Origin of the sequence: Parashewanella tropica, from assembly GCF_004358445.1 — a bacterium.
Taxonomy (GTDB): Bacteria; Pseudomonadota; Gammaproteobacteria; order Enterobacterales; family Shewanellaceae; genus Parashewanella; species Parashewanella tropica.
This window is the reverse complement of sequence record NZ_CP037951.1, coordinates 2,431,130-2,488,800: the sequence shown is the minus strand read 5'-3', so window position 1 is coordinate 2,488,800 and position 57,671 is coordinate 2,431,130. Positions and strand designations below refer to the sequence as shown.

At 39.7% G+C, this 57,671-nt stretch carries 53 protein-coding genes (2 of these 53 running past the window's edge); 30 read left to right on the top strand and 23 right to left on the bottom strand.

Features of this window, described 5'->3' with window-relative positions; all coding sequences use genetic code 11:
* The 5 genes from E2H97_RS10950 to E2H97_RS10930 form a co-directional block, all read left to right on the top strand.
* On the top strand, nt 1-359 hold the final stretch of the coding sequence (locus E2H97_RS10950) for an ion channel (RefSeq protein ID WP_133407176.1). 367 nt of this gene lie to the left of the window's left edge; 359 of the gene's 726 nt are visible here — the last part of the coding sequence; its start codon lies off the left edge, out of view; it ends in the stop codon at nt 357-359.
* 138 nt (nt 360-497) lie between these two features.
* Nucleotides 498-1,709 (top strand): efflux RND transporter periplasmic adaptor subunit, encoded by a 1,212-nt coding sequence (locus E2H97_RS10945; protein ID WP_170308291.1) that lies wholly within the window; start codon nt 498-500, stop codon nt 1,707-1,709.
* Nucleotides 1,710-1,715: 6 nt separating this feature from the next.
* Entirely contained in the window at nt 1,716-4,886 is a 3,171-nt protein-coding gene (locus E2H97_RS10940) for an efflux RND transporter permease subunit (protein WP_133407174.1), read from the top strand.
* A 150-nt stretch (nt 4,887-5,036) separates the two neighbouring features.
* On the top strand, nt 5,037-6,443 hold the full coding sequence (locus E2H97_RS10935; RefSeq protein ID WP_133407173.1) for a mannose-1-phosphate guanylyltransferase/mannose-6-phosphate isomerase: 1,407 nt from the start codon (nt 5,037-5,039) through the stop codon (nt 6,441-6,443).
* Nucleotides 6,444-6,446: 3 nt separating this feature from the next.
* Entirely contained in the window at nt 6,447-7,853 is a 1,407-nt protein-coding gene (locus E2H97_RS10930) for a phosphohexomutase domain-containing protein (protein ID WP_133407172.1), read from the top strand.
* On the opposite strand, the gene E2H97_RS10925 is transcribed toward E2H97_RS10930, so the two are convergent.
* Nucleotides 7,834-8,598, bottom strand: coding sequence for a DUF1223 domain-containing protein (locus E2H97_RS10925; RefSeq protein ID WP_133407171.1), 765 nt, complete (start codon nt 8,596-8,598; stop codon nt 7,834-7,836). The genes E2H97_RS10930 and E2H97_RS10925 overlap by 20 nt on opposite strands.
* A gap of 140 nt (nt 8,599-8,738) precedes the next feature.
* Between E2H97_RS10925 and E2H97_RS10920 the strand changes: the two genes are divergently transcribed.
* Complete coding sequence (locus E2H97_RS10920) at nt 8,739-9,275, top strand: SRPBCC family protein (RefSeq protein WP_133407170.1); 537 nt, start codon at nt 8,739-8,741, stop codon at nt 9,273-9,275.
* Nucleotides 9,276-9,505: 230 nt separating this feature from the next.
* A complete protein-coding gene (locus tag E2H97_RS10915) occupies nt 9,506-11,758 on the top strand; it encodes a fibronectin type III domain-containing protein (RefSeq protein WP_133407169.1) in 2,253 nt (750 codons plus the stop codon).
* Nucleotides 11,759-11,821: 63 nt separating this feature from the next.
* Here the strand turns inward: E2H97_RS10915 and E2H97_RS10910 are convergent, their stop codons facing one another.
* From E2H97_RS10910 to E2H97_RS10880, 7 genes are all read right to left on the bottom strand, one after another.
* Nucleotides 11,822-12,625: a DODA-type extradiol aromatic ring-opening family dioxygenase gene (locus tag E2H97_RS10910; protein ID WP_133407168.1), complete on the bottom strand. Its 804-nt coding sequence runs from the start codon at nt 12,623-12,625 to the stop codon at nt 11,822-11,824.
* A gap of 161 nt (nt 12,626-12,786) precedes the next feature.
* Complete coding sequence (locus E2H97_RS10905; RefSeq protein ID WP_133407167.1) at nt 12,787-13,287, bottom strand: hypothetical protein; 501 nt, start codon at nt 13,285-13,287, stop codon at nt 12,787-12,789.
* Complete coding sequence (locus E2H97_RS10900) at nt 13,238-13,654, bottom strand: immunoglobulin domain-containing protein (RefSeq protein WP_133407166.1); 417 nt, start codon at nt 13,652-13,654, stop codon at nt 13,238-13,240. Before E2H97_RS10900 ends, E2H97_RS10905 begins: the two co-directional genes overlap by 50 nt.
* Nucleotides 13,655-13,659: 5 nt before the next feature.
* Nucleotides 13,660-14,022 carry a hypothetical protein gene (locus E2H97_RS10895; RefSeq protein WP_133407165.1) on the bottom strand — a complete coding sequence of 121 codons (363 nt, stop codon included), beginning with the start codon at nt 14,020-14,022 and terminating at the stop codon, nt 13,660-13,662.
* Entirely contained in the window at nt 14,019-14,318 is a 300-nt protein-coding gene (locus E2H97_RS10890) for a hypothetical protein (RefSeq protein ID WP_133407164.1), read from the bottom strand. The genes E2H97_RS10895 and E2H97_RS10890 overlap by 4 nt, the downstream gene beginning before the upstream one ends.
* Complete coding sequence (locus E2H97_RS10885) at nt 14,315-14,623, bottom strand: hypothetical protein (protein ID WP_133407163.1); 309 nt, start codon at nt 14,621-14,623, stop codon at nt 14,315-14,317. The genes E2H97_RS10890 and E2H97_RS10885 overlap by 4 nt, the downstream gene beginning before the upstream one ends.
* Before the next feature lie 110 nt (nt 14,624-14,733).
* On the bottom strand, nt 14,734-15,030 hold the full coding sequence (locus E2H97_RS10880) for a hypothetical protein (RefSeq protein ID WP_133407162.1): 297 nt from the start codon (nt 15,028-15,030) through the stop codon (nt 14,734-14,736).
* A 452-nt stretch (nt 15,031-15,482) separates the two neighbouring features.
* On the opposite strand from E2H97_RS10880, the gene E2H97_RS10875 reads away from it, so the two are divergent.
* The 3 genes from E2H97_RS10875 (at nt 15,483) to E2H97_RS10865 (ending at nt 16,964) form a co-directional block, all read left to right on the top strand.
* Nucleotides 15,483-15,929, top strand: a complete 447-nt coding sequence (locus tag E2H97_RS10875; protein ID WP_133407161.1) for a hypothetical protein — start codon at nt 15,483-15,485, stop codon at nt 15,927-15,929.
* A gap of 11 nt (nt 15,930-15,940) precedes the next feature.
* Nucleotides 15,941-16,309: a hypothetical protein gene (locus E2H97_RS10870; RefSeq protein WP_133407160.1), complete on the top strand. Its 369-nt coding sequence runs from the start codon at nt 15,941-15,943 to the stop codon at nt 16,307-16,309.
* A gap of 307 nt (nt 16,310-16,616) precedes the next feature.
* Nucleotides 16,617-16,964 (top strand): immunoglobulin domain-containing protein, encoded by a 348-nt coding sequence (locus E2H97_RS10865; protein ID WP_133407159.1) that lies wholly within the window; start codon nt 16,617-16,619, stop codon nt 16,962-16,964.
* Nucleotides 16,965-17,092: 128 nt separating this feature from the next.
* On the opposite strand, the gene mtnP is transcribed toward E2H97_RS10865, so the two are convergent.
* From mtnP to E2H97_RS10815, 10 genes are all read right to left on the bottom strand, one after another.
* Nucleotides 17,093-17,941 (bottom strand): S-methyl-5'-thioadenosine phosphorylase, encoded by an 849-nt coding sequence (gene mtnP, locus E2H97_RS10860; protein ID WP_133407158.1) that lies wholly within the window; start codon nt 17,939-17,941, stop codon nt 17,093-17,095.
* 21 nt (nt 17,942-17,962) lie between these two features.
* Nucleotides 17,963-18,382, bottom strand: a complete 420-nt coding sequence (locus E2H97_RS10855; RefSeq protein WP_133407157.1) for an arsenate reductase ArsC — start codon at nt 18,380-18,382, stop codon at nt 17,963-17,965.
* Between the two features lie 38 nt (nt 18,383-18,420).
* On the bottom strand, nt 18,421-19,338 hold the full coding sequence (locus tag E2H97_RS10850) for a radical SAM protein (protein WP_133407156.1): 918 nt from the start codon (nt 19,336-19,338) through the stop codon (nt 18,421-18,423).
* Nucleotides 19,338-21,173, bottom strand: a complete 1,836-nt coding sequence (locus E2H97_RS19000) for a DUF2064 domain-containing protein (protein ID WP_133407155.1) — start codon at nt 21,171-21,173, stop codon at nt 19,338-19,340. Before E2H97_RS19000 ends, E2H97_RS10850 begins: the two co-directional genes overlap by 1 nt.
* Nucleotides 21,174-21,423: 250 nt before the next feature.
* Nucleotides 21,424-22,257, bottom strand: a complete 834-nt coding sequence (locus tag E2H97_RS10840; RefSeq protein WP_133407154.1) for a DUF547 domain-containing protein — start codon at nt 22,255-22,257, stop codon at nt 21,424-21,426.
* Nucleotides 22,254-22,991, bottom strand: a complete 738-nt coding sequence (locus E2H97_RS10835; RefSeq protein ID WP_133407153.1) for a glycosyltransferase family 2 protein — start codon at nt 22,989-22,991, stop codon at nt 22,254-22,256. The genes E2H97_RS10840 and E2H97_RS10835 overlap by 4 nt, the downstream gene beginning before the upstream one ends.
* Entirely contained in the window at nt 22,984-25,338 is a 2,355-nt protein-coding gene (locus E2H97_RS10830) for an NAD(P)-binding domain-containing protein (protein ID WP_246028993.1), read from the bottom strand. The genes E2H97_RS10835 and E2H97_RS10830 overlap by 8 nt, the downstream gene beginning before the upstream one ends.
* Nucleotides 25,339-25,496: 158 nt before the next feature.
* On the bottom strand, nt 25,497-26,936 hold the full coding sequence (locus E2H97_RS10825) for an MptA/MptB family glycosyltransferase (protein WP_133407152.1): 1,440 nt from the start codon (nt 26,934-26,936) through the stop codon (nt 25,497-25,499).
* A 14-nt stretch (nt 26,937-26,950) separates the two neighbouring features.
* Nucleotides 26,951-28,438, bottom strand: a complete 1,488-nt coding sequence (locus tag E2H97_RS10820) for a glycosyltransferase (RefSeq protein WP_133407151.1) — start codon at nt 28,436-28,438, stop codon at nt 26,951-26,953.
* A 103-nt stretch (nt 28,439-28,541) separates the two neighbouring features.
* Nucleotides 28,542-29,378 (bottom strand): hypothetical protein, encoded by an 837-nt coding sequence (locus E2H97_RS10815; protein ID WP_133407150.1) that lies wholly within the window; start codon nt 29,376-29,378, stop codon nt 28,542-28,544.
* Between the two features lie 725 nt (nt 29,379-30,103).
* On the opposite strand from E2H97_RS10815, the gene E2H97_RS10810 reads away from it, so the two are divergent.
* The 4 genes from E2H97_RS10810 to E2H97_RS10795 all read left to right on the top strand — a co-directional run bounded on the left by E2H97_RS10810 (nt 30,104) and on the right by E2H97_RS10795 (nt 34,776).
* A complete protein-coding gene (locus E2H97_RS10810) occupies nt 30,104-31,897 on the top strand; it encodes a DUF1800 family protein (protein ID WP_218938211.1) in 1,794 nt (597 codons plus the stop codon).
* A 2-nt stretch (nt 31,898-31,899) separates the two neighbouring features.
* Nucleotides 31,900-33,309, top strand: coding sequence for a DUF1501 domain-containing protein (locus E2H97_RS10805; protein WP_133407149.1), 1,410 nt, complete (start codon nt 31,900-31,902; stop codon nt 33,307-33,309).
* 146 nt (nt 33,310-33,455) lie between these two features.
* The gene (gene rlmA / locus E2H97_RS10800) at nt 33,456-34,265 is read left to right on the top strand and encodes a 23S rRNA (guanine(745)-N(1))-methyltransferase (RefSeq protein ID WP_133407148.1); all 810 of its coding nucleotides are present in this window, start codon (nt 33,456-33,458) and stop codon (nt 34,263-34,265) included.
* A gap of 301 nt (nt 34,266-34,566) precedes the next feature.
* Entirely contained in the window at nt 34,567-34,776 is a 210-nt protein-coding gene (locus tag E2H97_RS10795) for a cold-shock protein (RefSeq protein WP_121837574.1), read from the top strand.
* 59 nt (nt 34,777-34,835) lie between these two features.
* Here the strand turns inward: E2H97_RS10795 and E2H97_RS10790 are convergent, their stop codons facing one another.
* The 3 genes from E2H97_RS10790 to E2H97_RS10780 form a co-directional block, all read right to left on the bottom strand.
* Nucleotides 34,836-36,206: a hypothetical protein gene (locus E2H97_RS10790; RefSeq protein WP_170308290.1), complete on the bottom strand. Its 1,371-nt coding sequence runs from the start codon at nt 36,204-36,206 to the stop codon at nt 34,836-34,838.
* Between the two features lie 92 nt (nt 36,207-36,298).
* On the bottom strand, nt 36,299-37,201 hold the full coding sequence (locus E2H97_RS10785; protein WP_133407146.1) for an ABC transporter ATP-binding protein: 903 nt from the start codon (nt 37,199-37,201) through the stop codon (nt 36,299-36,301).
* Nucleotides 37,198-38,031, bottom strand: coding sequence for an ABC transporter permease (locus E2H97_RS10780; protein ID WP_133407145.1), 834 nt, complete (start codon nt 38,029-38,031; stop codon nt 37,198-37,200). The genes E2H97_RS10785 and E2H97_RS10780 overlap by 4 nt, the downstream gene beginning before the upstream one ends.
* Before the next feature lie 213 nt (nt 38,032-38,244).
* On the opposite strand from E2H97_RS10780, the gene E2H97_RS10775 reads away from it, so the two are divergent.
* From E2H97_RS10775 to E2H97_RS10760, 4 genes are all read left to right on the top strand, one after another.
* On the top strand, nt 38,245-39,042 hold the full coding sequence (locus E2H97_RS10775; protein WP_133407144.1) for a hypothetical protein: 798 nt from the start codon (nt 38,245-38,247) through the stop codon (nt 39,040-39,042).
* Between the two features lie 152 nt (nt 39,043-39,194).
* Nucleotides 39,195-39,548 (top strand): hypothetical protein, encoded by a 354-nt coding sequence (locus E2H97_RS10770; protein WP_133407143.1) that lies wholly within the window; start codon nt 39,195-39,197, stop codon nt 39,546-39,548.
* A 131-nt stretch (nt 39,549-39,679) separates the two neighbouring features.
* Nucleotides 39,680-40,783, top strand: a complete 1,104-nt coding sequence (locus tag E2H97_RS10765; protein WP_133407142.1) for a hypothetical protein — start codon at nt 39,680-39,682, stop codon at nt 40,781-40,783.
* Nucleotides 40,784-40,868: 85 nt separating this feature from the next.
* On the top strand, nt 40,869-42,113 hold the full coding sequence (locus E2H97_RS10760; RefSeq protein ID WP_133407141.1) for an SGNH/GDSL hydrolase family protein: 1,245 nt from the start codon (nt 40,869-40,871) through the stop codon (nt 42,111-42,113).
* A gap of 45 nt (nt 42,114-42,158) precedes the next feature.
* Here E2H97_RS10760 and E2H97_RS10755 read toward each other — a convergent pair whose 3' ends face one another.
* Together E2H97_RS10755 and E2H97_RS10750 are read right to left on the bottom strand one after the other, a co-directional pair.
* Nucleotides 42,159-42,710 carry a DUF1415 domain-containing protein gene (locus tag E2H97_RS10755; protein WP_133407140.1) on the bottom strand — a complete coding sequence of 184 codons (552 nt, stop codon included), beginning with the start codon at nt 42,708-42,710 and terminating at the stop codon, nt 42,159-42,161.
* Nucleotides 42,707-43,570 (bottom strand): DUF2797 domain-containing protein, encoded by an 864-nt coding sequence (locus E2H97_RS10750; RefSeq protein ID WP_133407139.1) that lies wholly within the window; start codon nt 43,568-43,570, stop codon nt 42,707-42,709. The genes E2H97_RS10755 and E2H97_RS10750 overlap by 4 nt, the downstream gene beginning before the upstream one ends.
* Before the next feature lie 121 nt (nt 43,571-43,691).
* On the opposite strand from E2H97_RS10750, the gene E2H97_RS10745 reads away from it, so the two are divergent.
* The 12 genes from E2H97_RS10745 to E2H97_RS10690 all read left to right on the top strand — a co-directional run.
* Complete coding sequence (locus E2H97_RS10745; protein ID WP_133407138.1) at nt 43,692-44,579, top strand: DMT family transporter; 888 nt, start codon at nt 43,692-43,694, stop codon at nt 44,577-44,579.
* On the top strand, nt 44,572-45,165 hold the full coding sequence (locus tag E2H97_RS10740; protein WP_133407137.1) for an HAD family hydrolase: 594 nt from the start codon (nt 44,572-44,574) through the stop codon (nt 45,163-45,165). The genes E2H97_RS10745 and E2H97_RS10740 overlap by 8 nt, the downstream gene beginning before the upstream one ends.
* On the top strand, nt 45,165-45,764 hold the full coding sequence (locus tag E2H97_RS10735) for a LysE family translocator (protein ID WP_133407136.1): 600 nt from the start codon (nt 45,165-45,167) through the stop codon (nt 45,762-45,764). The genes E2H97_RS10740 and E2H97_RS10735 overlap by 1 nt, the downstream gene beginning before the upstream one ends.
* 212 nt (nt 45,765-45,976) lie before the next feature.
* Nucleotides 45,977-48,229, top strand: coding sequence for an ABC transporter permease subunit (locus E2H97_RS10730; protein ID WP_133407135.1), 2,253 nt, complete (start codon nt 45,977-45,979; stop codon nt 48,227-48,229).
* A gap of 68 nt (nt 48,230-48,297) precedes the next feature.
* Entirely contained in the window at nt 48,298-49,950 is a 1,653-nt protein-coding gene (pstA, locus tag E2H97_RS10725) for a phosphate ABC transporter permease PstA (RefSeq protein ID WP_133407134.1), read from the top strand.
* A 104-nt stretch (nt 49,951-50,054) separates the two neighbouring features.
* Complete coding sequence (gene pstB, locus E2H97_RS10720) at nt 50,055-50,879, top strand: phosphate ABC transporter ATP-binding protein PstB (protein WP_121837559.1); 825 nt, start codon at nt 50,055-50,057, stop codon at nt 50,877-50,879.
* A 30-nt stretch (nt 50,880-50,909) separates the two neighbouring features.
* On the top strand, nt 50,910-51,620 hold the full coding sequence (gene phoU, locus E2H97_RS10715) for a phosphate signaling complex protein PhoU (RefSeq protein ID WP_133407133.1): 711 nt from the start codon (nt 50,910-50,912) through the stop codon (nt 51,618-51,620).
* Between the two features lie 167 nt (nt 51,621-51,787).
* On the top strand, nt 51,788-52,192 hold the full coding sequence (locus E2H97_RS10710) for a hypothetical protein (RefSeq protein ID WP_133407132.1): 405 nt from the start codon (nt 51,788-51,790) through the stop codon (nt 52,190-52,192).
* 151 nt (nt 52,193-52,343) lie between these two features.
* Nucleotides 52,344-55,352 carry a D-2-hydroxyglutarate dehydrogenase YdiJ gene (ydiJ, locus tag E2H97_RS10705; RefSeq protein ID WP_133407131.1) on the top strand — a complete coding sequence of 1,003 codons (3,009 nt, stop codon included), beginning with the start codon at nt 52,344-52,346 and terminating at the stop codon, nt 55,350-55,352.
* Nucleotides 55,353-55,360: 8 nt separating this feature from the next.
* Nucleotides 55,361-55,795, top strand: coding sequence for a DUF1285 domain-containing protein (locus E2H97_RS10700; RefSeq protein ID WP_133407130.1), 435 nt, complete (start codon nt 55,361-55,363; stop codon nt 55,793-55,795).
* A 56-nt stretch (nt 55,796-55,851) separates the two neighbouring features.
* On the top strand, nt 55,852-56,268 hold the full coding sequence (locus tag E2H97_RS10695) for a MarR family winged helix-turn-helix transcriptional regulator (RefSeq protein WP_133407129.1): 417 nt from the start codon (nt 55,852-55,854) through the stop codon (nt 56,266-56,268).
* A 137-nt stretch (nt 56,269-56,405) separates the two neighbouring features.
* Nucleotides 56,406-57,671, top strand: the 5' portion of a protein-coding gene (locus E2H97_RS10690; protein ID WP_133407128.1) for a tryptophanase. It continues 123 nt past the right edge of the window; only the first 1,266 of its 1,389 coding nucleotides appear in the window; the start codon lies at nt 56,406-56,408; its stop codon lies beyond the right edge, outside the window.

The window sequence follows — 57,671 nt, the reverse complement described above, 5'->3', positions numbered from 1 at the left end:
GAATTACAGGAGATATTATTGCAGGCAGTATCTGCATCTATTTATTATTAGGTTTTTTGTGGAGTTTTATTTACATTCTTTGTGATCTTTTCCTGCCAAATTCATTTACGATGAAGCCTAATTCGATAGAATCTCAGTATAATTATTTTTACTTCAGTTTCGTTACCTTAACATCACTGGGTTATGGTGATATTTCCCCAAACAATCCTTTTTCTGAAACTTTCGCAATGTTGGAAGCCGTTGTTGGGCAAATATATTTAACCGTAATGGTCGCATGGTTAGTTGGAGTCCATGTGAGTCAACAAGAGGTATCGGCAAATCAAAAATCTGTTGATAAAAACCTTGAGGCTGATGTTTAAATAGGCGTAAAATTGCAAGTCCTACGTATAAAATGTCGACATTTAACTATCTGATTCTAATAAATTTCAATCGTTTCATAAATGATTTAATTAACTTTGGGGGAAATTACATTGATTCATAAAACCATATTCAATATCGTGAGTAGAAAAATAGCGATTGCTATTTTGTTATGCTCTCCACTATTCACTGCTCCGACAATGGCAAAAGACCCCAAAGCAGTTGTTGTTGAAGCTTATACAATGCAAAAGGCTGAAATCAGCCAATATCAGTATGCTCAAGGTACGATCAAATCTGTACGTCGTGAATACCTTGTTTTCCAAAACTCTGGACGTGTTGCTTTTATTAAAACTTCAGAAAACGGTGAAACACTCCAAGAAGGTGACTATGTTAAAGGCCCATCAAATACGGTTAAAAAGGGTGAACTTCTAGCTGAGCTTGACCATAGAAAAAGTAGTCAACAAATTAAAAGTGCTAGAGCTCAACTTGATTCCGCACGAATTAAATTAAGACAAGCTAAAAAAGCGTTTGCTCGCGGTAAAGAGCTTAAACAGCGTAGTGTTATTGGTGCGCAGCAATATGAGCAATACGAAGCAGATTATCAGCAATCACTGGTTGGTGTGCGTCAAGCTGAAGCCGATTTAGACAGATTAGAAGTTGGACTAGACGATAGCCAATTGCGCGCGCCATTTGACGGCCAAATTGCTTTTATCAACATTCGTGAGGGTGATTACATTACACCGCAGCAGTTTGATACCACTAATCAAGATTCAGCAGCACGAACTGCTCCAATCGTATTGATTGATCCAAAGAATTTCCAAGTAGAAGTAAACCTACCTTTATACACTGGCCGTTATGTTAAGAAAGGTCAACCAGCTTACATTATTGATCAAGAAACCCTAGCTAAGTTGCAAGTGATTGGTGAAAAAAATTACCAATCGTTATCTGATGAATTTGTACCTGCTCAAGTATTATCGGTAAGTCCTGCGGTTAATCCTAAAGACCGTTCTATCCGAGCTCGTATTCGCAGCACTGAGGTTACTAAGCCACTGCTAAATGGTGACTTTGTTACGGTTTGGATTGCTGTTGCTCAAAAGCAAAATGCGCTAGTACTTCCTATGAATGCGCTAATAAATCAAGGCAATAAGCACTTTACGTTTGTGATTGATGCCAATAATGAAGTTCATAAGCGTGAAGTGAAATTAGGCATTTTAGGAACGGAGGGTGTTGAAATTGTTTCTGGTCTTAAAGTTGGCGATCGCGTTGTAACTCGTGGTAAAGCACGAATGAGTGATGGCCTTAAAGTAAAAGTGGCTAAAACCGAGCAATTATCTGAATCTAACCAAGGGTAGTAAAAAATGAGTAGCCAAGAACAATCCAAGGCACCCTCGTTTTTTCAACGCTTCTTTTTCTTAAAAACGACGTTTGCCAAATTATTATTACTGATCATCATTGTTGGTGGCTGGCTATCAGCTTCCAACATGGTAAAAGAATCTCAACCTGATTTAGAAATCGCTTCTGCGACGGTTACAACCACATGGGCTGGTGGTGATGCGCAAAGTATTGAACAAACGGTTACGAATAAGCTTGAGAAAGAACTCAAAACCCTTAAAGGCTTAAAAACCATTCAGAGTGGTTCCTTTACGGGCTATTCAGTAATCAATGTTGAGTTTAAATCCAATGTTGATGCTAAAGATGCCATGACACGCTTGCGTGGCAAGGTAAGTGCTGCTGAAGGTGACTTACCCAAAGCGGCTGATAAACCTAAAGTCGTTCAAGCGAGTGTTAGTGATAAGCCTATCTTTAGTATTCGCTTGCATGGCGACAAACCTCTTTCGGAGTTAACCAGTTTAGCGAAAACCATTAAGCATCAGTTTGAACGTGTTTCTGGTGTAAATAAAACAGAAATTACCGGTGACCGTGATGACATCGTCATGGTTCGTTTGATTGGCTCACGCCTGAATGCGCTTGGTATTTCTCCTGTCGATGTTCGCAATGCACTACAAGCGGCTAACTTGGATATGCCTTGGGGACGCTTTGACGGTGAACAAATTGGTGCGACGTTCCGAATTGCAGGACGCTTTAGAAGTGTCGAGCAATTACAAAATCTCCCAATTAAGCGTTTTGAGCAAAATCGTGTCGTCCTGTTAAAAGAAGTGGCTGAAGTTAAAAGAACAGCCGCAGAAGAGCGTACGCGTACTTTCTTTAGTTCAGGTGGTAAAGACTTCACTCGTGCCGTTGGTGTTTCAATCACTAAGCAGCCGGGAACAGATGCAATTGAAATTATCGATAACACTAAACAAGTTCTTGATGATTTAAAAGCGAGCCCTGAATGGCCAAAAGGCGTTGATGCTTCAATTGTTGTTGATGAATCTACCAATATTCATCGTGATTTGATGAATGTATTCAACAATGGTTGGCAATCAGTGATTGCTGTATTTGTCGTGCTTTTGATCAGCTTAACTTGGCGTGAAGCGTTAATTGCAGGTCTTGCCATTCCGATTTCTTTCGCTGGTGGCTTAATCATAATTGCTGGATTTGGTTACTCTCTTAACCAGATCGTGATCATTGGTATGGTTATCGCACTTGGCTTGCTTGTGGATGTATTCATCATGATGATGGAAGGCATGCACGATAATATGTTCGTTAAGGGCAAGAACTTTGGTCAATCAGCCCTTGCAACCGTAAAAACTTACGGGATACCGGCATTAACGGGACAGTTGACGACCATTTTGGCAATGGCTCCATTGCTGGGTATTTCAGGTATGGTGGGTAAGTTCATTCGCTCAATGCCGATGACGGCTATCGCCTGTTTGATTGCCTCTTATATTGTTGCATTGCTACTTTGCGTACCATTATCTAAATACCTACTACCTAAAGCGGGCACTAAGCTTCAAAAAACCAAAGTCGATAAAATCACTGAAACATACAGCGATAAGTTAGCTAATTTATTAGAGAAACGCTTTTTAAGTTCTAAAAAAGTGGCATTAACTTGGATAGGCATTGCGGTTACTGCTTTCGTGGCGAGTTTAATGGCGTTGAGTACCTTACCTTCGGAAATGATGCCAAAAGCCGATGGTCGCAATATGGGTATTTTAGTTGAAATGGCACCAACGACTTCTTTGCTAGAAGCTCAACAATGTGCCACTGCTGTCGGTGATAAACTGAGACAGCAACCTTACTTTGAAAGCGTCACTGAAAACGTAGGTCAGAAAAGTCAGTTTAGTATGACTTCTCCATCGGATCAGTTATTGCCTTCTAAATCACTGGGTTTTGTTGGATTTACCACGATTTTTGTACCTAAGAGTGACCGAGAAAAACTAGCTTATCAATATGTGCCTGAAATCAGTAAAGCAATTGATAGTGCGATTGATTCATGCCCTGGTGGCAAAGTATTAATTACACCTGAGTTAGGTGGTGCAGGCTCAGAATCGCCAGTACAGATCCAAATCGAAGGCGATGATATGGCGCAGCTTAGAACCATCGCCAATCAAGTCATTGACGATTTGAAATCCATCAAAGGTGCAACGAACGTTCGTCATAACTTAGGCTTACCAAACATTGAGTTTAAAGCAACGCCGAAAATGGAAGCCTTAAACTTTTACGGTATTAGCCTTGAAGATTTAGCTAACCAGACTCGCTTGTTAATGACTAGCGACAAGGTAGGTAAATTCGTATTGGGTGGCATTAAAGAAGATATTGATATCTTTATGGGTTACTCATGGCCAAGTCGTAATGGTGAAATTGGTGGACCAACAAGTCTTTATGAAACTAACTTGCTTAATATTACCTTGCCTGATGGTCGTAGCGTACCGTTATCTGAGCTTATCAATATTGAGCTAAGAGAATCAGCCACTGCAATTTTGCATAAAGACAGTAAACGTACCGTTACCGTTCTTGCCGATACCGATAACAGAACGGCCAGCGAAATTAATGCCGATTTAGAGCCGATGCTACAAAAGCAAATGAAGTCTTGGCCACAAGGATATAAATTCCGTTTTGGTGGTGAAGCAGAAAGCTCTAAAGAGGTGTTTGGATCTGCCGGTGTAATGTTGGTGCTTGCGTTGTTCTTAGTATTTGCGCTACTTGTGCTTCAGTTTGATAGCTTTAAGCAGCCGGGTATTGTAATGGCGGCTATTCCACTGGCATTAACAGGTACTTTCTTTGGTTTCTATTTGCTGAGTATGCCGTTCTCGTTTATGGCGATGGTGGGGATCATTGCTTTGATTGGTATCGTGGTGAACAACTCAATTGTAATGATTGATACCATGAATACTTATCGTAAAAACGGTATGTCTGCACTTGAAGCGTCAGCAAGAGGCGCCGCAGATAGATTACGTCCAATTTTAACTACATCGCTAACCACTGTTGCAGGTATGGTTACATTGGCAATTGGTCAAAAAATGTGGTTACCGCTTTCTTGGGCAATCATCAGTGGTTTGACGCTATCTACCATCTTGGCACTGTTCATCGTACCGTGTTTGTACTTTGTCATTCCAAGTGACACTTCTGAGGAAGAAGCTGTTTAATCTTAAATAGTTAGTCAATATTCGAAAAGCCCAGAACATGCAAATGTACAGGGCTTTTTTTATTCTTTCTTTACCTTAGTTGAAATAAAACCTATCACTTACGTGTCTTTTTTATAAGTTACATTTTTGTAAATTACAGTGAGACATGGGATGGCTAATATTCGACCGATAATAATGGCTGGAGGTTCAGGCACTCGACTTTGGCCGCTTTCACGCCAGTTTTTTCCAAAGCAGTTTTTATCGCTAGACGGTGAAACCACTTTGATGCAATCCACACTCAATCGATTGGCTTCAATTCCTCATCAAACGCCCACCATTATTTGTAATTCACAACATCGATTTATCGTTGCTGAGCAGCTCAGGGCCTCTTCTTCTCAAGCCGATATTATACTAGAGCCTTATGGTAGAAATACTGCTCCCGCAGTAGCCTTAGCTGCATTCCATGCTCTCGATTTTGGCGAAGACCCTGTTTTGCTCATTTTGGCGTCGGATCACATTATTAAAAATGAGCCAGCATTTGTGTCTGCTGTAGAAAAAGCAAACCATTTAGCTGAGCAGGGCAATTTAGTGACCTTTGGTGTTGTCCCCACAAAAGCAGAAACCGGCTTTGGTTATATCAAGCTGGGTCAGGCTGTCGAGAAAGGTTTTGAAGTGGCACATTTTGTAGAAAAGCCTGACTTAGAAACGGCAAAATTATACTTTGAAAGTAAACAATATCACTGGAATAGTGGCATGTTTATGTTTAAAGCCAGTGTTTACCTAAATGAATTAGAATCTTACCGACCTGATATCTACAAAGTATGTAAAGCCGCATTTGAAACCCAAAAATCCGATATTGATTTTTATCGATACGACAGTGACATTTTTGAGTCTTGCCCTGATGAATCCATTGATTATGCGGTGATGGAAAACACTAAAGCTGCGGTAGTTGTGCCATTGGATGCTCAATGGAGTGACGTAGGTAGTTGGTCATCGCTTTGGGACATCGAAGCTAAAGATGAACGTGGAAATGTATGTAAAGGCGATGTTTTAACACTTAATACCAATAATTCACTGATTTCTTCCAATGATAGGTTGGTGGCTACCATCGGCTTAGACGATGTGGTAATAGTGGATACTAAAGATGCGGTGTTAGTCTCTAAGCGAAGCGACGTACAACAGGTTAAACAAATTGTTGCAGAGTTAGATGCTCAAGGTCGTAAAGAAACTAAACATAACCGCGAAGTATACCGACCTTGGGGCAAGTATGACTGTATTGATGCTGGTGATCGTTTTCAAGTTAAGCGGATTACGGTAAAACCAGGGGCGAAACTATCGTTACAGATGCATCACCATAGAGCTGAGCATTGGGTCGTGGTAAAAGGTACGGCTAAGGTGACGAAAGACGATAAAGAGATTTTGCTTACAGAAAATCAATCTACTTATATCCCAGTAGGAAGTGTTCACGCTTTAGAAAACCCAGGTTTAGTAAATCTTGAATTGATAGAAGTACAGTCAGGTTCTTATCTAGGTGAAGATGATATTGTTCGTTACAAAGATGATTACGGAAGAGCTTAAAACATGCCATTAACCTGCTTTAAAAGTTATGATATTCGTGGTCGATTAGGTACAGAATTGAATGAAAACATCGCCTACGATATTGGTAGAGCTTATGCGAGAGTGATTAAACCGAAATCAGTCGTAATTGGCGGAGATGCGAGGGCGACGAGTGAATCATTAAAGTTGGCATTAAGCCAAGGTTTACAAGCTGAAGGCGTCGATACCATTGATATTGGGCTGGTCGGTACTGAAGAAATTTACTTTGCAGTTCCCCACCTTAATGCTGGCGGCGGTATTATGGTGACCGCCTCTCATAATCCTATCGACTACAACGGGATGAAGTTAGTACGTGAGCAAAGTATTCCTTTGTCTGGCGGTACTGAATTATTAGCCATCAAATCACTCGCAGAAACTAAACCATGGAAAGATGAAATCACGGAAGATGCTTGTTTGGGCTCTTACCAAGTTCAATCTATTTTAGCTCCTTATGTACAGCACCTTCTGAGCTATATCGATGTATCTAAACTAAGACCACTAAAGCTGGTTGTTAACTCTGGTAATGGTGCAGCAGGTCATGTGATAGATGCCCTTGAAGGTCAATTTGAAAGGCTTGATGTGCCAATTGAGTTTATCAAAGTATTTCATGAGCCAGATGAAACCTTTCCAAATGGTATTCCCAACCCGATATTAATCGAGAATCGTCAAGTTACGATTGATGCTGTTTTGGCTCACAAGGCAGACTTTGGCATTGCATGGGATGGTGATTTTGATCGTTGTTTTTTATTTGACGAAACAGGGCAGTTTATTGAAGGGTATTATATCGTCGGACTTCTAGCTGAAATGTTTTTACAGAAAAGCAGTGGCGAGCCAATCATTCACGATCCAAGGCTTATTTGGAATACCCAAGATATTGTAAAAAATGCTGGTGGTCAGCCGATCATGAGTCAAACGGGTCACGCTTTTATTAAAGAGCGAATGCGAGCCGAAAACGCAATATACGGTGGAGAAATGTCAGCCCATCACTACTTTAGGGATTTCCACTATTGTGATTCCGGTATGATCCCTTGGTTACTGGTTGCAGAGTTATTATCGATCAAAGAACAGCCATTATCAGAGATGGTTTCTGAACGGATCTCCCATTATCCATCTTCAGGTGAAATCAATTTAAAAATCATAGATCCTGAATTAGCAAAGCGATCAGTATTAGCTGAATTTGGTTCGCAAGCTATTGAGGTCGATAACACTGACGGTATTTCTATGACTTTTGCTGATTCGGGAAAACAATGGCGATTTAACCTGCGATGCTCCAATACAGAGCCACTGGTTCGTCTAAATCTTGAATCAAGGGCTGATAAGCGCTTAATGCAAGAAAAGACAAAAGAATTACTGAGTTTCCTTACTCAATTTTCTATAGATAAGGAGTGCTGAGCCAATCGCCAACGGCCTGGATGGCCTTTCCTTTGTATTCAACCCATACAACCCAAGCTAATTTAGGCGCTTGCTTTGATGATTTGGGTATAGCAGGCAAGGCTTCACTGACACTGAAGTTATTATTGAGGTTAAAGCCACTGAGTGTTAATGCGACAAAGTCTTGCTGAAGCGTCTTATTGCGATTTTCTCCTCGTGTGATTGGAGTGTGATAGCCACTTCCAATCAATGATACATAGAGCTTGTAATCCTGAGAGTTAAGCCCATTTTTATCAGATGGTTTAAATTGGGCTTTAAGGTTACTTCGGCTAATCTCAACCTTTAATTTCCCAACGTCTTTGCTAGGTAATTCTGTTATTTGCTTTACGTTTCTCTCGAACCAACCACGCCATTCATGACCATTAACCACAAACTCAGGGGTGTAGACTTGTCTAATGTTCAGAGCATTTAAATGCTTATATTGACGTTTACTAAATTGGCGTTGCGAAAAAGGATCTTTCCAACCTAGATAATTCCAATAGGTGACATGAAAGGCGATAGGGAAGTAGCGCTGCCATAATTGCTTGTTGTCGACAAAAGAGGAGATCCAAGTTTCAGCTGGTGGGCAACTATTACAACCTTGGGATGTGTATAGCTCCATGAATACAGGGGACTCAGCACTACTTTCTTTAGAGAAACTCTCTAGTGTCTGGCTGTGTATAAAGCCACTAAAACCAAGAAGTCCTGCAAATATTATCCACTTCATAATTCTTCTCTTTTATTGACATACACATCAACAGACCTGAAGGGGAGATAAGAAATTTCATTGTCAAAATACCCGCTTGCACAAAATCCGATATTCTGTACCTTATACACAACCATAATCTACCGATAAAGGATAAAAAAATGCTAAAAAAAATATCAATCGGGATTCTAATTGTCATTGCTATTCCATTCATCGCCGCTTTATTTATCAAAACACATTATGAAGTCGAACGTAGTGTGGTTATCAATAAACCTGTCAGCAAAGTGTTCTCGTATGTGAAATTACTGCAAAACCAAAATAATTATGCAACATGGGGAATGCTAGACCCAAACATTAAACGCTCTTATTCAGGGGTAGATGGCACTGTTGGGTTTGTCTCAAAATGGGAAAGTGACAACCCCGATGTAGGTGTAGGCGAACAAGAAATAACAAGCATTACGCCTAATAAGCGTATTGAGTTCGAATTAAGATTTATTAAACCATTCGTAGCAACATCACCCGCTTATATGACAACATCTCAAAGTGGTGATAATAGCACTAAAGTCAGCTGGGGATTCAAAGGGCATTTAGATTATCCAATGAATATCATGTTCCTGTTCATTGATTTTGAAACTCAAATTGGTAACGACTTACAGCAAGGCTTGAATAATTTGAAAGAGAATCTTGATAAAAGATAAGTTTTTCTTTTTAGAATCAAGTCAATATATAGCTAAAAGGTAGTTTTTTGACTGTTTTTCAGCCATTTTTAGTATGTCATTCATAATAACCCGACATGATCCTGAAACCATTACGTTTTATTCCTTAAAAATTAAGACTGTTAATTTTTACATTGTTAATTTTATGTAAACTATATCTAGCCAGCTCATTTATGTGCTGGCTTTTATGTTTTCATGGACAGAGGTTAACAATGGGTTTTGAAAAAAAGTATTTATCATTAATGTTGATTCCAACATTGGCGGCTTGTGGAGGAGGGGGAGGATCTGACAAATCAAACTCAACTCCAACAGGGGCTAAGCTATCGGAAGTTGCTAAAGCCTCTGCGATAGTTGATGGAAATAATATTAAGCTAAATTGGGATATACCAAGCGACGATAAAGTTAAACAAATTCATATAAACCGAAAAGATGGGAAGTTAGCCCCAGATACATGCGAGCAAAGTAAAGGAGATGCTTTTGCTCGATTAGATAAGAACACTCAGCATACATTCACCTCCTTAATACCTGGGAAGGAATACAGTTTCCGCATCTGCACATCTGATGGTGAAAATGTCTCTACTGGTATTACTGCTAATTTAACGGCTTTAAAAGTTAGCATTGAAGATGTTTCTAACTTGCAGGCAAATGCAGGAGAAGGTTTTATCAATCTATCTTGGGACAAACCTAGTGCTGATCGTTATCTTTCATTAAAGTTAGCCTATGCCAAAGATAGCGAGATTCCTGTCGGTTGCAGTGCAGGACAAAGCCTGAAATTAGCGCATAACATTCAAGAGTATAAGCTCGATAATTTAGAGGGCAATGTTAGTTACAACATCCGTTTATGTTCTCTAGGTGCAGGTGATATTGCGAGTAGCGGTAAAACTGCACAAGCGACCACTCTTCCTATTCCGCCAGATCAAGATAAAGACGGTGTTATTGACTCTATTGATGTGGACGACGATAACGATGGATTGATTGAGATTTCTTCAGTCGAGATGCTCAATAATATTCGGAATAACCTCAATGGTACAGGTTATCACGATGGTACCGAGAACAAGAGTGATGGGTGTGTTGCATCAGGCTGTAATGGCTATGAATTAACCAAAAGCCTTGATTTTTCAGGTACAAAATATGCCGAAGGTGGCGACCTAAATGGTGGCTGGCAACCTATTGGAAATAAATACCCAAGCAATATGTTTGATGGGATATTCGAGGGAAATAATTTTAAAATTTCCAATTTATACATCAATAGATCAGAACATGCTTTAGGACTATTTGGTTTCTCAAGAAACGCTAACATTCGAAACTTAACCTTAGACGCTGTTAATATCAATGGTTTTATCGATCCAAATGATAGCGCTATCAGGGCACGTTATGTAGGAGGAGTCGTAGGTTACATAGCATCACCAAATCAAGGTTCAATATCTGGATTTACTCAAATTAAAAATGTTTCTGTTAATGGAAAAGTGGCAAGCCAGACGGGAGCCGCAGGAGCTTTAATTGGTGAAGTTCGTCCATCATACTACTTATTCGAGTTTTGCTCTAAAACACCTTGCAGTGACACCGAAATCTTTAAGCCTTCGGTTACTATTGCTTTTTCTCATAGTGCTGGCAGTGTTGAATCTACTCGTGCTGGTGGCTTAGTTGGTATTATGGCTGGTGGTAGCATTATTTCATCTTACAGCAAAGCCAACGTTAAAGGACGTAGTTCAGGGATTGTTGGAGGTTTAGTTGGTGAGTTCAAAGTTGGGCAATCGAAAAACATCAACGGGCAAATGTCACTTCCCGGAAATGTGATACTCAGTAGCTTTGCTTTGGGAGAAGTGAGCGATGGCCATACGGTTGGAGGTATAGTGGGTTCGCAAGCGGCTAAAACTAAAATTATTTCTAGCTACTCAGCAAATCCTAAAGTGAATGCAAGCAGTACCGCAGCTGGTTTGGTTGCGCAATGGCGATTACAGTCTGGAACGGCTGATATGAAGCCAACTATCATCAATAGCTTAACTCGGAGCAGCCAAGTCAGTGGTGGAAGTTTTCATCATGGCTTGGTTTCGAAAAACTCTGGTACTGGAATACCTGCTCAGATTGTGAATAGTCATTGGGATAGAAATACAACTCGAGATGGAGTTGTACAATCGGGTTCTAATAATGTTTATGTTGTTCGCAGTATTGGAGGCTCTGGCTACACGAGTAATCAGCTAAAAGGTAATGAGGCTGTTACGGCAGAAACTCCCGGATTTTTACCAGGGCCATTACATCGAAACAATACCACTACTGATTCTCCATTTAGAAACTGGTTACCTGTGAGCGGACAACACTATTCAAGTGATCAAAAGCTGATGTTGTATTGTGATGATAATGCAGATGGAATGATTCAAGATTCTGAAACAACAGCTATATGGGATATGAGAAGCAATAATGATTATCCCGTTATCAACTGTGTTGCTAAAGATATTCAAATGTAGACGGTTACTTATAAGTCTTGAACAGTCGCTTTGGCGACTGTTTTTGTTGATTTATTTACAGTTCTAAGTTTGCCAGAAATACATACTTGTCTTCTTATTATTGATCTTCAAAGTATATGATTCTGTACATGCAGAATTCGCTACACCGTAACAAACATGCAAAGGCAATAGGTGATCTTCTCTAGGCTGGCAAAAGCGAGCTCCCGGTGCTTTTTCCCATTCGCATAGCTTCTTGACTCGCTCTTCTTCGGTGAAATTTTTATTAGAGCATGTATCCAATAACCAAGACTCAAAAGATTCATTCAGCATTTTTGTTTCTGTAGTATCGCGCTGAAAGTAAGCCTTCAAATTGTGAAAGGTAAAGCCTGATCCCACAATAAGAAGATTTCCATAGTCCAAATCTTGCAGAGCTTGACCTAGCCGTATGTGTTCAATCGGGCTTAAGTTATTCTTAAGTGATAACTGAACACAGGGAATATCGGCTTCTGGATACATTATTTTTAGTGGAACATAGAGGCCGTGATCAAAACCTCTTTCCTCATCAAGGTCAGAATCAATGCCTGAAATATTTAGTTTTTCGTGGATTTTCTTTGCAAGAGCAGGCTCTCCCCCACAAGGATATTTAATATTGTAAGCTTCCTCAGGAAATCCATAATAATCATAGATAATTGATGGTTCTGCATTGGCTGTAATTGTCGGTACTTTTTCTTCCCAATGTGCACTTATAACCAAAATAGCAGATGGCTTACGTAACATTGATGAAATGCTTTTTAAGCTGTTGAGCATTTCATCATGTGCCGAGTCACCTAAAAGTGGTAAAGGGCCACCACCATGCGACAAAAACAATATTTGATGCTTTGTACTCATAATTTCTCCGACTTAATTAAGGCAACAGCAGAAAAACACAAATTCAGTTTTTTGTCATCAATTATGTCTAGAATTATGCACTAAAAGACGCTCCAGTTTTGAGCTCACTTGAGTCAAATCTATACTTGCCGATAATCACGGAGAAGATAGCACTTTCGTGGTCACCACAAACTGTAATTACTGGCTGGTTTTATAACGGAGTGCACAGCCTTAGATAATCCTTTTAACGGATAACTGGCAAACGTAGTTCGGTTTGAATAAATGACATTGAGTTGTGCGGAGTAAGGATTATTTAAAATGTCATAATAGAAACTGTAGTAAACAAAATTCTCGATATCGCTTTGTTCCTTATCTATCCAAGAGTCATTTTTACAGGTCGAGTTTAAGCCTAATAAATTAGGAAGCTTACTATCCATTACCTGAAAGTCTAACAACATGGTTTGTTGATGGCCGTCTATACATGGTTTAGTGGTATCAACAAATGATAGTGAACAGTCAGTACCGTTTGTGCAACCAAAAAACATTTTGGCTCTGGTTGGTGAAGAAGGTGTTGCTATTTGTGCCTGTTCAGAGCCTATAACTCTCCAATTTTCAAAAGAATGAATGGTTGGTTCAGCCAATGCTGTACTGCTTATTACAGCTGCCAATAGTAATAGTTTCATGACTGTGTTCCCCTTTTTTGGTGACTTTAATACATGCTGGATTACTGACTTCGCTGAAAAATCTGTGTTGATTGGGATCGTAATAAGTGATGTAGCACTCTACTTCGATCTCACCTATCTTACTGGTTGCGGGTCCTCTTAACAGTATTCCAGTCGCCGTGGAATACACTCCAAAAGGTAAATTTACCACAGTGTAATCTTGCTTGTTTATAGTGTAATTCGGAGTAAAGGGACTGCCGTGCGTATCGCAATTTACGTTCACCGTTCCTCCAACACTTGTCGTTTGCTCTAGGGGAGAAATTGTTAATTTTGGAATATCGGCATATACACCTGTCGTCAGCAATGCTGTGAGTAATATAGCTTTCATAATGTTTACCTCTCATAAACTGGGTTATAGAGCCGAATGTCACTGCTGTAGCTATTAGCTTCCCCCAAACTTTTCTTATGAAAAAAAAGAGTGATAGCTTTACATAGAGAGTCTTGAATATTTTTAGATCTGTATGGAGGATGCAATCGCAGAGCCGGTTGCTGGATCTGACAATATACGCCTGTTCCTTGCGTGCGTACTATCGAAAAGGTGATTTGTTCTATTCTCCCTTCAATTTGGATGCTAAATGTGAACTTCCCTCCCTTTGGACCTTTTGCCAAAGCATTTTCTAAAATATCATCATGCTCTGGTGAGTAGTACATCATTGGTGTTTGTTCGTTGATGTAAATTAGTGGTGGTAAGCTCATACTAGTAACTCTATTTTAAAAGGCAGTAGGAAATGCAGTGCCACTTGAGCGTGATTATTCAAACACTGAATTACTTTCCAAGTAACTTCATTAAATTGTTCTCTGGTGGCTGATACATTTACGCCATGGGAAAAAGTCGCTAAGGCTGTCGAACCAAGCCCTATCGGTAAATAGGTAAATATCATGGAGGGACTTTTGACCATGAAGATACATGCTTTGAATGCTAGATATGTGGTTAATTGGTTATCGGATTGGTTTTGCCGTGGTGGGGACGCAAACGATAATTGAGCACTCATATCATTACTTCCAATGGTGGAGGGACGATTGCCCTGATTGAGTCAAATGCCATTTCAGAAAGCCATTTACTCATTGCGCTTTTAGGGAATTGTTCTTGTGGCTTAGGTTCAGCCATAGCGTGAAAGAATGCAGCCAATGCGGATGTTGCTAATGCTACCGGCAACTTTGTGAATGAAACACTAGGCAAATTGATAAAAAAGACAGCATGAGCTAGCAGTAACCTTGTTTCAGGTGATAATGATTTCTGGTCATAAGTGTTCGCAGGTGGCGACGCGATTGGAATACCTATGGGGGCAACGCTCATAATTTTCCTCTTTTCTAATTATTGTGCTTTTACATTGATAAAAGCAGTATTACTAATCACATTGATATAACTGTTGCGATCAATACTCCATAACAAGGCATGACATTGCACTACGATAAATCTTGGCTGTGCATCGATGTTGGTATAAACCAATGCTCCTTGATTAGAAATACTGAAACCAGAAGGTAAATTCGTAGAGTAGAAGAGTATGAAGTCCCATTGATGTAATAATTGGGTAAAAGACTTCTCATATCAATTCTTGCACAATTCATATCTGTTTGAGTACCCAAGTCGATGCTTTGGTAAGTGGGTTCCAGAATTAATTGTGGTTCCGGTAATTTGTCTTTTGGTAAAGGCTGCGCCAGTAAACTAGTGGTAATTAATGAAGTAAGTAATAGTAGTTTCATGGTAGTTACTCCTTTACTGATTGCAGTATTTATTCACTAACCATTTATGTTATGGGTTTAGGCGGGTATCTAGCTTAGACTTTATCACTACTGCATTACTGTTTAGTAGATAATTTATACAAAGGGGAAGTAAAAAACTATTTTGTTCAGCTGGACGTAAGTTAACTCATTTAGCTAATAACTAAAGAAATGCATCATACTTAAGCCAGAAATGTCAAAGCTATACCTTGCTACTTATCTAGGGTATTGAAATCTGAATTTAAATCACACCCTATTGATAAGAAACATACTTACGTTAAGTCTTCATACAGCTATGTTTGATACATTTTGAATTAAAGTTAGCGTGTTTATTAGAGGTTTTTTGTCGGTTTAAAAATTATCGTTTAAACGAAAAGTTAACACTTCTCGTGGTATAGCCATGCGGTAAAGGTCTATATAGAGATATACACACCATGAAAACTTTACTTTTAATCACAGCTGTTACGACGACGGCTGTTGCATCCCCTGTTAAGATAGGGGATTGGTATTTTGCGAAAACCGATAGCATAAATATGGCTTATTCGTTTGCCAAAAATAATCCCACACATGAATTTGCTTTTGGGTGCGATTTAAAAGGCTCTAATTGTCAAATATTGTACACGGATAACAAAAATTGTAACGAGAGCGATACCCAGCTGATTTATTTAGAAGGGCAAAATTACCCCTTTGAAACCGTCTGTAAATCAAACGCGTGGTATGGAGACAAGCAGACTGATCAAATTGTTAAAATATTCGATACCGACACCAGTGATACCATCATAATTGGAACATTGACTAATCCTGATGCGTTCAGTACGAATGGTGCCAAGCCGAGTGTAAATGCAGTGATCACACCTGAGAGTAATTACAATCAGAAGTAAGGGTAACGGCAATGAAAATATTAATATTACTGGTTGCACTTGCTGGTAGCGTTCAGGCCGAATCAAATCCAGATGCACCACGACTAATCATTGATAAAACGCAACGATACGCCCACTTAGGTCAAACCATTCAAATTAATTGTAATGAGCATGGTAAATCATTTATCCCTGATTACATCATCAACGGTAAGAATTATATTCTACCTAGCTTACCTTACGGCTTTGCACAAACTGCGACAGGGATTCAGTATACTGTTCAAAAAGCCCCCGACTATCTACAAATTCAATGTTTCGTAAATTATTTTGATACCAAAGCAGGGCGCGTAGGAGTTTCAATCAGTAACAGTCTGGAAATTATGGTTTTACCAACAGGAGACTAATTATGAAAGGCTTTAGTATTCCATTAAAAGGGTTTATCTAAAGCCGTTTATTACGCAACTTAAATAGGAATCAATCAAAGGCAATTAATGGCTTAGACGGTATTGATAACGAGATTGCACAAAAATTCTATGGTGTAGATAGAAAGACTTTACTTAAAACAGAAATCAGAGGTCAACTCTACACGCTGTTAAAAATAAAGGGTATATATCAAATGCTCGGTGAGCATGAAGGTTACATTAAGCGAACGATTGCCACAAAAATCGTGGCTTTTTTAAATAATGATAACTAGTTATTGGAGTAATCACCATGAAAGCATTATTTCTGTTGACATTACTTGTCTCCGCAAGTGTTTTTGCTGCTGCGCCTAAAATAACCCTTGAACCCCGTCAAGTACATATCAAAAAAGATCAGACAGCGAATTTGACTTGTGAGGTTCCAAATTCAGATCTATTGCCTCAATATTTTATAGATTTTAAATTTACCAACGAATTACCTAAAGGGTTCACCCAAACACCAAAAGGGATCGAATATACTGCGGATGTGGATAAAGGTTGGAAAATAGTTCAGTGTTATATCGTATATTGGGATAAGCAAGCACAGCGCTATGGCAACGCAATTAGCAATGGAGCCGAAATTTTTATTTCGCCAAATTAAGCTCAACCATAATATCGCTAATAATTAACCAATATACAGTGATATTGAAGGAAGCCTTTTCAGGTTCAAGCTTCCAACGGTGATTTAACTTATAAAATAATCAAGACTTTTGGGAAGAGTGCAAAAATCTAAGCAGACAATACCTCAAACAATTGCTTATTTTCTTCAGACAAAACTTCAACTGGTGTTAACACAGCATTTTCAAGTGAGTGATTACAACGGCTTTGACAAACAGCTTGAGCTCCTTGAATGTAAGTAGCTAACACTAATTTTGCCTTTTCTAAACTAGTGCCGTAGCGACTGATCACTTGCTCAACCGTAACGTGATGAGCTGAATCGTCTTGCCAACAGTCGTAATCAGTTGCAATACCTATGGTGCAATAACAGATTTGGGCTTCTCTCGCTAAGAACACCTCGGGAACATTGGTCATTCCCACTAAATCAGCGTTTACCGCGTTCTTTAAGAATAAACTTTCAGATCTAGTGCCTAATCTTGGTCCATCAACACAAGCGTAGGTTTTGTTTCTGTGTAGGGTAATATCGCATTTGGCTGCGGCTTCAGATATTTTGTCGGCTAGGGAAGAGCAGGTAGGTTCTGCCGTTGAAACGTGAGCAACTAAACCATTCCCAAAAAATGTTTTTTCACGATGACCTTTTACGAAGTCAAAATACTGATCGGCAATGGCTAAGTCACCAGGCGCGACTTCTTGTTGAAGACTACCAACAGCAGAAAGCCCGATGATTTGTTTTACGCCTAGGCTTTTGAGTGCCCAAATATTGGCTTTGTAGTTTACCTCCGAGGGTAATAGCTGGTGGTTATTACCATGACGAGGCAAAAATAAAATTTCTTTACCATGAAAAACACCACGGACAATTTCAGTAGAAGGTTTGCCAAATGGCGTAGTGATCTCATGCTTTTCAACGGTAACCAGTCCGTCGATATTGTAAATGCCTGTGCCACCAATGATTGCTAACATGTTTATTCCTTATTCTTTTACTTAATTCAATCTAGATAAACCTGAAACCCAATTATGTATTTCATCTCTTACTCGACGGTAATGATTTAACGCTTCTTCGGTAGAGCTTGCTTCTTTTGCCAATTTAGGTGGATCGTCAAACTGACGTTTGATCAGCTGAGTTTCTTGAGTGAAAGTAGGGCAGTTGTTGGCTGCGTGTTCGCAAACCGCAACCACATAGTCAAAATCTTTATCGTGGTATTGATCAAGGGTGTTTGATTCATGAGTGCTGATATCAATACCGACTTCTTGCATTACTTGCACGGCTGATGGGTTAAGACCGTGAGATTCAACACCTGCTGAATAACAGTCAAATTGTTCTGCCAAGATTTTATTGGCAAAGCCATGAGCCATCTGACTACGGCAAGAGTTTCCTGTACATAAAAATAGAATGGATTTCATTACTTCTCTCCCGATAGTATTTATCTACAATTTTTCCATCACATCTCGCTACAACTGGCGCCATGGGCAAAGCAGCTGTAGCATCGATGGTGTTTAAGATTGACCTTTTTAGGCATACTTTCTTGCAGACTGTTACCCATAAAGTAATCAGGATCATCATCAACCAAAGTACATGCGTAAACCTGCAGTGCATTGCCTTTCTTAATGATCATCTTTGAGTTCGCACACATGTAGTTATTGCGCTGTTCTTCCGTCTGATAAGCCGTCATACAATGTGTGGTAATGTGCGGTACATGAGGCAATGAATTGGGCGGTAGAAAGTCTGGAAATGCCACAATGTTCATGTCTGCTGGTAAGCCATTAAGAACAAATAAATTTTGGAACTGTTTATCAACCTGAGCTTGATCTTCACCATTCTCAATATGCCTTGCTAAAGACACTGAAAAACCCTGTTCATGTAGCTTTCTCATGCCGATAAAGGCTTTGGTAAAATTACCATGGCCACGCCCTAAGTCGTGCTTGTGTTCATTAGGGGAGTCGATGCTTATACGAAACGAAATCGGGTGCTGATTTTTCGTTTTTAAAGCGATAAGCGCATCTAATCGCTTGAGTAGAGGTTCTGTACCGTTTGTGAGTACTAAACAAGGCTTGAATTGCGAGGCGTAGTCTAAGATGGCGATAATATCTTTGGCTAAGAAAGGCTCACCACCTGTAAACGAAAATTGCTCTACGCCCATTTCAATCGCTTCATCGATTAAAGGCATCACTTCTTCAAGTTTTGGTGACAGCAAGCGTTTGTCTGAAGGGCTAGAGCCCTCCAAGCAAAAATCACACTCTAAGTTGCATTTGGTTCCAGTATGAAACCACAACTCTTTTAGGGAGTGAGGTTGTATGTAGCCTCGTACATCACCTAAGGGCGTGTGTGTCCAATGATTCACTTGCTCTGCCGTACTCATTAGCAACAACTCTTTTTGGTAGTTTGTGTCGGTGCACAACAGCTCGCACTTGTGTTACTTAAGCTTTTTTGAAAGTCAAAATCAGCGCTTGTTCTCAGTGCTTGTGATTGATAGAAACCTAGGTGACCTTCACCTTCATCGGTAAACACGAAGTGTTGACTAAAGCGAGACTGCTTTAGGGTGTGCCATATATTTCCGCTAACGTGAGTAGTTACGCCACGTGTAAAACAAGTGGTGTCATCTATTTGCCATTCAGTTTCATGCTCAGCAATAGTGCCTAAATAGGTAACTTGCTGACCATAGTTTTGTGGTTGAGGCTCAAGGTGTTCTGCTTTAAATAAACGGTAAGTTGCAGATGTAAATTGGATATCTTTCAGCCTTGCAGCAAGCTCAGGGTTATCAATCGTTATGGCACGACTTGTCACTAATCTTGGTTCGGCAAAACCTACTTGTTTGGCGATATTTTCAAAGTCATTCCAATACAGCGCACCACTTAGACATTCTCCATATAGTAGTGGATCGTCAACTAATTGTTGAGGAACGCGTCTATCGGCATATACATCTGAAAAATAGATCTCACCACCAGGCTTTAGAATGCGAAAGACTTCTTTGAGTACCGCATGTTTATCTGGGCTTAAATTAATGACGCAGTTTGATATGACAATATCAATGCTGTTGTCAGGAATGTTAAGCTCGTTGAGTCTTTCAATGTAGCCTTTTAAAAAACGTGTGTTTGGCTCGGCGTAGCCAAATTTATGCTGGTGATACTCAATATGTTTGTTGGCAACAGCAAGCTGCTCATCAGTCATATCAACACCAATGACAGAACCAGTTTCGCCAACTAATTGGGCTAGGGCATAGCAATCACGTCCAGCACCACAGCCTAGATCAAGAATATGGCAACCTTCGAGAGATTCAGGAGTCACCAATCCACAGCCATAGTAACGGGTAAGTACCTCGTCATGGATGTTGGATAGTACGGTTTTCATTTGAGATGATAAGTCATCATCGGTGCAGCAAGCGTTGGTTTGAAGATCCTCCGAGCTTTCAAGTACTTTTCCATAATAATCTTTAACAACATTATGGGTGTTGTTATCTGAAACATTGGTTTCTGTGCTGGTACTACAGCATTGGGAATTCTGTGTCATTTTGAGAACATCCAAAGAAAATAAATCAGTAATTAAAGAAAGCAGGTATTGTCGCGCTGGACGTAAATCAGTTTGGAGATCTTGGTAGAGCTTTTTGATATCGGAGACATAATCAATATCGTAACCACTAAGGGCTGAAGTCACAGATAATTGATGAGTTTGGCACGCATTTTCCAGCTCTTTGCCAAGTGTGTTTGTACTCCATGAAAGCTGGCTGATATAAGGCCAAGGGTGATTATTTGCCATAATGACGACACCACCATCATCAGCATGGTTCAGTACGATATCATGGTCTTTGAGAGCCGACAGTGTTGATGAATAATGACTTTCACTCAAGATTGGGGCATCAGTACCTATGTAAAGGATTTGCTTATGTCCCTGACTTCTTAATGTTGAATCAATATAGTTAAGGCGCTTACCAAGATTACCTTCTTCTCCTAGTGGCAATTGCGACATCACCTCTGCTTCAGGTAATTGGGCTTGCATCCAGCGCTCATCTTGTTGATGAGCACACGCTAGCACAACATTACCTTTCCAAGTTTTTGCGTCTTCTATGGCGCAACTCAGTAAAGCTTTGGCAATCTCTAACGCATTTTCGGGGCTTGTACCTTCTGTTAGGCGTTGTTTGCCTTGGTGTAGCTTTGGTCTTTTACAGAAGACAACAAGTGTTGGTAGTGGTTTTATCATTAATTGTTAACCTAAAAACATCAGTTGAACGCTTTAAAAATGATTAAATACAATATGGTTTAACTCATCTCATCTTTCAGTCATTGAGTGAAGGCTCTACGCCCGCAAGCTTGCCAAAATGACCGCTAGCTGTGTTGTAACTTTTGCAAGTAGAATGGCTACTTGCTGCAAGCTACGCCTTGCTATCAGTCATTTTTTCTACGCTTGAAAACGTAGCCAACTGATGTTTTTAGGTTAAACTTTTGTGTACTTAATCTAAATGACCTGCCGTTGGCGAATTTAATTTCCAATCATATTGAAATTTGATGTTCAAAGGTTTGTCTTTGGCGAGTTCGGCTTTTAAACTTGGCTTAGCAAATGTGTTGATGTGTGAAATTAACGCATGTCGATCTTTGCCAAAATCTTCAGAAAACCAATTGTAGATACTCGAAAGGGTTAATTGATCATTTTGAATATCTACCCCTTTGGTTTGATTGATAAATCTAACCGCTGCCTGATTGAGTTGCGCTTCAATATTTTGGCTGGTTAAGGCTTTAGTTGGAAGATCAGGGCATCCACGACTAGCACAATTAATCACATAATGGATTCGTGGATCTTTCCATATTGGACGTAAAATTTTGTGCTCAATTTGGTTGAGGGTAACTGCTTGACCAGATATCTGAATAACTTCGATATTCCAAGGCCCCGTTATGCCATCACCAATGTCTTTAATTGATTTTATTGGGTAGTGATTAAGGGTGAGATCTATTGTCAGCGCATTATATAAGTTAACCCAATATGCCAGTTGCTCATTTCGATTTAACGATCTTGGGTCAATTGAACTCAACTGTTTTAGGTAAGCTTTTAGTGCTTTTTTATCGTCGGCTGAAACGGACGAATAAGCGAAAGACCTAGAGTTTTGTTCTTCTACTAAATATTTATCTAGCAAAGTTTGCCAGAGCTGATGATCAACCTTTAGAGTGTTATCAGGTTGACTGGACTCCCAAAATGTATTGGCTTGAGGAGTGATGGCTGCATAAAGTGAAACCCCTTTATACAGCAATATTGATAAAACCAAGCCAACAACTATTACCACTTTTTTCATATACGGCTGGCAGCTCGTCTTAGTTGACCTTGAGTGAAGTACAGCTTGCCTATCATGGATAAAATACCAATTCCAGCTTTGACTGAACCTTTGAGTGTTCCGCTGATTTTGGACTCACCAATACGCACTTTGGAATCCACTGCATACTCGCTTACTTGCATACCGTGAATAATGGCTTTGACTTGCATTTCTACTGTCCAACCGAAGGTTTTGTCTTGCATATTGATGGTTTGCAACGCCGAATAACGAATGGCTCTAAAAGGCCCTAAATCTGTGATTTTTTGTCCCCAAAAAAACGTGATGAGATGGCTTGAAAGCCAATTTCCAAACATTTGAGTTTGAGTTAGAGCGCCTTTTTCGATCTTTCCTAAATTTCGAGAACCAATGGCTAAATCATCACCATTGACGATTCCTTCAAGCATAGGAATAGCTTGTTCGGCAAAACAAGAGTCATCTCCATCAACAAAAAGCACGATATCACACTGAGGTAAGTTATCTATGGCGGTCAAACAGGCAATACCGTAGCCCGGAATGTCTTGCCTTACCGTGATTGCTCCAGCAGCTCGTGCCACTGAAGCTGTATTATCGGTTGAACCATTGTCACAGACGACAATGGCATCAATCACTTGTTGGTTTTCAAATCTGAGTGCGTTGAGTGCAGTAGTTACTACACCAATCGCGTTTTCTTCATTTAATGCTGGGATCACTACCGCAACTCTATGTCCCTTATACATTATTAACCTCTATTACTCCGTGGGCTTTCACTTTCTCTGCCATTTGCACTTGGCTCGCAGCAAGTGAGTCAGTTTTTATCACTTCTGATGTTTTACGATTGATTTGTGCAAAAGATAAGGTGCCGGTCGGGCAAGTACTTACGCAGGCTGAACAACGAACACATTGCGGATCAGTCATTGGTTTACCTTTGCTGGCAAAGGCCATCACATCAATGCCTTGGTGGCATACGCTGGTACATAAATTACAGCTGATGCATTTTGATTTTTCGCTGGCAATGGCAAATTTACTAAAGCGAGCATAAATGTGCATGAGAGCAGCAAGCGGGCAGGCAAAGCGACACCATGTTCTTCCAGAGTATTTAAAATACAAACCAAAGCCGAGCACACCTGCAAACAGAACATCAATGATCCACTTGTAGCTGAAACCGTTCACTAACTGACCACTGGAGTTCTCACCTTTAAAGATCAGATTGAACATGCCGTTCATCCAAGTATCTGGAAATATCCAACCTAGGATACGGATAATCAATAAAGTCACTGCGAGCAATAAAATGAACTGCCCAAGCATGTTGAGCTTGTTCCATTTAGAACCGTGCGGCATTTTATGGCGTTGGGTATCACCCAAGGTTTCAGCCATAGCACCACAAGAACAAATCCAACCGCAATAAGCGCCTTTACCCCACTTGTACACAATGAAAGGAATGATCACTAACACTTGTAATGCGGCAATGACTAGCCAAGCGATTTGTGGCGTGTCGGTAAACACAGTGTAGACACTTAACGGCCAAGCCAAAATCAAGCTGTAAGCATGCCAATAAGCACGAGGGTGCCCCCACTCAGGCCAGTTTTGAGCGGCTAGATCTTGAGCTGAGATGTAACTTGGGAACAAGGTATCGGCAAAGGTTTTGCCAAATCCCGCATCATAAACGCCGTTATAACCTAGGTACGGCAGAATAATCTCAGGAAGCAAAAACAGTGGCAGCAACTGAACCATAAATAACACAATGGTTTGTCGAGTGACGTAAGGTGTATTACGCCTTTGAATTCGTTGCCAACCAAAAATGGCGATAATGATGGTGTAAAGTAAAGTGTAATAAAAAGAACGGCTTTTTAATGAAATCGCTATGGTTCCAATTAAGGTACTGCGGTCATTAACTTGCGCTTGCCACCATTCACCCCAGCCAGCAATAAGTGTTGGCATTTGATCAGGATAGGAAAAAGTACTCCAAAATGAGTTTAAAAAACCAAAGCCTTTCCAATCATAAAGGGCGAACATGGCCGCTAGAAATAGTGCGAAAGCAATCCAGCCTTGCCACGTACTTTCGCCTTGGATTTTGATTTTAGAACGTCTGAAAAAATCTAAAGGTGCTTCACGCCCCGTAGCCAAAAGCACGTTGTCATTTTCTAACGTTTCAGTTTCACCCGTTTGATTGGTGAGAGTGATGTTACTTTCAGTAATTTCACTAAGATTGGTGTTCAATCTTAATTTTATTTGGTTTGTATTTGCCAGTTCGTAGAGTTGTTCAACGTTTTCGCTTTTAGCACGATTAAACTCTCCCTTGCGATAAGAAAGCGTAACTTCGGCTTTTTCATTGGCAGTTGCGATAGCGGCTTCAAGGGCACTGTCACCACCGCCGACAATCAATAATTTTTTATTTGCGTAAACGGCAGGATCGATTAAACGATTACTGACTTTTCCTAACTCCTCACCTTGAATATTGAGCTTTCGATATCCACCTGAACGCCCAATGGCGATAATGACTCTATGTGCTTTTAATTTGTCACCATTTTCTAGGACAACATCAATGTATTGCGAGCACTTTTCTACATGGCTAACTTTAGCAATGTCAGCCTTGATATCGAACTTAGTCAGCTGAGCTTTTAGTTCTGACAGTAAGCTCTCTTTGTGGGTGATCTTGTCCGAAAACTCTAATTCACCTTCTGGTTCTAAATCCGTTGGATAAGTGTAAATCGGCTTGTTTTTTGGGAAGTTCTCTATAGTTGATAATGGCTGATTCGTTTCAAGCAATGTAAAACTTAACCCATGTTTTTTAGCTTCAATCGCCGCCGAATAACCACTGACACCGCCACCAACAATAATGACATCAGTTATTTCATCGCTTTGAGTACGCTTGCTAAAAGCATCGTCATTGATGATCTGATTGATGGCTTTAGCACCTGTATCAGCCGAAAACTTGAGAAGTGGTATGCCTGTTAGATCACCAACCACATAAACGCCTTTGATGTTAGTGGTACCGTTAGTATCAACGAGAGGGAGCTTTTCTGGTGTTCCGTCTGGCCACTGTCCATGCAGCCAATGAGTATAGTTTTTGATTGCTTTGATCATAATGCGTTCCTTTAGTACCTGACCATAAGTTGCTTAAGATTTTTTGCGCTCATCTTCACCGCTCTACTGCGTTGCAATTCCGGTTACATAGCTACGGCTATGCGTCCTTCATTGCGCCTTGTATTGCACTAAACCTGAGCACAAATTTTTCAAAGAACTTATCGACAGGTACTCATTCTTTGGTTGTCATTGCTCAAATGACTTTTTAATTTTAGTTGTGATTTATTTTGATAAAGCCATTTTGTGAGTTTTATTGTTGTTATTAGATATAGAATTCCGAGAATGATGATTGGCCATTGAGCAGGTTGCCATTGCTGACAACACAAGAAGTTACCTATGACTTCATAAGTCAAAGGCATGAGTAATGTCCAAGCAATCAGATAAAGGTTGGGTCTTAATGCCAGTAATGGGATTAATGGCATTAAATACCAAGGAAAAAGCACAGGGCCTAAAAATAGCGGTACAGATAGAGCAAGTTGTAAACACGAGCCTAATTTGCTGTCTTTTGACGCTAAAGGCGTTGACGATAAGCTGAAAAAGCCGATTAATAAGCAAATAATCGTCGCAATCGTCATTAGAGTGAAAATCAGTGGATAGCCAGATATAAAAGCATCGAGAGAATTAAAAAGCGGAGAGGCGAAACGCCATTTTTCAAAAAAGACACTGATACTACCGACTGGGTGATAACCAAGGGCAATGGTGAGTGAATAAATGCTGGCGATGGCTACGATTGTGCTAGCTAGTAGCGTTACAAAGGTTTTGAATTCTTTTTTACCAAGTAAAAAAAACAGGAAGGGCAGTAACAACATCATAGGTAATATCTTTGTCGACATTCCTATTCCAATCATGATTCCGGTCAACACAAATCGCTGGTGTAGCCACAAATAAACGGCCACAATTACAGTCAATGCTGAAAGTGCATCAAGATGAAGCCCTACGCCAGTTTCTAAAATCAATAATGGGGATAAAGCCACTAAGGGGAGATGCTTTAGCTTGCCCAGCTTTTGCAATACTTGTGCAGAAAAGTATAGGGTTAGTAACCCACTGACAAGTAAGATAGCACTCCAAGCCAATTGAGCATTATCAACATCTGCTGAAGCCGCCAAGGCAAAAAAACTCAATGCTACAGGCGGATATAAGGTGACATACTTTGCGTGTTCCTGTGGCGGTTGCCACTGAGCTCTTAGTTCCTGTAATTCAGGAGCATCGTGGCTGACTCGATAAGGGTCAAACCCTTCGTAGGCAATTCGACCATCGAATAAGTATCTATCTACATCATTCGAGGTATAGGGAGCCACATCAAGTAAAACGACTCTTGCAATCACGGCTGCGATCAAAATCAGTTTAAAGTCTTTCAACGCGTTAGAAGCAGGAGCCGTCGCCCAAGCTAATAACATGAATAGCCCCATCACACTGAACTGAATGATGATATAGATACCCATTTCAGCTAAGTGAGGAGAGTTTGGGGTTGTTTTGAACTCTGATAACCAATGGCTCGCTAAGCTAGAAAGAACAACTCCTGCCAAGCTTGTTATATGTAGCCAAGTTCGAGCCTTGACGGGTAAGTTTTGTTGTAAATGACTTATCAGCTGAATCATAACTTCGCGCCTTATCACTTTGATAGCTGCATATGGCTGTAAAAACTATGAAACGCGGAAAGTACAAAACCTACAGCCAATAAAAGTAAGAATGGCAACATAAACCAATGACCTTGTCCTACTGCCCATAAAAATACTGTGGAATAGACGATGGCTATTGCCAATTCAAACAATGCACCTTTTGGTGGGATGGCTCGGTACTGTTTTTTCTCTGTACTTGGTTTTGTTTGTGGCGTTGGTGACTCATCGCCTAGTTCGCCAGTTTTTGGGGTACGAACAAATTCAGAGCGTTTACCAAATAACCCTTCCATTCCCGCTTTTGAATTATTAATGGCAAGCAAGATACCTAGAACCATCAATCCTGGTAGTTTGATAAATGCACTAAGTTTTGAGCGTCCTAATACTACTTGACCGAAAAACAGATACGCTAAATGACCACCCGATGACATGGCTAGCAATGGAATATCTAGCCACCAGACGTTGACGAAGTCATGCTGATCTCTGAGGTATAAACTGGGCACCAGAAAAATTAAGGTATCTACCAGCATGACAAAATACGCAAGGTTGTTTGAGAGATGGAAAGTGGACTCAATTTTTTTCGTGATAGGAAGCTTGGCTTTCCATACGGTTGGAAGCATTTTCATCATGACTTCCACGCCGCCTTTTGCCCAGCGGAATTGCTGACTCTTAAATGCGTTCATATCCGCTGGTAATTCACCGGGGCAGGTAACGTCATTGAGGTAACGCATCTTCCAGCCTGCGAGTTGGGCGCGATAGCTGAGGTCAAGATCTTCGGTAAGAGTATCGGCGCTCCAATGACCAGCATCAATAATCGCTTCAGTACGCCAAATACCAGCGGTGCCGTTAAAGTTGAACAACATGTTACTGGCACAGCGAACACGTTGTTCTAAACCAAAGTGCGCATCCAACATAATAGCTTGCAGCTTTGTGAGTAAGCTGCTTCTGCGGTTTAAGTGTTCCCATCTAAACTGAACCATGGCCATATCTGGCTCTGTAAAGTGGTGAATGGTTTTTAGCAGGGTGTCAGTATGTGGAATAAAGTCAGCATCAAATATCGCAATAAATTCACCAGTGGCTGTTTCCATCGCATCTTTTAGTGCGCCCGCTTTAAATCCGTGTCGATGAACTCGCTGCACATGATGAATATCAATGCCTTGCTGTTGATAGTATTTAACTCGTTCTGCCACTAACTCACAGGTTTCGTCAGTAGAATCATCAACAATCTGAATTTGCAGTTTATCTTGTGGATATTCAAGTTTTACGATTGAATCTACGATTCGCTTAGCGACAAGTCGTTCATTATAAAGAGGGATTTGAACCGTTACAGTTGGCAGAGTGGAAAAGGTTTCTGGCTCAGTTGGTTGGTTATTGCGGTATTTAAACCAACGAAATACCATTGAGAGTCGGTGAAGACCAAAAAGACATAAAATGCCTAATAAAACAAAATGAATGGTAATAAAAAACCAACTAATCGACGACATGGCTAAACAACCCTTTGTAAAAATAATGATCGGCTATTTTTAAAAACTCTAGATGAAATGCACGAGGAAACAACAATCCTCGTGTATTTCATTGTTATGGTTATTAGAAAACTTTAGTTAAAGCCAGCTCAAAACGATTGCCTTGTAAAACATTTTCACCGTAAATTTCACGGGTAAAAGTGAATTCTAATCCGTAGCCTTTCATGGCTTTGTTATCAAACTTCCAGCCAGTAGTAAGTTCTAGCTTCCCAACATCAAACTCTAATGGATTTGAAAGGTTGGTATTGATTGTGTCAGGCGTATCTGAGTTTTTAGCACTCAATGTACCGTCTAATTTTGTGCGGAAATAAAGGTTTTTATTAATGTCAAAGCCGTATTCAACCAGGTAACGATATTCATCTGATGGTGCGCCAGCTCTTAAGCGATAGCCCATTTCTAAACCGAAGTAACCGTATTCGTTCAAACTCTTACCAATGAGCGCACGAGCCTCATAATCGACTTGGTGATTACCTAAGCCGTCTTCAGCTTTATAAAACAAAGGTGCTTTGACTAAAAATGAGGTTGAAAGAACAAAAGGGTTAGCTTGCCATTGGTATTTGATACCTAATTCAGTATCACTTAAGCCACTTGCACTGCTTTTTCCATCTTTAGAATCAGACTGGTCATACGATTGGAATAACTGAGAACCGTAAAGAGCAAGATTATTTCCTAGTCCGTATTCTCCATAAAAAGAAACGTTGTCACTTTTGAAGCTCTCAAAGGTTGGGTTGTTGCCTTTATATTTATCGGCATCGTAACTGGCATAGCCAAGTTTTGCATAGCCTGAGCCTTTTTCCGCAACCCAAGCTCCAGCTGAAGCATTTGATGCTGCAAACGCGAAAGGAGCTGCGATTAAGAGTGCTTTAATAGAGGTATTGTTAACTTTTAATTTGTTGGTCATAACGTTCACTCGTCCAGTAGATGTTGTTTGTTGACTTTTTGTTAAGACCGAGGGATGGGTTTTTATATTTCAAAAAAAAGTGAATGTTTAGTTTTAAATATGTGGAATCCATTTAAAAACAAATGGCTGAGTTGATGTTTAGTTTCTCTTTATTTTTGAATGTTGAGCAGCTGTTATTTCCTATACCCGTGGAGTTTAAGTACTCATGCAAATGTAATCGAATAGTTTTGGTATTCATTCTAAGTGCTGAGCAAGGCGCTATTGCGAAGGCAATGTAATAACGACAGTTTTGTATGTCGGTAATACCGGCAGTCTTTCAAGCAATAGGAACACAGCGCAGTGCTTAAAAGGGGGATCAAAAGATATGTTTTCATTTGCATGGGTACTTATGATGAAAGTATTTAGCTCGATATTGTGTCGAATTTTTGTCCACGCTGGGGTAATAAATTTGACGATTGATAAAAATTATTTTTTTTGCTTGTTTTTGTCAAAAAAATGACGGCAAATTTTTCATAAGCTTATGAAAATAAAGGGTTTGTGCTCTATTTATCTATATTTGTTTGCAGTAAAATAATTTTTGGGAATTCATTTGGCATGAATATCTGCTTGCAATTTAGTTCGATTGATTTACATTGTGACAATCTACTCGTTTTTTAGCAATCAAACGTCAGTTCACTAATAGCAAGGAGTGTGTATTTCTCGTAAGCGAAATCGCAATTGTCATTATGAAAAAAGCATTAAATAAGAAGTCTAAGGTAAAGCTCATGCAGCAATATGAAAGAAGTAGTCGCTTTTTAATGCAAGCGACTTTGGGAGCTGATTACAACTTGATCCGCCAAGTTCAAGAAGTAGGCGCAGAGAATTGGTTGGAGCAAGAGTTACAGCATCAAGCAGAACCTTCATTATTTGAAAATAAGACCAATCAAATTTGGCAACAATTTCGTCAAAAACTCGTTTCGACTTATGGTGAGAGCGCCATTAATGGTGAGGGTAATAATCCTGCATTACCATATAAGTGGTATTTCCGTATGGCGTGGTGGGATCAAACGCTTCAATCACAAACGGGGTTGCTCAGACAGCGTGTAGCACAAGCTTTAAGTGAGATTTTAGTTATCTCTGATAATTCTTTATTAGAACTAAACTCGGTTGGTATGGCGAGCTATTATGACTTGCTTTACAAACATGCATTCGGCAGTTTTTCTGATCTTCTGTATGACGTTTCATTCCACCCATGTATGGGTATTTACCTTTCGCACATGAATAACCGTAAGGCTGAGCCTGCTAAGCATATTCATCCAGATGAAAATTATGCTCGTGAAATCATGCAGTTGTTTAGTATTGGTTTATTTGAATTAAACCCAGATGGTACCCGTAAACAAAACAGTCGTGGTGAAGACATTCCGACTTACGACAACAATGATATCCGTGCAATGGCACGAGTTTTCACAGGCCTTAAAGCTGATAGTTATCAGTATGAATGGAGAACCAGTTTTTGGGAATCGAGCTTTAACGGCTACAGTGTTGGATTTGATGACGGGGTTGATAAGTCATATAAGGTAGTACCATTTGTAAATATGGTTAAGCCAATGACGGTGGATGAGGATTATCATGACCGTCTTCCTAAGCAACTACTAAAAGGGCATATTAATCTGCCTGGAAAGCAAAGTTGTCAACAAGAAATTAGAACGGTTACGCGTCAGTTAGTAAGCCATCCAAGTGCTGCACCATTTATTGCGACCAAGTTGATCAATCAATTGGTTACTTCAAATCCATCTAAAGCCTATGTTAAAGCCGTAGCAGAAAAATTTGGACCACAAGGTAACTTAAAAGCAGCAATCAAAGAAATATTGCTTTACCCGCTTTCTAAGCCTGTAAGTGAAGCGAAATTTGCCTCTCATGATAATGGTGTTCAATCTCAAAAGTTGAAATCGCCAGCGCTCAGAACGACTCAAATTTTAAGGGCATTTAATGCGAGTAATGACTCAGGTAAGTTATGGTTTATTGGTGATGATATAAAAGAGCAAACCCAGCAACTGCCAATGTCTTCACCGAGTGTGTTTAATTTTTATAAGCCAGACTTTACGCCACATGGTGACATAGAAGATAGAGGGTTGGTTGCTCCTGAGTTTGAGCTTCATACATCAGCAACTTCTATATCTTATGTGAACATGATGTATTACTGGTTCTTTGGCGATTATTATCCTGCCGTATCAACGGTGATTAATCAATCACCCACCATTCAAAATGTACCAGAGCTTGATCCTGATGTTCTTAAAAATTATCAGAGTGACAAATTAAAGCTGAACTTTAGTGAAGAAATTCAAATGGCTAAAGATGAAAGCAAACATGATGAGCTTATCAAGCGCATGAGCCTGATATTAACGGGTAAGCACAAATTGGATATTCATGAGCAAATAAAATTATCATTTCAGCAGTTTAAAAATAACCCTGAGTGGGTGGTGCAGACCATCGCCTTCATGTTGACTATTTCTCCAGAATTCACAGTGCAGGAGGCCTAATCATGTCTACAACTAACTTATCTCGTCGTCGATTTTTGAAATCTAGCGCTGCTGTAGCCGCTGGGGTTGGGATCACAGGTGTTGCACCAGCATTTTCTGCACCCAAAGTAGGTAGCTTTAACTCAGGTAATAAAAAAGCCCTTGTTTTTATTATGCTTGATGGCGGTAACGACAGTTACAATATGTTGGTACCGTATTCACAGCTTCATTATGCGGAATATAATAAAACCAGAAGCAATTTAGCTTTGAAACACCCTCGTTTACTTTCGTTGGAAGGGTTTAAAGATAAGCAAAACAGAAGCTTTGCTGTGCATCCGAGTATGCCTGAAGTTCGAGATTTATTTGCTCAGAAAAAACTGTCGTTTATTTCAAATATTGGCCCATTAATTGAGCCTGTAACGAAAGAAACCTTTAAAAATAACAGTGCAGAATTACCATTAGGCTTGATGTCTCACTCAGACCAATTTAAGCATTGGCAATCAGCTAGACCGGGCGAACGAGTTAACCAAGGTTGGTTTGGTTTTATGGCTGATTCAATTCAGCCTAACCCTAAGCTAAACCAAGTACCGATGGGAATTTCTCTCGCTGGCCGTAATATCATGCAAGATGGCGTTGAAAGCACCAGCTATGCGATCACCGAAAAGGGTAGTGTAGGTCTTGTCGTTAAGCCAAATCGCAGACAATCCAGTGACATGCGAGAGTTAAACCGTATTATTCTAAAGAATTTCGAATCGCTTCTTAATCATAAGTACGAAAATGATCCATTTAAGCAGACTTACTTGAAGCTAACCAGGAAAGCGCAATCTCTGCATGAGAAGTTTAGAAAATCCATAAGTGGTAATCGTGTGCCTGGTCGTTTTAATGATTCGCCATTATCTCAACAGTTGAAAATGGTTGCACAAAGTATCAAGTCGTCAGAAGACTTAGGTACTCCACAACAAACATTCTTTATCCGTTATATGGGTTGGGATCACCACGATGAGTTATTGGTGAACCAACAAAGAATGCTAAGAGTATTAAGTCGTGGTTTAGGTGAGTTCCAAAAATGCTTGGATAAAATGGGCTTAACCGATCAAGTTGTTACCATGACGGGCTCTGACTTTGGTAGAACCTTAACCTCAAACGGTAACGGTACCGATCACGGTTGGGGTGGCAATGTCATGGTAATGGGGGGCCCAGTTGAAGGAGGTAAAGTATTTGGTTCATATCCTAACCTTACCTTAGGAAATTCAAATCCACTTGATGTTGGAAATGGTGTTCTTATTCCAACGACCTCAACTGATGAGGCTTATGCAGAATTGGCATTATGGTTTGGTGCTAAATCGAGTCAATTGGGGAATTTGTTCCCGAATCTTCATAAGTTCCATGACTTTTCATCAGGTGATATGCCATTAGGATTGATTAAAACATAGGTATATTTATTTAGCTCCTACGTGAATAACCCCTTAGCATTTTGCAAGGGGGTATTTTTTATGCATTTCAAGTTCTGTTATTTGGTTGAGCAGAAACTTTATGTCCAAGTTATACTGTCGGCTTAGTTTAAGCTGTGGTAACTGAAATGCCTTATATTTGTCCAATCTGTTCTAATCAACTTCAATTGAATGATCGCACTTGGAAATGTCAAAAAAATCATTGTTTCGATCTTGCTAAAGAAGGGTACGTAAATCTTCTTCCTGTTCAGAAGAAAAAAACGAAAGATCCGGGTGATAACCAGTTGATGATACAGGCAAGGCGTGATTACTTGAATCAAGGCTATTATCAATTTTTAAGTGATCGCGTGAATGAGCTTTTATCGAGTAATCTTGTAGATAAAAGTACTTTATTAGACTTAGGCTGCGGTGAGGGGTATTACACTGGACGACTTGCAGAAGCATTGAAAGCTAAGTCAGTAGAACTTTATGGTTTAGATATTTCCAAAGTAGCTGTTCGATATGGTGCTAAACGCTATAAAGATATTAACTTTTGTGTCGCGAGCGCCTTTGATACGCCATTTACATCACAATCTTTTGATGCTGTGTTAAGAATCTATGCACCTTCGAAGTTGGACGAATTAAAGAGAGTTATCAAAAAGGATGGATTCCTTTTAACCGTTTCAGCAGGCCCTAAGCACCATTGGTTTTTGAAAACCGAGATCTATGATGAGCCAAAGCCACATCCAGAAGAAACGGATAATCTAGATGGTTTTGAATTAATACATAGTGAAAGATTACAGCAGAAAATCAATTTAAAACAAAAAGATGATATTCAAAACTTTCTGAATATGACACCTTATGCTTGGAAGTTAGATGACTCACAAAAACAACAGTTATGTCAGCAAGGATTTGAGTGTGAGCTTGACTTTAAGATCCAATTGCATCGCCGACAATAATTCGTATTCTACTTGAATTTAATGAAGTTTTAGTCAGTCATAGTTCAGTTTAAAGCACAGTGTTTAACCAAAAAAATCTGAAGATATTTCATATTTTTAGCTGATTTTATTAATTTTTTTTTTAACCTTGGTTCGTAAGTTGACATAGTTGCAAAATGGTATATAGTCTACTCAGCTAGAAAGTTGGACTTATATTTATGTATTCATCACGACCTGTTCGTCCTGTAAAACATAAGTAATACCGGCATTTTCAGCTCCACCGCCGCTAAGGCTTAAATTTAAAATTTACAGGATTTATATCATGGCAAAGACTACTGGTACCGTTAAATGGTTCAACTCTGACAAAGGTTTTGGTTTCATCGAGCAAGAATCAGGTCCAGATGTATTCGTTCACTTCCGCGCTATCCTTTCTGATGGTTTCAAAACTCTTGAAGAAGGCCAAAAAGTTGAGTTCAACGTAACTCAAGGTCAAAAAGGTCCTCAAGCTGAAGAAGTAAGCGTAATCGGTTAATATCGATTAGAGCGACAAGATTTCGAAAGCCGTGACTTAATGTCGCGGCTTTTTCATTTCTAGAGCAATTCATTAAGCATTAAAAGCTGATTCATCATCCGAACAGAGTTGAATTTTTCAATATTCACATGAATGTGGCGAACGGTAGATTGGCCATCATAGGAATCCATTTCTTTCATCCGCCCTGATACGGCAACTCTGCTTTCGATTTGAAATGTATCTTCTGTAAATCCAGCTTGTTTGGCTTTAGCTATAAATTCTGCCCTTGTAATCCTTTTACGGTAAAATTTTTGTTGTATCGAAGCTTGAGTTTCAAGGTATTTCTCTCTTCTTGCGGCTGGAATAGGATCTACCATTTGCGGAGATGGTGTTGCTTGTTGGTTGGCCAGCTGTATTCTAGCTTCTTCTTTTGATGCTTGAATTTTCTGTGCTAAAAATTTATGACACTCTCGGACTACTTTAGCTGGTGGCGAATCTGGGTTGTCAATGATACTTTCAGGCTTATCAATACCTAATCTTCCGTTTTCGCGATGATGAATATAAAACTCCAGTGCAAATCCCATATCTTTGTTGTCACTATCTAAATAAGTTTTTAAATCTTCAACATCTTGTTGGGATAATACAACGTGTTGAATATCATATAGCTGGGTTTGCAATGGAAGGGAATCAGACCTTTGAGTCGCTTGTGGCTTTTTTTCGGCTTTAGAAAAATGTGTACGCTCGACCTGTGCTTCAGGCAAATCATAAGCGGCTAGCCTTATCGCATTTTTTTCTTGTAGTGTATAAGGTCTTGGCTTTCCCAAAATGGCTGTTGCTAATGTTTCATAGAGCTTTTGCTTGTTCATTTTTACTGATGGGTGATTGGCAATAGCATCTATGTCAATGTCAGTAATGAGTTGATTATGCAGTGCATCAAAGGCTTCAGGAAAGGGGGGGACTTCCTCGTTAAGATGACTAAATTGTGGAAGTGGTGGTGTTGTTGATTTGGATTGAGCACTAGAAGGTGTAGTTGAATCTGTGACATGACGACTAACCTTATGGTTTTCTTTTGTGTTTTGGCTATCAGGTAGAAGAAAGGAAAGTGTTGATTGTGTTGGGCTCGTCGCTATTGATTGGTATTCCTTAATGGCGAGTTGAGAAACATGCTCCAAATTTCTTTCTTTTCCCATTTGAGAATCAGTACCTCCGAGTATCCTGCCTAACATGTCTTGGAAAAAATTTACTAGTGATGCAAAAGCACTGCTTTGCTTTATTGAAACTGAATACTCATGTTCTGCAGCTGGTGTTTCGGTAACTGTAGCAAGATAAGTTCTACCGTAACCTAGGCTTACCTTTAAAGTCGCAGACTTAGAAGCTGTTGGATCGGATGATGAAGAGTGGCTTGGTTGAGGAACTGAAGAAACACCATGAGCAAACATGTTCAAATCCATTTGAATTAATTGCAACTTATTATTAAATTTTGGCTAAATTAGAATAAGTTGCAATATATCAATAGATTAAATTTTTCAAGGTAAGAAAGAGTCTAAGAAAACAACTTATCTTCTAAACGTTTGCCTTTATAGATACTTTGATATTGCAAGCCATGTTGGTAGAGACATTGAAGTAATTGAATTTCAAGTTCTACACCGCTATTAGGCTGATACTGTAAAACCAGTTCGTGTTGACTTGTTTGCTCTATCGTTTCAACTTGATTGACCGTATTTAACGCTGAAATGACTTTTTTCATAGACATAGGTTTCATCGTAAGAGTCAAAAACTCATGCTGATCTGAGTGATCTTGAATTGATATAGATTGCTGCAATACGCCTTTATCAAGGTATAACACTTGATCACACAGTTTTTCTAGTTCATCGAGATTATGGGAACTGATTAAAAACTTACTTTTAACCCTTTGTTCGGCAATTAAGTCACGAATGGTTTTTGCGTTAGAAGGGTCAATACCTGCCGTTGGTTCATCAAGCAAAATAAGTTCAGGATCACCAATTAGTGCTTGAGCTATGGCAACTCGTTTAGCCATACCATGGCTTAATGCAGTAGGCTTTTCCTTTATGGCGTCACTGAGCTCTACAACGTCTAATACTCTTGAGGCTTCAAGTTTCGCTTGAGAAAGACTCAAACCTTGTAATTGCCCAAATTGAGTCAATTGTGCTGCGATGGATAAGTTTGGATCTAGTAAGCAATCTTGAGGTAGGGCAGACATCTTGCCTATCAATGGATTACTTCCTGGTTTTTGACCTAAAATTTGAATCTCTCCGGATGTCGGAGCCATAAAACCGCATATCAATTTAAAAAGAGTCGTTTTACCTGCGCCATTAGGTCCAACTAGTGCCGTTGGTAATCCATGTTCGATTTCAAAACTAACGTTATTAAGAGCCTTGTTTGCTCCGTAATGTTTACTGAGAGAATTGGCAGTAATCAGGCTCATAGTGCACTCCTTTGCATGTAAGTTCTACCCAAAACTAATAAAACAGCGGCTTGTAACAAAGGAATTACTGAATATGATAGTACTCCTATACCTTGTGTGTTCAGCATGTCAGAAAGTTGCATTCCAGGCTTTATAAATTGTAAGAACTCAGTTTGAGGGACAATATAGTTAATAATGGCTAAGCCAAAACTGGTAATCATCCAAAATAGCACTGCATATAAAGTCGCTTGTCTAGCGCTATTGGCGTGTAAGGACAACAAAGCCATTAATGCTGTGTAAGGTAATAAATTGATAATAAGTGCTAGTGCGATATATAAGCTTGCAGAAAGGGCTGGTAGTAATAAATCAGCTTCACGGTAGATTGCTAGTATTATTGTGGCCAAAAGAGAGATAGCAATCAAAATACCTTGTATTGCAACTTGTGCTAAAAATCGACCGAAAAACAGGCTGTCACGATTGGTTCTTAATAATAAAAACCGCAATGTGCCTCTTTGTTTATCTGAAGCAAATTGATCTGCGGTAATAATGATACTGAACATTGGGTACAAATACAGTGCTATTATCCAATAGACAGTAAGTTCAGGCACTTGCCAATTTAGTAGCTTTTCAGTTTGGCTTATTTGAGCTAAACCAATAATGAAGTCTTTGACGTTTGGGCTTGATAACAGCTCTACAGCACCATGTATAGGATAAATTAATAGGAACAGCCAGACTAATGAAAAGCAACTGAGTGCAACAACGCCTCGGCGTTGCAAAAATAATTTCTGAATATCAAACGCAGTAATTAATAAGGTATTTCTTATGGTATTGGGCTCGGAAGTTTGAAGCATTATCAGTTTCCAGTGTTTTAGATAAATGCCACGATACAGGTTGATATAGCCTAATCACAAGAGTTTTAACACTTTTTTACAATAAGCGAAGCGTAGATGGTGGTTACTTTGGGTTTATCATGGAAACACCTGCTAGGTGTGAACAATAATTTATCAATTCTATGAGGAATATACTGTATAAAGAAATAAAGGTTCTCCGATTAATTCAGTTACATGTCTCACGACCCTCAATTTCCCCCCATTCGCTCTAATGACTATTGGACAGTAAATGATAATAATGATGTACCTACAGGCGCATCGCAACAAGATATAGTTACAAGTGATACTTTTGAATTACCAGCATCATCAAATGGAGTATTGCCTCGAACTTATACCTTAGCGCTACCTTCTTCTAATATCATTTTTACTGCAATCAAGGGGTTTATCTATGCATGTAAAGCCCCGACTATACTAGGAAAAGACGTAGTTTCTGCTTCTATTTCAATTTGTAATCAACCATTCAAAGATCATGATGTAATGGTACTAAATTATGACAAAAGACATATTCCCTTGCTTATAAAATCCAATGGGCAATTGCATTATTGTTCATTTTATTTTGAGCGAGAAGTTGAGGCGTTTAATTTAGCAATGTTCAAAACGTCTGAATTTAATGAAGTTAAAAAGCGTTTTTGTATTAGGAGCCAAATGGATAATTTAGCTCTTGATATTCGCCGCTGGGGTTGTGACTTGAAAACCTGTATGAGTAAAGTTGTGCTTCGAGGGCTAGATACTGGCGCAATGTTAGTCGAGTGGAAAAAGTATGAAGATTTATCTTCGTATAGCCTTCAAGCGAACAATGGTGCTCACGCGGTGTTGAGCTTGCTTAAAATTGGATTAAGAGAAGGCAAATACGAAAATAGAGGTGCTAGGCAAGACTTTCTTCCTAGTAGCAGTGTTTTTGAATTTGCCGTAGAAATGAGAAATAAACAGTCGGGTTATCGTGTATCTGAGGAGTGTTCAGGGGTAGTTTAAGGAGGGAGGTAGTCACAAATCACATATATCCATACTTTAAACATCTCTTATTTGTGAAAATTTGTTCATGTACTTTTAATTGCTTGCCCATATCACTTCTTCACAAGTTTGCTAGCCTATTTTGTCTACCAAAAAGCCTTAGGAGGCAGTTTATGAAGCAGGTTAAATTAGTCAGTTCAGGCTTGTTAGCGCTTATATTGGGTTGTACTTTTACATCATTAAACGTTTCTGCAGAAACAGTAACAGCAGTATGTTTTATGACGGGGGCAAGTGTATTAAATAAAGATAAAGTTCCAAATACTCCAGTTCAGTGTTATAGCAAAGATGGCGAGACGGATTACAAAAATTTGGTAGCAGCTCTCCAAAATGGTTGGAAACCCTTGTCTGTTGGGATTGGTCAGGGAGAAGGAACAACAAAGAGCTCCCAACAATTCGATGGTGGTTTTAATTATGCATATGATAACAATGAGTCGGCGGGGATCATTATGGAGAAATCAAACGAATAGTTCTAAAGCTTATTCCTATTTTCGCTAATCTAGAGCCTATTTAAATCGGTTATTAACCTTTGTTTAGTTAAGTATATATTCTTCGTTTCATAACTTAGCATTTTAGTAGTCACATTTAGTTTGAGAAAGTTATGGCAGCAATTCGTTCAGTAGTAGTATCTCTTGTACAGTATGCAAAAGAGTTAACATCGAAAACATTGGAAGATAAAGTCACTGAGCTTATACAGTCACTAACTGAAAATGGTCAACTGAATCGAAATTTAGCACATATAGCCTTATTAGCAGGCGCTGAGTGGGATGATAACCTTCAAAGCTTAATTGATATACAAAAATCAGATCCTGCACTGTGCTACTTATTTGTGAAAACGCTAAAGCAACAAAAGAAACTCAATTCACAGAGTTTAGCGTTTGCCATTCAATCATCATTGATAATCAATTCGAATGAACGTAGAGCTGTTGAAACTCAAGAGTTACTTAGAAATATTTGGGGGATTAATCCAAGTAAAGTTTCTTTAAAAGAACGATTTTTTTCAGCATTACCAGATCCTCGCTTGGAAACTCAGCCGCTTACCTTTGAACAATTCATCATAGTTTCTGAAGATATTGGTATATCCGTATCCGATATGACTTGGCTATTTACCCAATGTGGATGTGGGGCTGATATACCACAGATAAAGGAGTATAAAGGATGTGAGTTTGCAGGATTGGTAATAATGAGGCGAATATGGGAAAAACAGCAACCACGAGGGCTTACTCTTGCATTTCTTGCTGAAAAGTGTGTTGAACTACGTTTAGGAACGGCTGCGTTAAAAGCAAAAGATTGGTTTGCTTCAAGAGAAAGAACTACCAAAATACCGATAATTCGGGCTGAACAAGTTATAGAAAAGACGGAGTTAGGGTGTTTCAAATATAAAGATGAAAGAGGTGCCACTCAGAGAATTTTCTTTGATGAATTTCTTTCCGATTATGCTGAAAAAATAGCGGAAAACTTAGGTGCTTCAGAGAGTCTTGTGCAGTTAATGGCGTTAGAAAGTAATAATGACCAAAAGAAAATGTGGTCAAATTTGGTTGGTCGCTATTTCAGAGGAAATTTTGATCCAGAGAGTAAATTACCTGTGACGCAAGAAAAAACGTGGACAAATTTTTTAGAAGTAGTTGAACGCTCTGTTCCGGTTGAAGTTCAGCATAAACCGGATTTTAAAATGTGGAAGCAAGAGCTACAAAAACGTATTTAGTTATTTAATAATAAATAAATAAACTAAGTCACATCTTTTACTCTTGATATGATTAAGAGGCAGCCCAGTATTGAGGATACCTCTCATGAATTTACTCAAGCGCAAAATATTCATCTCTATTTTTACAGCTGTCTTTTGTTTATTAGGTATACAAAAGATAGCTGTTGCTCAAGAAAGACAAGTCGACCGACTGATCATCTTAGGGGATAGTTTATCCGATGATGGCGGTAACAATTCTACACTCTATCTATTAAAAACCATGAACGGAGAAACCGGTGATGCAGGGATAGATCACATTCAACCTTGGGTAAGATCTTGGTTGTCAGATCGTATTCCCGGTTATGGCTGGTTTTGTAGTTGGAAACTGGTACCTTGCAGAACGGTTGAGCGCGGTATTTTAAGTGCAGCAATTAGCATTTTAACCGTATCAAAAGCCGTACCAGTCCTTCCTGCAAAACATTACGACAACGGTCGTTGGAGTAATGGCTTACTTTGGCCTGAATACTTGTCGAAAAAAATGGGCATACCAACGAGTAACAAGCAAAGATATATTAATGTTTCTCATGCTGGTGGTTGGACTTTATGTCTAACAGATAAAATTATCGGTATTGGTGATTTATTTGGCGATTTAACTAAGGTCGCTAAGGATATGATCAATGGAAGTTTGATCCCGCCTTGTTTAGATTTAATCGCTAAAGGTGTCCATTATAAATATGGAGATTACAGACCCAATGATTTAGCCGTAGTGTTCTTTGGTGGTAATGATTACCTCAACCTGTATCAAGATCCACAACGTGTTGTAAATGTTCAGGCCGAGGTTATTGAACAGGAAATTGAACATGGTGCTAGAAATATCGCATGGTTAAATATGCCCGACATTTCACTTACCCCACGTTATATAAGTGGGGGTGCTAAAGATAAAGCGGCAGAAACTAAGCGCTTGATAGATTTAAACAACCAGCTTCAGGAAGATAAATATAGAGAGTTAAATCGGAAGTATGAAAGCAAAGGCGTTAAGCTTGTTTTAGTGGATGCTAATGCTATTTTTAAGGGCATTATGGATAATGCGAACAGCTATGGTTTCAAGGATATTCATGACCCTTGTTCAAGAATCCCGACACCAGGAATTGACGATACGAATTTAGAAGAAACCAACCCGAGTTTGCGTGCTGCAAATGAAATGGCAACACCTAACGGCCAGATATGCCAACACCCTGAACAGTATATGTTTTGGGATAGTGTTCATCCAACAACAATCACTCATAAAATAATTGCTGATAAGGCTTGTGATATTTTGAAAGAAAATGGATTTTATTGTAATAACGGATAGTTAAGTGAAAGTGACACCTAAAATATAGGTGTCACTTTTAATAGACTAATTCTTTTTACAAGATTTTAGTAGTTCAACAAAAAACTCCGTGCCTTTTCTTTCAGCAAAAGCCATATTTCGCTCAGGAATAGACTCTGGTTCATTATAGTTTTCTAAGGCCTTTTCTATGCTCGCTTCTCGAATAATGTGTAACGTTGGGTAAGGCGCTCTATTAGTGAAATTCGTTGGCGAATCGAAATCTTCACCTTCAAAGCAATACTCTGGATGAAAACTGGCTATTTGGTATGTTCCTTCATAACCTAAGTCTTCAATTAAGTCTTCGGCTAAGTAGACGGCTTCAAGGTAGCGATTAAAGTCCCCAAAACCATTAGGTAGAATCACAAGGCTGGTTTCAGCTTCAGGATGTTTATCAAGGTATTGATATTCTTCTAGTAGCTTATCTGCCAGTTTTGCAATTTTGGTTTCATCAATGACTAAATAACGAATCGTGTCGCGTTCAACTTCTTGACGAGCAAACGGGCAAATATTGTACTTCATGATCACACGCTTGACCCAATTGTCAGTGTGAGCGATTAACTCTTTATGAAAGTCGTTCATACTAAACTCAACTGCTCAGATTCAGGTTTTTGCTCCGGAGTATCAACAGAGACTTCAACTTCATAAGAGGTAAACTTTCTGATATTGATAACACCAGTATCAAATATCAAATACTGTCCTTTAATGCCTATCAAGGTACCAGAAACTTCAGGTGTCTTATCAAAATTATGGGATTTCACTTTTGTGGGAAATTCAGTAACAGGGAAATGAATGGGCTGGATATTTTCATTTAAGCGCTCGATTTCATAGTCACCATTTTCCATGCATAGCTCATGTAAGCGACCTTCAATTTGTGGGATCAACTCATTTGCACGGGCACTTAGATTTTGATCTTCAGCATTACCTTTAAGCATGGCTTGCCAATGGGTTTTGTCGTTTACCAATTTAGCCAATTCGACTTCAATTAAGCCAGATAACTGACGAGTTGAAACTTTAAAAATCGGTAAGCCTTGAGTTGCTCCTTGATCTATCCAGCGTGTTGGAATTTGGCTATGGCGTGTAATGCCTACCTTCAGCCCAGAAGTATTAGAAAGGTATACATAGTGAGGAACAAAACAATGAGTTTTTGCCCAATCAGGTTCACGGCAGGTGCCTTGATCAAAATGGCAAGTTTCTGGCTTCATAATACATAAGTCACAGCTCGCCAGTTTTTGAGTACAAACAAAACAATGACCTTGGGAATAACTTTTTTTGGTTCGTTTTCCACAATTACTACAAAGAATTTTTCCTGTATGAGTCAGTGTCAGTTTTTGTCCGATGACAGGATTTAAATGGAGTCGCTCATCGCCAACTCTTAGATGATATTGGACAGTATTCTCTTCATTTAGAGATACCGCCATTTTTAATAAGGTTCCAAACATTGCTTTGCTCTTATTTATATTTTGATGTGAGTATATCAAATCATGCCGTCTATACCGCTTGTAAATTGTATACAAACGGGTAACATTCCTGCTTTCGCATGTTCAGTAAAGGTAAGTCTGCGTGGCCAATCTACTTTTGTTAATTACAGCAGCTTTATGGGGCTTTGGTTTTATTGCTCAAATATTAGGAATGGAGCATATTCAGCCTTACGCATTCAATGGCTATCGATTTTTATTAGGTGCGATAAGTTTGTTGCCTTTGATCTATTATTTTCATAAAAAAAACAAGCTAGATTTAGGTGACAAAAAGTCGCTCATTATTGGCTCAAGCTTAATGGGGATTTTGTTGTTTATTGCAGCATCATTGCAGCAAGTAGGTTTACTTTATACGACAGCGGCAAATGCTGGCTTTATAACAGGATTATACGTTGTATTTGTTCCTATCTTAGGGCTGGTTATAAAACATAAAACAGGCATAAACACATGGCTTGGTTGTGGTTTAGCCTTAGTGGGATTGTATTTTTTAAGCATAAAAGACGGGCTAACTTTAGGCTACGGCGATACTTTGCAATTAATCGGCGCCATATTCTGGACTTTTCATATTTTAGTTATTGATCACTTCACTAAAAAGAACTCTGCTTTAGTTTTATCACTGATACAGTTTTTTATCTGCGGGGTACTAAGCCTAATTACGTCTTTATTTATTGAAACGACAACAGTTGATGGCCTTATTTCTGCGACAGGAGCCATACTTTATGGTGGGTTAGCTTCTGTAGGTATTGCCTATACACTTCAAACTGTCGCTCAAAAAAAAGCGCACCCCGCTCATGCCGCAATTATTCTCAGTTTAGAAGCCGTTTTTGCGGCTATCGGTGGTATGTGGATATTGAATCAAATGCTCACAGAAAGAGAGTTGCTCGGCTGTAGCTTAATGCTAGCGGGTATGATCATTTCTCAAGTTTCATTGCGAAGTTTACTGCAAGCCAGAGTCAAAAAAACACATGCCTAATATAGCGTTATTTGATTTTGATGGCACGATTACCGATAAAGATATGTTTACTCCATTTTTGAAGTATGGAGCAACAAAGAAAAGAAAAACCATCGGTAACATTATCATTCTTCCTTTCTACTTGTTGTTTAAACTAGGGCTTTTACCGTCATATATTATGCGGCCTATTGCTAGCTTTGTTGCCTTTAAGTTTAGAAGCCAAAAAGAGGTTGAAGCGTTAGGACGAGAGTATGCGAAGCAAGTTATTCCTTCGCGAGTCATGGAACGTGCAAAGAAACAATTAGAGTGGCATAAAGAAAGTGGTGATGTCATCGTGGTGGTTTCTGCCTCTCTTGATGTGTATTTGAAACCTTGGTGTGATGCTAATGGTTTTCAATTGCTATGCAGCGAGCTCGATATGCAAAAAGGTAGATGCACTGGACGGTATATTCAAGGTGATTGTAGCCGAGAAAAAAAAGCGGCAAGGGTGAAACAGAGCTACCAGTTAAATCAATTTGAGTGTATTTATGCATACGGTGATACCTCAGAAGATAAAGAGCTTTTAAAGTTGGCTGATGAAGCTTACTTAAATTGGAATAAAGTGTAATGGAACATTTTTTCGCAATTGTGTTGTTTGCTGTGTCAACGTCTGTGACGCCAGGCCCTAATAATTTGATGATCATGACTTCAGCCATGAATTATGGCGTTAAGCGAAGCTTGCCACACTTTTTGGGGATCTGTATGGGCTTTCCGATCATGGTGCTTGGTGTAGGCTTAGGGTTCGAGGGACTGTTTAAGCTATTTCCAATCTTGCATGAAGTCATCAAACTATTAGGTATCATTTATTTGCTCTATTTAGCTTGGAGGATTGCTAACACTCCGACAAGCAAACTCGATGTCGAATCAGGAAAGCCATTTTCATTCTTGCAAGCGGCAGTGTTTCAGTGGCTTAATCCCAAAGCTTTAATGATGGCAACTGGTGCTATTGCCACATACAGCAGCCTTTCAACTGGTTTATTTTATCAAGTTTGCATTATTGCATTGGTGTTCTTCGGCTCTGCATTTCCATGTGTAGGTGTTTGGCTTTTAGCGGGTGCCAAATTAAAAACATGGCTTAAAAACGAGCGTCAGCAACGTTTATTCAACTTTTTAATGGCAGGATTATTAGTGCTGTCTATCGTCCCTGTTCTCGGTGAATTCATTTAGTTTTATTCTGTTTGATAAATGCGTCACCGAACGTTCAACTGCATGTAATAAATTTTTCAAAATAAATAAGTTAGAGTCTAATAAACGCAATGGTTTCGGCTTGATTGTAATATTAGTGTAATCTTTACGTCATAAAATTCACACGGTAAAAAAAGGACATGTGAACTGGTTAATTTGTACAGTTTGCACAGACATAACAATAGAGGTTCTTAATGGAAAGTCAGGTTACTCCACCTGATTCTAAGTCGCTGTTATTACGCGGCGTTACGAGTCGACGAACAATTAAAGATAAAGCAACACAAATCGGTGTATCTATTGGCGGTACTATGGTGTTTGTTGCTCTGTTACTTATCTTCTTCTATCTGCTGTATGTGATCAAACCTGTGTTTGATAGCGCTACCATGACTCAAGTGAATACCATCGATGAAATAAGCGATAAAGGCACAAGTTTGATGGTGGGTAGCGATGAGCAAAATGAAGTCGTTTATCGTGTTACCCAATCAGGGGAAGTACAATTTTATAATGCAGCTTCTGGCAAACAAGTTTTAGACTTTACGCCAAATTTACCAGCCGGAGTAACGGTAGTAAGTAGTAGTCGCTCAATGCCTGATCAGCAGATGTTTGCTTTAGGTTTAAGCAACGGTGAAGCGTTGTTATTTTCCATTAAATTTGGTGTTTCATACCCAAATAATGTTCGCACCATTACACCTGAAGTGTCATACCCAGCGGGTGAAGCACCACTTGTAGTGAGCGAGTCTGGAGAGCCTATTGAGCATATTGCATTTGCTTATAATCCAAGCAAAATTTCAATTTTGTTCCAAAATTCTGAAAAGCAATTTGTTCTAAAACGCTTCGAAGGTGAAGAAAACATGATCACCGAAGAAGTGGAGTGGGTAGCCGAAGAAGCTAAGCTCACTGATACTCCAAATCACATTTCTAAAGCATTAATCACTCCATACCAACGCCAGTTGATGCTAATGTCAGACGATAAAGTATTTGTCTATGATATTCGCTACATGGATGAAACCAGTTTATTCCAAGTGATTAATTTAGAACGTGCAAATGCTCATGTAACCGACATTCAGCTGTTGTCTGGTGCGAGTTCAATTATGGTGTCTTATGACTCTGGCGACGTTGAGCAATATTTCCAAGTTGCCAGTGACAAAGGGCGTTTGTATCAACGTATTCGTGGCTTTGATAACATTCCACCAGTATCAAGCATGACGACGGAATTTTTCCGTAAAAGCTTTGTTGTTGGCAGCCCAGATGGAACTTTAACGCTTTTATATACTACCAGTCATCGTGAGTTGCTGAGTGAATCATTCAAGATTGGTAAAACCCAAGCGATGGGCTTTAACCCTCGCTCAGACGGTTTAGTTGTTGAAGCTGACGGTAAATTACATTTATTCAAAGTGGATAATCCTCACCCAGAAGTGTCTTGGAGTGCGCTATGGGAAAAAGTTTGGTACGAAGGTTATCCAGAACCTAAATTTGTTTGGCAGTCGACGTCTGGCTCTGATGATTTCGAAGCTAAGTTAAGCTTGATGCCTCTTGCGTTCGGTACTATGAAAGCGGCATTTTACGCCATGTTGTTTGCTGTGCCGTTAGCTATTGCGGGTGCGATTTATACTGCATACTTCATGTCTTCAAAAATTCGTGGTGTGGTAAAACCAACCATTGAAATTATGGAAGCACTACCAACGGTTATTCTTGGTTTCTTAGCGGGTCTTTGGTTAGCGCCGTTGTTCGAGGAAAATTTGCCGGGAATTGTGATACTTCTTATTTTGCTTCCAACGTCGGTATTGGCCTCGGCATTTGGCTGGAGCAAGCTACCACGTAAGTGGAAAAACCGTTTACCAGAAACTTATCAAGAACTAATGCTGATCCCTGTGATTTGCTTTGTCGGTTGGTTCTCATTTGCTATCAGTCCGACAATCGAGATAGCTTTCTTTGGTGGTGACATGCGTTCGTACATCACTAATGACCTAGGTATTCCTTTTGACCAACGTAATGCCATGGTTGTTGGCATCGCAATGGGCTTCGCGGTTATTCCGACTATTTTCTCTATTGCTGAAGATGCGATTTTCTCTGTACCTCGTCACTTATCAAACGGCAGTTTGGCGTTGGGTGCAACGCAGTGGCAGACGTTAACTCGTGTTGTGCTACTTACGGCAAGTCCGGGTATTTTCTCAGCCGTAATGATGGGCTTAGGCCGAGCAGTAGGTGAAACCATGATTGTACTCATGGCAACAGGTAACACTGCAATTATGGATTGGAGCATCTTCGAAGGTATGCGTACCTTGGCGGCTAACATTGCGGTTGAAATGCCTGAGTCGGCGATTGGTAGTTCTCACTATCGAGTATTGTTCCTCGCTGCATTTGTTCTATTCGTATTTACTTTCTTCTTCAATACGATTGCAGAAGTGGTTAGACAGCGTTTACGCGATAAATATAGCTCGCTATAAGAATCAAAAGGACAGAATAACAATGCGATTTTATAAGAATTTTCGAAAGAGCTTGAGAGGTTCGCGTAATGGGTAAGTGGTTTAAATCTGGCTCTCCTTGGATTTGGATGACAGGTGGAGCGGTCAGCTTAAGCTTGATTGCAGTATTAGGGTTGTTGCTGCTGATTGCATGGCGTGGTTTAAGCTTCTTCTGGGTAGGTGATGTTTACCAGTGGCAGCTTAAAGATCAACATGGCAAAAAATACACTTTAATTGGTGAGATTTATGACCGTGAAGAAGTGCCGACTGAACGTTTAGAATCAGCAGGGCATAAATTCTCAACTCACCCTGGTGAAACGGTAACCCGTTATTTGATTAAAACTGGTAACCGTGAGCGCGTTAGCTTAGATTTCCGTTGGATTTTAGAAACGGACATTCTAAGCCGTACCACACCAAAAGATATCGTGGTGCTGGAACGTACCAAGAACGGTAATTTCTATGGTTTCCCAGTTGCTGTGGTTGAAGACGGTAAAGAAATTAAAAATGGTGATTTACGCGCTAAGTTAGATCAGCTTATTGAGCGTGCGGTTGAGTTATCAGATGAAGCTCACTCTCTTCAGAAAGGTGAAATTGGCCGTATTAATTATGACCTTGAAAACTTACGACTTAAGAGCCGTAAGTACGAGTTGGAAGGGCAGTTAACTGACGCCAGGAAGCAAGAAATTGCCGATGCTCGTGAAAAGCTAAACCTTGAATATAAAGAACTTGAAAAGACCTTCTTTAAGCTTCGCACTAAAGCTGGGCGAGATGCCGTATTGATCCGTGATATGACGGGTGAAGTCTTACGTCTACCAATGAATACCATTTTAGATGCGACATACGTTAATGATATGGGCTTCTTTGCTAAGTTGGGGCATTGGTTCGTGGGTGTTGGTAAATTCATCTCTAGCGATCCACGTGAAGCGAACACTGAAGGTGGTGTATTCCCAGCGATTTTCGGTACTGTTTTCATGGTATTGCTAATGGCGGTTATCGTAACGCCATTTGGTGTGATTGCTGCGATTTATCTACATGAATATGCGAAAAAAGGTCCAATTACTCGCATGATCCGCATTGCGGTGATTAACTTAGCGGGTGTTCCATCAATCGTTTATGGTGTGTTTGGTTTAGGTTTCTTCGTATACATGGTCGGTGGTTCTATTGACCAATTGTTCTACCCAGAAGCTTTACCGTCACCAACCTTTGGTTCTCCGGGTGTCATTTGGTCAGCGATTACCTTAGCAATTTTGACATTGCCAGTTGTGATTGTATCGACAGAGGAAGGCTTAAGCCGTATTCCTAGCTCGGTTCGTCAAGGTAGCTTAGCCCTTGGTGCGACTAAAGCCGAAACCTTATGGCGCATTGTGATCCCAATGGCAAGTCCTGCGATTATGACTGGTTTGATTTTAGCAGTAGCCCGTGCAGCAGGTGAAGTAGCGCCATTAATGTTGGTTGGTGTTGTGAAATTAGCGCCAACGTTGCCGATTGATATGAACTTCCCGTTTGTTCACTTAGAACGTAAGTTCATGCATCTTGGCTTCCATATTTATGATGTTGGTTTCCAAAGCCCGAACGTAGAAGCGGCACGTCCTTTGGTTTACGCAACCTCATTTTTACTTGTGAGTGTCATTGTTGCCCTAAACCTTACAGCCATTAGTGTTCGTAACCATTTACGTGAAAAATATCGTTCACTAGAGCACTAAAGCTATCGCTCCTGATAAGAGTTAGGAGCAAAACGAATTTTATGATGGCTGACAGGTAAGTCAGCCACGAATAACAGATTTACCTGATGTGATTAGGAAAGAATATGATTTCAATTGACCCAAATAAGACCAAAACGGATGCAGAAAAAGTAGATTTAGCTAACTTGCCTGACTCTGAAACTGCGCTAGAAATTCGTGGTTTGAATTTGCGTTATGGCGACAAGCAAGCGTTATTCGATATCGGTATGAAAATCCCGAAAAAACAAGTAACGGCTTTCATCGGTCCAAGTGGTTGTGGTAAATCCACTCTACTACGTTGTATCAACCGAATGAATGACTTGGTTGATACTTGTCATATTGATGGTGAGATCTTACTCCACGGTCAAAATATTTATGACAAAGCGGTGGACGTAGCAGCACTGCGTCGAAATGTTGGAATGGTGTTCCAGCGTCCAAACCCGTTTCCTAAATCAATCTATGAAAATGTGGTTTATGGTTTGCGTCTGCAGGGTGAAAACAATCGCCGTGTTCTAGATGAAGCTTGTGAGCGTTCATTACGTGGTGCAGCGATTTGGGATGAAGTAAAAGATCGTCTACACGATAATGCTTTTGGATTATCTGGCGGTCAGCAACAACGTTTGGTAATTGCACGTGCCATTGCGATTGAGCCTGAAGTGTTACTACTTGATGAACCTACGTCGGCACTTGATCCAATTTCTACATTGACTATTGAAGAACTGATCACTGAGCTAAAATCTAAGTACACAGTAGTGATAGTTACCCATAACATGCAACAGGCGGCGCGTGTATCAGATCAAACAGCCTTCATGTACATGGGTGAACTGATTGAGTATGCTGATACCAATACTATTTTCACTACACCGCAAAAGAAGAAAACCGAAGACTACATTACTGGTCGTTACGGTTAATACTGGATACGGATAAAAGAGAGATTCAAAATGGAAAACATTAGCTTAAACAAGCATATATCTGGTCAGTTTAATGCTGAGTTAGGTGATATCCGTAACCGTGTATTGGCTATGGGCGGATTAGTAGAACGTCAATTAGAACAAGCACTTGATGCTTTAGCAACGCTCGATGCAGAGCTTGCCTCTAAAGTTATCGAGGGCGACCACAAAGTTAATGGCATGGAAGTGTCTATTGATGAGGAGTGTACTCGTATCATCGCTAAGCGTCAGCCTGCGGCGAGTGACTTGCGTCTGATTATCGCCATTTCAAAGACTATTGCCGATTTAGAGCGTATTGGTGATGCAACGGTTCGTATTGCAAAAGCGGCACTTGAAAAACGTAAAAAGAATCAACAGCCATTGTTAGTAAGCATTGAAAGCATGGGGCGTCACGCAACTCATACGCTTCATCAAACTCTCGATGCGCTAGCGCGTATGGATGCCGATGCCGCATTTGAACTGCATAAATCAGATGCAAAACTCGACACTGAATACGAAGGCATTATCCGCCAACTCATGACTTATATGATGGAAGATCCACGCTCAATTCCTGGTGTACTCGATGTACTATGGGCAGCCCGTGCGGTAGAACGTGTGGGTGACCGTTGTAAGAATATCTGCGAATACATCATCTACTATGTTAAAGGTAAAGATGTTCGCCATACTTCGTATGAAGATATGGAAAAAGATTTGCAAGACTAGGGAATGTTCCCATTAGATTTTTTAATTAGTTATTAAGCCCTGCAGTTGTAGGGCTTTTTTTTATGAGATAGTAGATATCATTCTTTTGGTCTCTAGGCTAAAAATGAGAGCATGAACCGTCTTACCATTGAGTGTTCCAATCATCTGTTGTCAGTAGGAGCGGTAATATGAAAATAAGAAATTTCATTATTTTACTGAATTTATTATTTATAAGTCAGATATCGCATGCCCATCAAATTGCGCGGGTTAGCTTCTTGGTTAATAGTAATTTTTCTGAAAGGGGAGGAGAAAGCGGGCAAGAGGTTTGTCGCATTGATTTTCCAGAAAAAAATATTTGCTACCCATTTTTTAATATTGGTAAGTCTTCAATTATTATCAATGTTGATGGGATCATTAAAAATGCCGAAATTACGCAAGAACTTGGGGAGGCCTTTATGGATGAACGCTTACCTAATGATTCGGCAAACTTTGTTGTAACGAATAAGTTGGAAAATAAAGTTATTTTCAATGGAAGAGTAGACAATAAAATTGGACTCATTTGTACCGAAAGTTCATGTAAGGCTTGGGAGTAGAAATACAATAAAACAATGTTCAATAGTGTCCCTGTTGTTTTAAAACAAGTAGAACCTTAATAAATGTAAGGAGTTTTCTATTTTTTTAGCCTAATTTTATCCAACATTATCAGGTATAATTCAGTTATAACTAAGATATAAAGTTCGAGCCATGTTACCCCAGCTTAGCCATAACCAAACGATTGAACCTGTTTACCTTTCATATCTTGAAGCACTAGAGCAAAGCGATTTTTCTGGTGATGTTGATAAGCGTTATAACACCCGTGTTGTACAAGCGACCGATAATTCGGTTTATCAATTTATTCCTCAAGCGGTTATTTATCCGAAAAGCCAGCAAGATGTGCAAATCGCAATCAAGCTTGCAAATCAAGAACAGTACAAGCAGGTGACGTTCAGTCCTAGAGGTGGTGGAACAGGCACAAATGGTCAATCATTAACTCATGGCATTATTATCGACCTTTCTCGCTACCTAACCAAGGTCCTTGAAGTTAATGCTGAAGAAGGTTGGGTTAAAGTACAAACAGGTGTGGTGAAAGATGCGCTTAATGATGCGTTGCGACCACATGGCTTCTTTTTCAGTCCTGATTTATCGACCTCAAACCGTGCGACGGTTGGTGGCATGATTAATACCGATGCTTCAGGTGCGGGCTCCTTGGTTTACGGCAAAACCTCTGATCATGTCCTAGGGCTTTCTAGTGTCATGCTTGATGGCAGTATTTTAGATACTACCCCGATATCAGCAGAGCAGACCAAAGCACAAGCCGATTTTGTATTAAATATTGCCGATCTCTGCCGTGAAAAGCGCTCGTTAATCCTCGACAGATTCCCTGACTTAAACCGTTTTCTTACCGGTTACGATTTAAAACATATTTGGAATGATGATTTAACTCAGTTTGATTTATCTCGAATCTTAACGGGCTCCGAGGGTACGTTATCTATCATTACTGAGGCTAAGCTAAATATTACGCCGTTGCCGAAAAAGCGATTGATGGTGAACATCAAATATGATTCTTTTGAATCAGCTTTACGTCATGCGCCAGACTTAGTGAAAGCCAATGCTACTGTTGTTGAAACCATTGACTCGAAGGTTCTGAATTTAGCCAAAGAAGACATTATTTGGCACTCGGTTTCTGATTTAATTTCTGATGTGCCCAATCAAGAAATTGATGGTTTAAACATGGTTGAGTTTGCTGGTGAGCCAGAAGACGTTCTGCAAAGGTTAGAACATTTAAAGACTCGACTGGATGCTCAGATCAAAGAACAGCAAGCAGGGGTTCTAGATTATCAGTTTACTGATGATGCAAACAGTATCAGTAAAATTTATGCCATGCGTAAAAAAGCTGTGGGGTTGTTAGGTGCGACCAAAGGTAAGCGTAAGCCGTTAGCTTTTGCTGAAGATACCGCAGTGCCGCCTGAAAACCTTGCTGATTTCATTATGGAGTTCCGAGCATTATTAGATAGCCATAAATTAAACTACGGCATGTTTGGGCATGTGGATGCTGGTGTTCTACATGTTCGCCCTGCATTAGATATGTGTGATCCGAATGACGAAAAGCTCTTGAAAGTAGTGTCTGATGAAGTGGCAGCATTAACCATGAAGTATGGTGGTTTAATGTGGGGAGAACACGGCAAAGGTGTTCGTGGTGAATATGCGCCTGCTGTATTTGGTGAGGAACTTTACCAAATTCAATGTCAGATCAAACGTGCCTTTGATCCAGATAATCGCTTAAACCCCGGAAAGCTATTTGCACCAGATGGTGGTGAGCTTAAATACAATGTAGATAGTAAAAAGCGAGGCAGCTTTGATAGAGAAATTCCAGTAAATATCAGAGACAGTTTTCCTGATGTGATGAATTGTAATGGTAACGGCCTTTGTTTTAATTACAGTCCACAATCGCCGATGTGCCCATCGTATAAAGCCACAGGTGATAGAATCCATTCGCCGAAGGGCAGAACAGGTGTTATGCGTGAATGGTTACGTTTGCTGTCTAAAAGCGGTGTCGATATAAATCAATTAGCAACTGAAAAACCTCAAGGGGTTATTTCTCGAACCATCAATACCGTAAAAGCCAAAAATGAATACGATTTTTCTCAAGAAGTGATGGAATCACTTCAAGGTTGTTTGGCTTGTAAGGCGTGTTCTAGCCAATGTCCTGTTAAAGTCGATGTGCCAAAGTTCCGTGCTCAATTCTTTGATATTTATTACAAAAGATACTTGCGTCCAACAACCGATTATTTAGTTGCAGGTATAGAGCAAAGCTTGCCAATGATGGCCAAAGTACCAAGGCTTATGAATGCTTTATCGCAAAATGGCTTTAGTCAGTGGATGATGCAAAAAACATTAGGCTATGTCGATGCTCCTGCGTTATCTGTGCCTACGTTAAACTCTCAACTCAAACAGCATGATGCAACAAGTTATGATTTAGCGAAGTTACAAGCGATTCCTGTTTCTGAGCGTTTAAATTATGTGTTAATTGTTCAAGACCCGTTTAATAGCTTTTATGATGCTCAATTAGTGGTGAAATTGATTAAGTTCATCGAAAAGCTAGGTTTACGTCCCGTGTTATTGCCGTATAAGCCGAATGGTAAACCGATTCACATTAAAGGATTCTTAGAACGATTTGCGACGGTTGCCAAAGATAGTGCTGACTTTTTAACTCAAATTGCAAAACTGGATATGCCGATGATCGGTTTAGATCCTGCTTTAGTGCTTTGTTATCGAGATGAATATCAAGAAATTCTTGGTGATAAATGCGGCGAATTCGATGTGCTACTTGTAAATGAATGGCTAGCGAAGTTGGATTTAAATGGCATCAACCCTAAAGCTCAAAGCCAAAAATTTACTTTAATGAATCACTGTACTGAAGCTACCGCAAGACCTAATTCTGGTAATGAATGGAAGCAAATATTCAGTTTATTTGGATTAGAGCTTGAAGTTAAAAGCCTAGGTTGTTGTGGCATGGCAGGAACGTATGGACACGAACTTAAAAACCTAGAGCGAAGTAAAAAGCTTTATGATTTGTCGTGGAAAGGGGGGATTGATGTTCAACAACCAGAACAAGTGTTGGTGACAGGGTTCTCATGTCGTAGTCAAGTTAAACGCTTTGCTGGGTTTAGAAGTCAGCATCCTGTAGAAGTATTACTAGAGACTCTGGATTAGAGGTGAATATGAGCCAACAAGCTTCAGATGTATTGAAATCATTAGCATCAGAACCTCAATTATGCAGTGAAGATGCTCTCTTTGATATTGATTCAGAAGGGCGCTGGTTTTACCAAAATTCTCCGTTACCAACCAAGTTCGCACGCTTGTTCAGTGGTATTTTAAAGAAGCAAGATCAGGAGTACTTTTTGGTGACTCCTGTTGAAAAAGTTCGAGTTGAAGTCGAAGCTGAGCCCTTTAAAATTGTTGATTACAAAATAGCTAGTGATAACACTGTGCAAGTAATGACATCGATTGAAACAGAATATTCGTTAGGGAGTATAGAAACCTTTTTAGTTTCAGATGCTTGTATATCTTGTAAGTTACCTAATGGTTTAATGGCAAGCTTAAACCGAGCTTGCTACTACCGATTTATCGAAGAATTTTTAACCGAAAATAATTAACAAATCTAATTTTATTCAGTAAAGTGGTTGCATGGTGAGCAGTAAGGAAACTGAAAATGCAACGACAGCAAAGTCTGGGTTACTTAATTTCTCATTTCAATGTTGAGCTTCAAAAGCAAATGGACTTGAAGCTTAAACGCTATCAACTCGACCTTAAATATTGGCCAATTTTATTTGCGCTTTGGGAAAAGGAAGGGATAACACAAACAGAACTTTCTCAACGATGCGATGTTGCTAATTATACAATGACTCGATTCCTCGATGTATTACAGGAACAAGGTTATATCTATCGTCACCAAGAGCAAGATAATCGTCGTGCTTTTCAAGTTTATTTAACTGATGAGGCAAAAGCTTTAGAGCAAGATGTTTGTACTGAGCTTGAGCGCTTATATGAACAGATGCTTTCAGATCTTACACCTGAAGAACACGATAATTTTTATCACATTCTCAGAAAAGTGAATCGTTTGGAGTAGTTTTCTTATGAAAGTAGTTCCAATGTCCAATCAAAGCTTGAAGTGGTTTGTGCTAGACCACGAGCTATCTAAAAATTCCCTGCTGTTCTAATTGTTTTCCAATTGAATCTTATCTATTAACAATTGGAGAAATCACAATGAAACGTATACCTGAACCATTTAGAATAAAAATGGTTGAACCTATTCGTGTTACCGACTTTTACGACCGAAAAAAAGCCTTAGCCGAAGCTGGTAACAATCCTTTTTTATTACGCAGCGAAGACGTTTATATCGACTTATTAACCGACTCTGGTACAGGCGCGATGAGTGATCGCCAATGGGCTGGTTTGATGGTGGGAGATGAGTCTTATGCAGGCAGCCGTAACTTTTTCCATTTAGAACAAAATGCTCAAGATATGTTTGACTATCAATATGTTATGCCTGTACATCAAGGGCGAGGGGCTGAGCAAGTTCTGTTTCCGTGTCTTGTTGAAAAATGCGGTAGTGATAAACCTGTATTCATATCTAACTATCATTTTGATACTACCGCGGCCCATGTTGAAATCAGTGGTGCCAAAGCGATTAATACCCTTACTAAGAACGCCTTAGATACCGAAACCTTTCACCCGTGGAAAGGGGATTTTGATATTGAAGCGTTAAATCACCAAATTGAATTTCATGGTGGTGAGAATGTTGCTGGGATTATTATCACTGTTACCTGTAACAGCTCTGGTGGCCAGCCTGTTTCAATGGCGAATATTAAAGAAGTGAGTGCCATCGCTCAAAAACACAGCATTCCTGTTGTTATTGATTCAGCACGTTACGCTGAAAATGCATTTTTTATTAAACAAAGAGAAGATGGTTATCAGGATAAATCGGTGAAAGAGATTGTGGCGGAAATGTTCAGTTATGGCGACATGATGACGCTTTCTGCGAAAAAAGATCCCATGGTAAACATCGGAGGCTTGTTGTGCATAAAAGACGACATAACTCTATTTCAAGCTTGCCAAGGACGCTGTGTACCAATGGAAGGCTTTGTCACCTATGGTGGTCTTGCTGGGCGTGATATGGAAGCGTTAGCGATAGGGATTGAAGACAGTTGTAATGAGGACATGCTGAATTATCGTATTGGACAAGTCGCGTACCTTGGTGAACGCTTACGAGAGGCTTGTGTTCCAATTCAATATCCCACAGGTGGTCACGCCGTATTTGTTGATGCTGGAAGGATGTTACCTCATATACCAGCACAGCAGTTTCCAGCGCATGCTCTAGCTTGTGAATTGTATTTAGAGTCTGGAGTTCGTGGCGTTGAAATTGGCTCATTATTGCTTGGGCGTGATCCAGAAACAGGAGAGCAAAAGCCATCTCCGTTTGAATTGTTAAGGCTGACTATTCCAAGACGAACTTATACCAATGATCATATG

Coding starts and splice junctions, on each gene's coding strand:
- E2H97_RS10940 (WP_133407174.1), top strand. CDS start 1,716: ATGAGTAGCCAAGAACAATCCAAGGCACCCTCGTTTTTTCAACGCTTC.
- E2H97_RS10935 (WP_133407173.1), top strand. CDS start 5,037: ATGGCTAATATTCGACCGATAATAATGGCTGGAGGTTCAGGCACTCGA.
- E2H97_RS10930 (WP_133407172.1), top strand. CDS start 6,447: ATGCCATTAACCTGCTTTAAAAGTTATGATATTCGTGGTCGATTAGGT.
- E2H97_RS10925 (WP_133407171.1), bottom strand. CDS start 8,598: ATGAAGTGGATAATATTTGCAGGACTTCTTGGTTTTAGTGGCTTTATA.
- E2H97_RS10920 (WP_133407170.1), top strand. CDS start 8,739: ATGCTAAAAAAAATATCAATCGGGATTCTAATTGTCATTGCTATTCCA.
- E2H97_RS10915 (WP_133407169.1), top strand. CDS start 9,506: ATGGGTTTTGAAAAAAAGTATTTATCATTAATGTTGATTCCAACATTG.
- E2H97_RS10910 (WP_133407168.1), bottom strand. CDS start 12,625: ATGAGTACAAAGCATCAAATATTGTTTTTGTCGCATGGTGGTGGCCCT.
- E2H97_RS10905 (WP_133407167.1), bottom strand. CDS start 13,287: ATGAAACTATTACTATTGGCAGCTGTAATAAGCAGTACAGCATTGGCT.
- E2H97_RS10900 (WP_133407166.1), bottom strand. CDS start 13,654: ATGAAAGCTATATTACTCACAGCATTGCTGACGACAGGTGTATATGCC.
- E2H97_RS10895 (WP_133407165.1), bottom strand. CDS start 14,022: ATGAGCTTACCACCACTAATTTACATCAACGAACAAACACCAATGATG.
- E2H97_RS10890 (WP_133407164.1), bottom strand. CDS start 14,318: ATGAGTGCTCAATTATCGTTTGCGTCCCCACCACGGCAAAACCAATCC.
- E2H97_RS10885 (WP_133407163.1), bottom strand. CDS start 14,623: ATGAGCGTTGCCCCCATAGGTATTCCAATCGCGTCGCCACCTGCGAAC.
- E2H97_RS10880 (WP_133407162.1), bottom strand. CDS start 15,030: ATGAAACTACTATTACTTACTTCATTAATTACCACTAGTTTACTGGCG.
- E2H97_RS10875 (WP_133407161.1), top strand. CDS start 15,483: ATGAAAACTTTACTTTTAATCACAGCTGTTACGACGACGGCTGTTGCA.
- E2H97_RS10870 (WP_133407160.1), top strand. CDS start 15,941: ATGAAAATATTAATATTACTGGTTGCACTTGCTGGTAGCGTTCAGGCC.
- E2H97_RS10865 (WP_133407159.1), top strand. CDS start 16,617: ATGAAAGCATTATTTCTGTTGACATTACTTGTCTCCGCAAGTGTTTTT.
- mtnP (WP_133407158.1), bottom strand. CDS start 17,941: ATGTTAGCAATCATTGGTGGCACAGGCATTTACAATATCGACGGACTG.
- E2H97_RS10855 (WP_133407157.1), bottom strand. CDS start 18,382: ATGAAATCCATTCTATTTTTATGTACAGGAAACTCTTGCCGTAGTCAG.
- E2H97_RS10850 (WP_133407156.1), bottom strand. CDS start 19,338: ATGAGTACGGCAGAGCAAGTGAATCATTGGACACACACGCCCTTAGGT.
- E2H97_RS19000 (WP_133407155.1), bottom strand. CDS start 21,173: ATGATAAAACCACTACCAACACTTGTTGTCTTCTGTAAAAGACCAAAG.
- E2H97_RS10840 (WP_133407154.1), bottom strand. CDS start 22,257: ATGAAAAAAGTGGTAATAGTTGTTGGCTTGGTTTTATCAATATTGCTG.
- E2H97_RS10835 (WP_133407153.1), bottom strand. CDS start 22,991: ATGTATAAGGGACATAGAGTTGCGGTAGTGATCCCAGCATTAAATGAA.
- E2H97_RS10830 (WP_246028993.1), bottom strand. CDS start 25,338: ATGATCAAAGCAATCAAAAACTATACTCATTGGCTGCATGGACAGTGG.
- E2H97_RS10825 (WP_133407152.1), bottom strand. CDS start 26,936: ATGATTCAGCTGATAAGTCATTTACAACAAAACTTACCCGTCAAGGCT.
- E2H97_RS10820 (WP_133407151.1), bottom strand. CDS start 28,438: ATGTCGTCGATTAGTTGGTTTTTTATTACCATTCATTTTGTTTTATTA.
- E2H97_RS10815 (WP_133407150.1), bottom strand. CDS start 29,378: ATGACCAACAAATTAAAAGTTAACAATACCTCTATTAAAGCACTCTTA.
- E2H97_RS10810 (WP_218938211.1), top strand. CDS start 30,104: ATGAAAAAAGCATTAAATAAGAAGTCTAAGGTAAAGCTCATGCAGCAA.
- E2H97_RS10805 (WP_133407149.1), top strand. CDS start 31,900: ATGTCTACAACTAACTTATCTCGTCGTCGATTTTTGAAATCTAGCGCT.
- rlmA (WP_133407148.1), top strand. CDS start 33,456: ATGCCTTATATTTGTCCAATCTGTTCTAATCAACTTCAATTGAATGAT.
- E2H97_RS10795 (WP_121837574.1), top strand. CDS start 34,567: ATGGCAAAGACTACTGGTACCGTTAAATGGTTCAACTCTGACAAAGGT.
- E2H97_RS10790 (WP_170308290.1), bottom strand. CDS start 36,206: ATGGATTTGAACATGTTTGCTCATGGTGTTTCTTCAGTTCCTCAACCA.
- E2H97_RS10785 (WP_133407146.1), bottom strand. CDS start 37,201: ATGAGCCTGATTACTGCCAATTCTCTCAGTAAACATTACGGAGCAAAC.
- E2H97_RS10780 (WP_133407145.1), bottom strand. CDS start 38,031: ATGCTTCAAACTTCCGAGCCCAATACCATAAGAAATACCTTATTAATT.
- E2H97_RS10775 (WP_133407144.1), top strand. CDS start 38,245: ATGTCTCACGACCCTCAATTTCCCCCCATTCGCTCTAATGACTATTGG.
- E2H97_RS10770 (WP_133407143.1), top strand. CDS start 39,195: ATGAAGCAGGTTAAATTAGTCAGTTCAGGCTTGTTAGCGCTTATATTG.
- E2H97_RS10765 (WP_133407142.1), top strand. CDS start 39,680: ATGGCAGCAATTCGTTCAGTAGTAGTATCTCTTGTACAGTATGCAAAA.
- E2H97_RS10760 (WP_133407141.1), top strand. CDS start 40,869: ATGAATTTACTCAAGCGCAAAATATTCATCTCTATTTTTACAGCTGTC.
- E2H97_RS10755 (WP_133407140.1), bottom strand. CDS start 42,710: ATGAACGACTTTCATAAAGAGTTAATCGCTCACACTGACAATTGGGTC.
- E2H97_RS10750 (WP_133407139.1), bottom strand. CDS start 43,570: ATGTTTGGAACCTTATTAAAAATGGCGGTATCTCTAAATGAAGAGAAT.
- E2H97_RS10740 (WP_133407137.1), top strand. CDS start 44,572: ATGCCTAATATAGCGTTATTTGATTTTGATGGCACGATTACCGATAAA.
- E2H97_RS10735 (WP_133407136.1), top strand. CDS start 45,165: ATGGAACATTTTTTCGCAATTGTGTTGTTTGCTGTGTCAACGTCTGTG.
- E2H97_RS10730 (WP_133407135.1), top strand. CDS start 45,977: ATGGAAAGTCAGGTTACTCCACCTGATTCTAAGTCGCTGTTATTACGC.
- pstA (WP_133407134.1), top strand. CDS start 48,298: ATGGGTAAGTGGTTTAAATCTGGCTCTCCTTGGATTTGGATGACAGGT.
- pstB (WP_121837559.1), top strand. CDS start 50,055: ATGATTTCAATTGACCCAAATAAGACCAAAACGGATGCAGAAAAAGTA.
- phoU (WP_133407133.1), top strand. CDS start 50,910: ATGGAAAACATTAGCTTAAACAAGCATATATCTGGTCAGTTTAATGCT.
- E2H97_RS10710 (WP_133407132.1), top strand. CDS start 51,788: ATGAAAATAAGAAATTTCATTATTTTACTGAATTTATTATTTATAAGT.
- ydiJ (WP_133407131.1), top strand. CDS start 52,344: ATGTTACCCCAGCTTAGCCATAACCAAACGATTGAACCTGTTTACCTT.
- E2H97_RS10700 (WP_133407130.1), top strand. CDS start 55,361: ATGAGCCAACAAGCTTCAGATGTATTGAAATCATTAGCATCAGAACCT.
- E2H97_RS10695 (WP_133407129.1), top strand. CDS start 55,852: ATGCAACGACAGCAAAGTCTGGGTTACTTAATTTCTCATTTCAATGTT.